The following is a 56,266-nucleotide window of genomic DNA, read 5'->3' on the forward strand; positions in this document are numbered from 1 at the left end:
GAGCCACCCCCCCGCGAACCCCGCGGCGCGGAGGCCGGTCAGGATGGGCGGGCAGCGGCGCATCAGCTTCCAGAGCAGGCCCGTGCGGTGGTTCTCGATCATCAGGATGACCGGCCCCTGGTCGATGCCGAAATGGTAGGGCGTGACCCACCAGCCGGTCGGGCTGTCGGGCACGGCGAAGGTGGCGTTGAACGAGGGCTTGAAGCCGTACGGTGTCGCCATCCCGAGGTCCATCTCGCCGAAATGGCGGATGGTGGGGATGACGATCTCCGGCGCGAACGGGAGCGAGGCGACCACGACCCAGGGCGACACGGTGCCGTCGTCGGGGCCGAACGGGGCGCCGCGGGCAACGTAGCCGAAGAACTCGCGGTCGACGCCCTTCACCACGCGGCGAGCCGGGCCGGGGCCGTCGCTGGCGGTGAAGCCCCAGCAGTCCTTGCCATAGCCCTCGAAGCCGTGCGGGTTGCGGATCGCATACTCCTGCTGGACGAAGGTCGCCCGGCGGCTGTTCTCGAAGTAGTCGCTGCCGTGCGCCCGCATGAAGGCGTCGCGGATCTCGTGGAAGTCGACCCAGAGGTGCGAGAACTGGTGGGTGAAGAGCGGGCCGGAGTAGAGCAATTCCCGGCCGTAGATCGTCTTCCATTGATAGGTGTCGCAGTAGGCCCGGTAGCTCTCCGGCGGCAGGGGATGGGTGGGGGAGCCCAGGCCCAGGATGTAGAGCAGCAGGCCCTCGTCGTAGCCCCGATAGCGGTGGGGGATGAACCCGGTCTCCGGATACCAGCCGTGGGTGAGCGTCGCGCCGCCGTCGCGGGCCCAGTCCCAGTCGGCCCGGTGGTAGAGCCGGCTGGCGAGGTCGCGGACCTCGGCCTCGGGGCCGTTGTCGCGGTCGAAGTAGGTGGCGACCGTGAGCGCCCCCGCGAACAGGAACGCCGAATCGATCGTCGAGAGCTCGCAGTCCCTGACCCGGCGGCCGGTCTCGATGTCCAGGAAGTGGTAGAAGAAGCCCTTGTAGCCGGAGGCGTCCGGCTCCGGGCCCTGGGGGCAGTCGAGGAGGAACTTGAGCCGCCTGCGGGCGAGCTTGACCGCGAACTCCCGGATGACGACGTTGCGCTCGACGACGACCGGGATCGTCGCCAGGGCCATGCCGACGGCGGCGATGCTGACCGGCGCGCCCGGCTCGGTCTTGTCGCGGACCATCCCGTTGTCCGGGTTGGTCTCGCGGATGTAGTACATCAAGGTGCTCAACTGGAGCCGGTCGAGCTCCCCGTCGGTCAGGTCCGCGGTCCGATCGTCCGCGGCGGCCGGCGGCCGTCCGGCCTCATTCATCAGGCCCATCGCCATGGCGCTCCTCAGGGCGTCTCGACGGTTCATCGCGACCTCTCACTTTCGCCGTTCGAAGACGCGCTTGCCGTCGAGATACGTGGCCAGGACGTGGGCCTGCCGGATCTCGTCCTCTGGGCAGGTCAGGAGGTCGCGGTCGAGGACGACGAGGTCCGCCTGCTTGGCCGTCTCGAGCGACCCGATCCGGTCCTCCAGGAACAGCAGGCGGGCGTTGTTGATCGTGTAGAACCGGATCGCCTGCTCCCGGGTCAGGGCCTCCTCGGGATGGAGCCGCCCCTCGTAGCCCCTGGCGTGCCGGGTGATGGCGATCCACATCCCCAGGAAGGGGTTGTAGGGGTTGATCGACCGGAGCGAGCCGATCTTCTGCATGTGGTCGGAGCCGCCCCCGGCGACGACCCCGGCCGCGAACAGGCTGCTCAGCGGCTGGAAGTACCGCAGCCGGTCGACGCCGAACTGGGCGGCGAGGGTCCGCGTGTCGAGGTAGAGCCAGTCCGGCTGGATGTCCACCACGGCCCCCAGCCCCGCCGCCCTCGCGATCGCCTCGCGGCTCATGAAGTTCGAGTGGGTGATGCACGGCCGGGTCGGGGCGACCGGCATCTCCCGGTTCACCTCCTCGTAGGCGTCGAGCAGGGCGTGCACGGCGCCGTCGCCGACGCTGTGGGCCGTGAACTGCAAGCCCGACGCGACGGCGGCCCGCACCATCGGCACCAGGCGGTCGCGGGGGATGAACAGCACGCCGCGATACTCGGGATCGTCGATCGCGTAGATCTTGCTCCTGCCCCAGGGCTCGCGCATGTAGGCGCTGCCGGTGAGCATGCCGCCGTCGAGGTAGGTCTTGATGCCGACGATCCGGAGCCGCGGCCCGCCCCGGCGGAGCGGGTCCTCCGCCACCCGGCGGATCTCCCCGAGGATCGCGTCCAGGGGGCCGAGGTTGTCGACGTGTCGCGAGATCCCGAGGCGGACCGTCAGGGCGCCGGCCTCGTGGAGCCGCCGGTAGCGGTCGACCGCCGCGGCGTCGGCGTCGCGGTCGATGACGGCCGTGATCCCGACCGAATTGTAGTCGGCGAACAGCTCGAGCAGCCGCCGGTCTCGATCCGGCTCGGAGGGCTCGCGGTCCGGCGGCGAGACCCTCACGTACCGCGTGAGGTTGCGGAGGATGCCGGTCGGCTCACCGGTCGCCGGGTCCCGCTCGACCTTGCCCGGCCCCTCGGGCCGGAAGTCCCGGTCGATGCCGCTGAGCCTGAGCGCCAGCGAGTTGACCGAGGCGTCGGGGCCGGTCGAGAAGAGCACGGGGTTCTCGGGCGCGGCCCGATCCAGCTCCTCGCGCGTCGGGTAGCGCTGCTCCCTGAGCCGGGTGATGAACACCTGGCGGACGACCACCCACTTGCCGGCGCCCAGCGCCCGGGCCCGCGACCGGACATAGTCCAGCACGTCCCGGATCGTCTCCATGTCGGGGATCGGATGATCGAACTCGGTCTGGCTGGCATCGGTCGGGTGCGTGTGCGAGTCGATCAGCCCCGGGAGGACGGTCTTGCCCTCGAGGTCGACCACCTCCGTGCGCGGGCCGCGGGTCTTCAGGACCTCCTCATCGGTCCCGACGAGGAGCAGGCGGTCCCCCTTGACCGCCACGGCCTGGCGGATCGAGAAGCGGCGGTCGACCGTGACGACCTTGCCGTGGTGCAGGATCAGGTCCGCGTCATCGGCCCGCGCGGCGTACCCGCCGAGGCCGAACGGCAGGAGCAGGGCGGCAAGCCACGGGAAGGCACGGGGCGTGATCATGGTCGAGACTCGCAGCGCGATCGTCCGGGAGGCGAACCGGCCCCGACTGGACCGCCTCTCTCCGCCTCCTGCACGGATCATAACCGAGGAGCCCGGGCCGCGACATGGGCCGCGGCCTGGCCCCCGCCGCACGGCTTGCGGCCGACGATCGTGGCGCAGTTGCCGTGGTGGGACTCGCGGAACGAGAGGTCCTCGAATCCCTCGTCGCGGAGCCGCGAGAGGATGGCCTCGGCGTGGAGCGTCTTCCCCTTCTTGATCGCGGCGGCCCGGTCGTCGGAGTCGGCGATGACGTCGCGGATCAGCGGGGCGACGGTCCGGATCCGCGTCCAGTCGTCGGCCAGCCGTTCGTAGGCACCCCGGGCGCGGAGGGCTTCCTCCGCGAAGGCCATGAGTTGGTCGACGTCGAAGCACTCGCGGGGCTCGGTGACGGCGAGGATGCCCCCCGGCTTCAGGGTGCGGATCGCCTCGGCGAGGGCCCGCGCCGGCTCGGCCATGTCGAAGAGCGCGAGCAGGATGTTCGCCCCGTCGACGCTCTCGTCCGGCAGGTCCGGCAGGCTTTCGGCCGAATCCTCCAGGACCACGATCCGTCCGGCATGGCCCGGCCGGATCTTCCCCCGCAGCCGGTCGAGCATGGCCCGGCCGACGTCGACCGCGACGACCTCCTTCCCCCGGTCCAGGAGCCGCATCGCCAGGTTGCCGGTCCCCGCGCCCATGTCCAGGACGGAGCGGATCTCGTCGGGGTCGAGTGCCGCGCGGTGGCGGTCCAGGACCTCCAGGTAGAAGGGCATCTCGGTGAGGATCCGGTCGTAGCTGGCCGCGTAGACGTCCCACATCAGGTCGTGGCCCAGCCGCAGGTCCACGGCCCGGCGGAAGGCCCCGTGGTCGGCCATCTCCTCGACCTCCAGGCTGAGCATGGACCCGACGCAGAGGCCGGTCTCGCGGTCGAGCATCGGCAGCTCGCCGGCACGCAGGCGGACGCGACCGAACCGCGCGGAACGGATCATGCATTCGGAGCTTGCCACGCCGATCTCGTCGGTGGCCAGGAGGAACGCCTCCTTGCTCTCCGGTCCCCGGTCGCCCGCCGCCGTCCCGTCCCGTCGGCGTGAGAGGCCGTCGGGCGGGAGGAGGATCACGCCCGCGTCGCCGTCGCCCTCGCCGAGGAGCCGCTCCTCCAGCCGGCGGAAGTGGCGTCCCTTGCAGCCGGCCGCCGCCGATCCGAGCAGCTCGAGGCAGGCGGCGTTGACGTCCACCACGATCCCGGCCGGGTCGATGGTCAGCGCGGGGGTCCGCGCGTAGTAGGATCGCTCGCTCAGGAAGGCCGGCCGCGGGGTTGAGATCGTATTCCGTGCGTCCAAAGGGTCATTCTCCCCGGAAGTCATCGACGAGGAAGCCGGCGCCTTGCCCTCGCTCAGGTCGTCAGCAGCACCACCCCCATCCCGAACGCCTCGGCGGGGGGGGCGAACGAGGACCTCGCGAACGCGACCCGGAAGCCCCGGCCGGCGAGCCATTCGAGGATGGCCTCCCGGCGGTAGCGGCGGAAGGTGAGGAGCCTTCGGCCGGACGGCCGATCGGTGACCTCGATCACCTCCGCGGCCGTGTCGGCATCCCGTCGATGGGCGAAGCCGACGCGGTCCTCGAAGGCCCCTTCGCCGGCCCCGTCGCCCAGGAGGAAGGCGCGGAAGGCCGGCGTGTAGGCCGTGGCTCGCAGCCGGGGCTCGACCTCGACGGACCAGCCCGGCCCGGCGAGGGGCAGGTCCGCCAGCAGGGCGTCGCCCGGCTGCATCAGCCCGCGGATCCTGTCGAGGAACCGGGCCTCGCCGCCGTCGAGATTCCCGAGCGTGCCGCCGAGCATCGCGAAGAGGATCGGCCGGCACGCCTGTCGAGCCAGGACTTCGCCGAGGAGCCCTCCGTCCTCCTCGAAGTCGCAGAGGACGCCGTGCACCGGGCCCGCGATCGGGCGGAGCCGCTCGATGGCCGCCTCCAGCAATGGCCGCGAGAGGTCCACCGCGATGTAGCCCGGCCGATCCTGGCTCGCCGCCAGCAGGTCCGCGTCCGCCGATCCGTCCCCCGGGCCGAGCGAGACGATCGTCCCCGGCCGCAGGCCGGCGATCGCCGCCAGCCGGTGGCCCCGCAGCCCCAGGGCGTCGGGGTCGCGGAGCGGATAGCCCGGCTCGTGGACGACCGAGAGCCAGTGCCGGGCCCCGGACTCGCCGACGTAGAGCGCGCGGCTCGACCAGCCGGCCGGGATCGCGACCTCGCCTCGGCCCACGGCGGCGATCCGCTCGTCCGGCAGGATCGCGGCCTCCTCCTCCTCGCGAGTCGTCGACATCGGGGCACCTTGGGAGCTGGGATTCATGGGGGGACGACGCCGGTCGGCCCGCTACTGCTGCCGGAACATCCGGAGGACCTCGCGGATGACCCTCTCCACCAGGATCGACATCGGCGGGGGGAGTTGCGGGTCGCCGAGCCGCTCGAGGGGGAAGTAGAGGCTGTCGGTCGTGATCTCGTCGTACCCGGGGGGCAGGCATTGCCGCCACGCGTCCGGGTTCTCGACGTCGCGCTGGACCAGGAAGAGGTGCGGGTACTTGTGTTTCAGATAGGACTTCAGGGCGTCACGGACGGCGGGGCGGTTCTCCCAGGCCCCGACCCCCTCGCGGCCGACCGGGATGACGGCCATCCGGGACCGGTAGAGGCCCTGGATCAGGTCGGCGTCGGAAACTCGGCCGGGGACGTCGCAGCCCTGCCGGAACCAGACGTTGCAGCCGTAGGTCTCGAGCAGGTTGCGAATGGCCCCCAGGTGCTGGGCGTCCCGAGGATCGCAGGGCAGGAAGAAGTCGTGCTCGCACTCCCTCGCCCGGCGGAAGATCTCCGGGAGCGAGAGCAGGCTCGACGTGGGCCGCCCGTCGATCCCCGGCGCCGCCCACGAGCTGATGTCCACGAAGACGCTCCGCATCAGCACCACGCCGTGGCTCGCCTGGATCTTGTGCTGGACGAGCAGCGGCAGGTAGATGCGGCCCTGGAACTCCGGCTTGGCGTGATTGGCCAGCCAGAGCGGGATCCGGACCGAGGCGGTCACGGCCTTGTTCTTGGCCGCCACGGTCCGCTGGGGCCAGAGGATCGCCCCCAGCAGCAGGACCTGCTCGTCGACGAACTCCGACCGCTGGGGCTCGGGCATGAACTGGTAGAGCCGGTCGTCGTATTCCTCCACCCGCTTGCCGATCAGGTCGTCGGCCCGGTTCAGGCCGTAGAGCCGAGCGGCCGCGTCGTTGGCGTGGGTGTAGACGGCCTGGGAGGGGTCGTCCAGCGGCATCTGGAAATCCACGTAGGGATACTGGCTGGACCAGAAGTCGCCCGTCCCGGGCCGATACTCCGCGATCCGGGCGCGGAGCTCCTCGAGCGAGGCCGCGATGTCGTTGGTGTCGATCCGGATGACGTCCAGCTCCTCGAGCATCTTAGGAAGGGCCACGCCGGCGGCGGGGGCGTCCGTCAGCAGGATGAGCGGCTTGGCGTTGGCGATCCGGAAGCCGACCTCCATCATGATCCGCGGGTCCCAGGGGGGGCCCCCCAGGTCGGCGATCACCAGGGGCACGGTCGAGAGCGGCGAGACCAGCGGCTCCAGCTCGTCGCGGCCGGTGGCCTCATTGTGAGGGACCGGCTCGTAGTCGGTGCCCTCGAAGGCCGGGCGGACCAGGTCGGCCAGGACCGATTCCGCCCGCGCCCTGGCCAGGCCCTTCGCCGGCGTGGCCGGCTGGAGGAACAGGGCCCGCTTCTTCGCCGGTGGGGACGGTGCGGTCTGGAGCGGCGCGATGGCCGCGGCGGAACTCGACATATTGGTCCTCCTCACCGCATCGCGGATCAGCGGTTCGATGGCGCTGGCGAGCACGCCCCGATTCGGTGGAGCGGCTCCCTCGCCGATCAGGCCGATCACCTCCAGGGCCTGGGAGAAACACGGGGCTCCGGCGGAGCCGTCGGCCGCGGCGGCGTCCGCGCCCGCGTCCGCCGCGTATCGGAAGTAGCGGTCCTCCTCGACCTGGGGAGACTGACCCAGCATGAGCCTGGGCGGCTCCGCCGGGCCGCGCCGCAGGTAGAGCACGGCCTCGCCCTTCGCGAGCGAGCCGGCGAGCTCCCGATCGCCCCGTTCCGAGAGCCTCAGATAGTTGCGCGGCCTGCCGCCGCCGACGTCCTCGGCCGCCCTCCGATCCAACTGCAGGAGGGCGAAGCCGGCGGCGTCCGCCGGGCTGCTCGTCAGCTCCGGCCACGCCGGCTTGAGGCGGCAGGCTGCCGGGGGAGACGATCCGCTCGCGTCGCCGTCGAATTCCAGGGCCACCTTCGCGGCCAGGTCGTCCTTGCCCCAGAAGGGGGCGGCCACGCCCCAGGCCGTCAGCACGAGGTCGGGCCCCACCAGGAAGCCCGTGCCGGCGCCCCGGGGCGAGGCGGGATCCGGTCGGATCAGGCAGACGGCCCGGCTCATCGCGACCAGCCGGCCCGCCCAGGCGGCCACCGCCGCGAGCGAGGCGTCGCCGAAGAGGAACTTCTCCAGGTCCTCGAGCTTCACCCCCAGGGACTCCAGCGGCTCCCGGGCCGGCCGTACGTAGTGGTCCGAGATGACCTGGAGGTCGGCCGCCCCCTTGCTCCGCTCGAGCGCGACGTCGATCAGGTTCACCAGCATGCGATTGGCCTCGGCCCGCTGGATCAGGCGGTTGAGCGCCAGCTCGAGCTGGGAGGACGTGCTCTTGAAGTTCACCCAGTCGTCGATGAGGCCGGCGTCGAAGGCCAGGTTGTCCACGTCCCCCTCGACGCGGAAGACGGACCGGATCGCCTCGTTGAGCCCGGCGAGCAGGGCGGCGTCGTTCTTCATCGGAACGTCTCCCCGAGGTCAGGCCCCCGCCGCCCGCACCGCCTCGCGGATGCTCGGCTCGATCGAGCTCGCCAGGACGGCCCGGTTCGTCGTGTCGGCCCCGTAATGGTGGAGGGCGATCACCTCCAGCTTCTGGGAGAAGCAGGGCGAGCCCGACGAGCCGGGCTCGGTGTTCACCCGGTGCCAGAGATAACGCGCGTCCTCGATCCGGTCGGCCTCGCCGAGCGCCAGCTTCAGCGGCTCGGCCATCGGATGCTGGACGATGAGCATCGGGGCGCCAGCCGGCAGCAAACCGGCAAGCTCCGGCTGACTCCTGGTCGAGAGGTCCAGGTATCCTCGTGGATGGCCGTCCACGATGTCATCGGCCGCCCTGCGATTCAGCCGTAGCAGCGCGAAGTCGCTCTCATTCATGGGGCTCTTCGGCAGGTCCCATTCCGGATTCAGGCGGCAGGGCGCCGAGGCGGTCCTCAGCTCACCCCCCGGCCCGAGCTCGCGGTCGAACTCCACGGACACTCGCGAGGAGGCCTCCTCCCTGTCCCAGAATGGCCCGGCCACGTGCCAGTTCGTCATCACCAGGTCTGGCGCCACCAGGAACCCCGTCCCGCACCCCGCGATCGAGCCGGGATTCGGGCGGATCAGGCAGACTGTTAGGCGAGCAAGGCCCAGCTTGCTGAGCCACACGGCGATGTCCACGAACCCGGCGTCGCGGAAGAGGACCTTCTCGAAGTCCCCGACCTTCGCCCCCAGGGACTCCAGCGGCTCGCGGATCGGCTTCACGTACTGGTCCGCCAGGGCCTGCAGCTCCGGGAAGTGGTCGCTTCGATCGAGCGCGGCGTCGATCACGTCCATCAGCTTCCGGTTCACCTCGGCCCGCTGGAGGAATCGATTGAGGGCCAGCTCGAGCTGCGGCGCGACCTTGAAGTTGACCCAGTCGTCGGCGAGACCGGCGTCCGCCGCGAGAAGGTCCAGGTCCCCCTCGTTGGGCAGGGCGCGGCGGATGGCCCGGGAGAACTTCGAGATGAGCTTCGGGTCGTTCTTCACAGCCGCCGCCCCCCTCGAGAGTCGGACCGAGTCCGCGTGACCTCACGAGAATCCCATGGCCGCCGCCCCTCAAGATTCTATCAACGGATCCGCGAAAAACCCGACGTGAAACCGCCATGATAACTTCGGGGTGGGCCGCCTCGGTCTGGATAAGCTAGGAGACAGGCTGTGGAATGGGGGAGCGGGCGATGGCCCGGCCGATCCCCCGGGGACACACGGCCCCTTTCCTCTCGAGGTCCTCATGTTGACGCGTCAGGAAAAACTCGCCCGGCTGAAGGCGATGGTCCGACGGATCGCCAATGAGACCGACGTCAAGTCGCTGGCCGACCAGGCCGAGGCCCGGTCCGGCTTCGAATCGGTGGGGGTCCAGGCGGCCCCGCCTCCGCCCGCCGCGCCGGTCGGCACGGCCGCCGACGCCAAGCGCGGGTTCGACAAGCTGATGAAGGACCGCGAGGCGTCGATCAGCGAGGCCGAGATCAACGGCCTGGAGGCGATCGTCCTCACCGAGGGGCGGCCGGCGGTCTTCATCCAGGACGGCAAGTACGACGACCTCCCCAACCCGTGGACGCGGCTCAACGCGGCCCCCTTGCGGGCGAAGCTCCAGCCGCTGTTCGCCTCCATCGGCCGCGTCGACCTGCCCAACTCCGCGCAGATCCCCTACGGCGGCACCGGCTTCGTCGTCGGCGACGGCCTGCTGATGACCAACCGCCACGTCGGGGCCCTGTTCACCACCGGCCTGGGCCTCCGCAATCTGATCTACACCGCCGGGGACGCCGCCATCGACTTCCTCCACGAGCGATTCACGGCCGAGGGGGACCGATCGGCCTTCCTCGAGGTCAAGCAGGTCGTGATGATCCATCCGTACTGGGACGTGGCGCTGCTCCGGGTCGAGGGCCTCCCCGTCGGCCGTCCGCCGCTCGTGCTCTCGACCGCCCGGCCGGAGGACCTGACGGGCCGGGACGTCATCGCCGTCGGCTACCCGGCCCGCGACTTCCGCAACGACCTGGACGTCCAGGACCGGATCTTCGGCGGCGTCTACAACGTCAAGCGGTTCCTCCCCGGCAAGCTCCTCACGCGGGACACGATCCGGAGCTTCGAGAACACGGTCTCGGCGATCACCCACGACAGCTCCACCCTGGGGGGCAACTCCGGCTCCGCCGTGATCGACGTGGATTCCGGGGAGGTCGTCGGGCTCCACTTCGCCGGCCTCTACCTCAAGGCCAACTACGCCGTGCCCACCTACGAGCTCGCCCGCGACCCCCGCGTGGTCGACGCCGGGCTCCACTTCCACGGCACCCTCCCCCCCACGACCGACTTCGACGCCGCCTGGGACCGCCTCGGCGACGAGCGGACCGACGTCCCGCCGCCGCCTCCGCCGCCGCCCCCACCTCCGCCCGACCCGGCGCAGCAGCATGCCGTCGGCGCGGGCACGAACGTGGCCGTGGGGGCCGGCGCGGTCACCTGGACGATCCCGCTGCAGGTGACGATCTCCGTCGGCCAGGCCGCCGCGGCCGGCCCGCAGGCGCCCGCCCCCGGGACGACGCCGGCCGAGGTCCAGGAGCGGATGCAGGTGCCGATCATCGCGCCGAAGCTGGAGGATCGGCCCGGCTACAGGCCGGACTACCTGGGCCTGCCGGGCGGCGAGGCCGTGCCGCTGCCGGAGCTCACGACGGCGGGCAAGAAGGTCGTGGCGAGGCTCGACGACGGGTCGCCCGAGCTCAAGTATGAGCACTTTTCGGTCGTCATGAACAAGGTGCGGCGGCTGCCGATGTTCACGGCGTCGAACGTCGACTGGCGGCCCGCCTCGCGGCAGGTGAACGGCCGGAAGCCCAGCCGCAAGGAGCTGACGGGCCTGGGGCCCAACGACCAGGAGCAGTGGGTCACCGACCCGCGGATCCCGGACGCACACCAGCTCCCGGACGTCTTCTTCACCAAGGACGGGGGCGCCTTCGACAAGGGGCACGTGGTCCGCCGCGACGACGTCACCTGGGGCGCCGATTTCGCGGAGATGCAGAAGGGGAACGGCGACACCTTCCACACCACCAACTGCACGCCGCAGGTGGCGGGCTTCAACCGGTCGGCCAACGGCGAGGACAACTGGGGCGACCTGGAGAACCTGATCCAGCAGGAGACCAATGCGGAGACCGTGTCGATCTTCTCCGGCCCGGTGCTGGCCGACGACGATCGGACCTTCCAGGGCAAGGACCGCCGCGGCCCGGCCGAGGTGAGGATCCCGCGTGCCTTCTGGAAGATCGTGGTGGCGAAGGGGGATGATGGCCCGCAGGCGTTCGGCTTCGTCCTCGAGCAGGACCTCTCCGCCGTGCCGCTGGAGGCCCCGTTCGAGGAGTTCGCCGTCCCGGCCCCGTGGAAGCGGTTCATGAAGAGCATCGCCGAGATCGAGGGCCTGCTCAACGGCTGGGTCAAGCTGACCTGGCTGAAGGAGCACGACGCCATCGGCACCGAGCACGGCCGCCGGATCTCCGCGGGCGTGCGGAAGCGGGGCGTCGGGGCCCGCTGAGCATGGAGGGGCGAGGAGGAAGGGGCGAGGGGCGAGGGGCGAGCGGGAAAGGACCGGGGACGGGAAGAGAAGTCGAGAACAGGGCCTGGGACGGAACTGGCGCGGGTGACGGCATAAGCCAATGTCAGCCGTTCCCCCCGTCCTCCTCGCCCCTCGCCCCTCGTCCCTCGTCCCTCGTCCCTCGCCCCTCGTCCCTCGCCCCTCGCCCCTCGCCCCTCGTCCCTCGCCCCCTTGCCGATGCCCCTTTCTTGACGGCCGTGCGTGCGGATCCTAGGAAATTCCCTAGAGGACGCAAGAATCCGTCGAGAGATGGACATGACCATGGGCGCCCACACCACCAGAGATCGACTCCAGATGGTCTACAAAATCATCACCTATGCGTTGCTGATCTTCGGCGGCGGCCTCTCCGGTGCCCTCGCCGGGTCGGCCGCGGGGCCGATCCACCTCGACATGTCGTCCCACGAGCTCGGCCTCTTCGGCGCCTGCCTGGGGGGCGCCTTGGCGCTGGTCGGCTGCCGCCTGGCCATCGAGCGAGCCGAGGCCGCCGAGCAGAACCGCCAGCTCTTCCGCGCCCTGGACCTGCGGCTCTCCCGCGTCGCCCACGACTCCAGCCATGGCCACGGTTGAGCGAGGCCGAACTGCAGGCGAAGGCGGCTCGCCGTTCGCGGTCTCCCGCGCCTCGATCGCGAGCGGCCACCTGCCGCACGCATCCGCTCAGCGGCTCGCCATGCCGACCCGCCGCAGGAACGCCCCCACCCGCCGGGAGTAGTCCTCGAAATTCAAGGCGATGAGTGTGTTGTGATCCCCCCTGGGGAAGATCACGAGCTCCCTGTCCGCGCCGCCGCTCCAGGCGTGGAGCTTCTCCGCGTGGTGGGGGCGGACGAGGTCGTCATGCCGCGCGTGGAGGACCAGCACGGGCCCGCGGTAGCCGCCGAGCTTGAGCCGGTTGTCGAAGTGGGCCAGGACTTCTCGCGAGAGGCCGGCGGCGGTCGTATCGAGGTCTTCCGGAGTGACCCGTACGAGGATTCGCTCGAGCAGGTCGGCGATGCCGCTCTCCAGGATCAGGCCCGCGACGTTGGGGAGTCGCCGGACGAGCTCGATGGCGTAAAGCGAGCCGATCGACCGGCCGTAGACCACGAGGCGTTCCGGCGGGACTCCGAGCGCCCGGACGATGGCTTCGCCGTCGCTCAGCATCGCGACCAGCGAGGGCACTCCGGACGACATCCCGTAGCCGCGATACTCCCCGAAGCACGCGTTGACGCCGAGGTTCGTGAGGATCTCCGCGAGCTCGCCGTCGGCATAATCCGAGGCGGACTCGCCATTGCCGTGGAAGTGTAGCAGCGTCCCCCCTTCGGGGAACGCCGCCAGCCGCCGGCAGGCGAGGCGGGCGCCGTGGGACTGGACGAGGAAGGCGTCGGGGACGTCGTGCCGGGCGGGGAAGAAGAGGCGGTCGTTCAGGACCCCTTGGTCCAGCATCGAGCCGTCGTTCGCCGTTGGAGCCGGCTCCCCTGCATGTCGTTCCCCAAGGTTCCAGGCCATACGTCCCACCTTCTCAGTCCGGAAGTTCGCCGCCCGCGGCCGTACAACACATTCTGGCGGACGTCGACGAGAGGCCGGGGCCTCGCCACCGCTCGACCTGTTGCTTCAGGGTACAACGGCCCTGGTGAACCCGGAAGGCCGTCGGGATTTCTGGTACGATCCGGGGAGCTTCCTCGGTGGTGCATGACCGCCGAGCCGTGAAGATAGGCGATCCTGGATGCGTGAGCATGCACTCCGACGCGCGCGATAAGGGGCGGCGGACCATGGCGGTGCTCGCCGGGCCCCGGCAATACCGACGGTTCGTCCGGCTTTCGGATCGGTTCTTCCGCCTCGTGCCCTGGCTTTGGGGGATCGGCTGTGTCGGCTGCCTGCTCGCGTCGCTGCTCCGGTTGGGTGACCGCGGGATGGCGATCGTCTGCGTCCTGACGATCTATCCGGCCCTCGTCGGCTACTTCGGTCTCAACGGACTGATTATCCTGTGGAGGAGGCTGCTGGTGCGAGGCCGCAAGGGCGGGGGGGGACCTCGTTCACCGTCTGGCTCTGGCTCACGGCGGCGGTGTTCCTCCTGAGCGGCGAGGCCTTTCTCCGCGGGAGTCTCCTGGGCCTGGCTCGGGCCTGGACGAATCACTGACCCTTCTCGTTACGCCGGGGAGACTTGCTGATGGGACCGGACATCAACGAATCCGACTGGAAGGCGATGCGCAAGCTGACGCCGGTCGCGCTCGACCGGTTCTGCCAGCGGATCCTCGCCGAGGTGGCCTCGATTTCGGCGGATGGCACCATGAGTCCGCACCAGCGATACCTCGCGATCCACGAGCAGATCCAGAAGCGGGATCGAGACATGGCGAACGCCTTCAACGACGCGCGGCGATCCACGGCGATCGTCCAACTGGCCTGCCTCCGACGCCACGAACTGATCACCGACGCGGAGTTCGCCGAGTTCAGCCCCGAGACGCGAGAGATCCTGGGCCGGTTGCTGGGCGACTGAGGGGACCGGCGGACCTTTCCCTCAAGAACATGTCTTGCTCGGGCGTTGACGAACGGCCGTGGCCTTGTCCCAGTTCGACCTTTAGAATGAGCATTCAGGAACGATGCCGGGAGGCCAGGCCATGATCGACGAGATGACCAGAAATCCGCTCCGCGTCTCGACGGACGAGGTTGCAGGGCCTTACCTCATGGTGACGGTGGAGCAGCTCGAATCCGTCCGGAAGAGACTGGACGACCACGAGGTTCGGTACTGGGTCGACGGCGATGCGATTTCCCTGGATGGAGAGCCGGCGACCACGGTCGTCAATTTCGGCGTCGCCGGAGACGCCGAGCGGATTCAGGCGATCCTCGATGAGGCCGGCTGATCGGACGGCGGTCATTCATGTCATTGCAAGTCGAGATCGAGGCGTTGTCCTCCCAGATCACCGAGCGTCTCGACGCCTCCCGCGAGTTCTACGTGCATACCCGGCAAGCCTGGCGGCTCGTCGAGAAAGTGGCCCGGAAGGGGCGGCCGGTCGGAATTGTTGACCTGACGACCAGGCAATCCCTGTCGGCGGACGATCTCGGGCGGAGGGCGCAGAGATACGCGACCGTCAGGCTCGCCGAGTCCGTGTTTCGGGACCTGTCTGGCCTGATGGAGGACTGGTTCATCGGGGTCGTTCGCGCCTGGCTCACCGCTCATCCCGAGGACCTGGACCTCAATTTCGATCCGGTCACGGGTCAGCATCGGGCAAGAAGGACGAGGAGATCCAGGTCCCCCTCTCCCAGATCCTTCACCTGCGGGACGCAAACGCCGTGCTGGGCCGACTTGTCGAGAAGGTTGCTCGCGGACTGACCTACGAACGCCCGGACCGGTGGTTCCGATATCTCAGGGCCCGCGTCGATCTCGGGTGTCCTGACTCCGCCCAAGGATGGCGACTCGCCGAGATCAAGGCCGCTCGCGACAGCCTCGAACACAACCGAGGGATTGCCGGTCGCGATTATCGGGACAAGGCCGGGTCTGCGGCGAGATACATGGAGGGTGAGCGAATCCAGATCACCGAGCCGTATCTCCTGGAGTGCTTCACCTTGCTGCGTGATGTGATCGCGACGATGTCCGCCGCGCCTGGGCTCGCGCATGGTCCGAGGCCTCGGTCCTCGCGAAAGTGGGGCAGGTGAGCATGCCACTCGACCCGGGCGGTGAAGGTCGGTGGGTCGTGACGGGCCTTGCGGGTCCCCGGCAATACCGACGGTTCGTCCGCCTGTCGGAACGGTTCTTTCGCCTCATCGAGAAGGATCTCGCCTGACCTTGCCTCGCGGGGGATCCGCTGAGGGTGATTGTTCGGAGGCGTCGATGAGCGAGGTCTTCGAGGGCGTGGTCGTTTCCGGCGAGTGCATCCGCACCACGATCGACGCGGAGGTGGAGGCCGGCGGCTTCGGAGCGCTCCTCGAGGGCCAGTTGAAGCGAGCGTTCTGCTACGATGAGCGCGGCCGGCTGGCCGAGTCGGAACCTTACGACGGCGCGCCTGCCTGACATCGGCTCGGCGGTTCGGTCCGCCGGGCCTGGTCGTTGGTCGAGGAATGGCGATCATGGAAATCCACGGCCTCCGCCTCTACCCGCAAACCATCCGGACGGTTCGAGGCGCCGGGGCGCCGATCTTCGTCCACGGCCGGCTCAGCGACGATTGCAACGACTTCCTGTCCATCTTCCGGCCCCTGGCCCCGCGCTGGAGGACGCACACCTTCGTGACCAGCTTCGACGTGGCCGGCGGCGAAGATGCCTTGCCCGGCCTTCGCGAGCAGTTCGGGCCGAGCCTGATCGACGTTCAGCTCGACAGTCAGTTGATGTTCCTCCGCGGGGACGACCTCGGGTGGGCCGACGGCCATTCCGATCTCTGTTATCGCCTGGGGATCTTCCGGGAGGTCCCGACGTTCGACCTGGCGAGGTGTCTGTTCTGGGACATCGATTTCCGCCTCACGCCGGACACCTGGCCCCTGGGCCTCACGTCGCTCGTGCATTGCTGGGATGACATGTACTGGCAACTCTTCAGCACGGACCGGGCGGACGTCGAGGCCCTGGTCGAGGCCCACGACGGCGATCCGAGGCTGGCGATGTACCTCGTGGACCTGGAGCGCGAGTATCCCGATCCGAGCAATCAGGAGCTCCGGCCGGCGGGCCGTGGGGGGGCGTGAACTCTGGAATGCCGCGGCAGGACCGTGGAGTCCGCCGTGGTACGACGGAGATTGTGATGCGACCGCGCTGGCGAATCCGAACCTTGATGATTATGGTGGCGGCCACGGCTTGCGGCTTCGGGCTGCTCGTCGAACTCCGGCGCATGTCCGAGTTCGAGCGGTTGGCGAGGTTTCACCACCGGTCGGCGGCCATCCTCGCCGAAGAAGGGGGATCGGGATGCATGGACGTGCCGGGGGTCGATGAAGCGATGGACGAGCCCACCCTCCGAAGGGCCTACCTCTTCCATCGCGACCGAGGCAGGCTCTCTGCGCGTGCGACCCGCAGGCCCTGGCTGCCCGCCGCTCCCGACTAAGACCCCGAGTGGGCCTATCCGAAGGCGTTGACGGATGCGCTTCGTGTGCAGGGCCTCGCTCGCTAACGGCGAATCATGGAGGCGATACCCTTGACGGCTCGAAAGTTCGCGAAATGGGCTTCCTCTCGCGGCATGCCCGAGGGCACGATCGAGGACCTCCTCCGGTACGCGGCCACGCCCGAGGAGATGCAGGAGGCGATCGACCAGGAGGAGCCTGCGCCGCCGGTCGACACGCTCGAAGGCATCATCGAGATGACGGACAAGGACCCGATGGGGATCTCCCCCCGAGCCAACGGCTTCGTCCTGATCGGCGCCTGTCCGAATGGCGATCCGATCGCCATCGACGTCGCCGACGAGCCGGGGTCGGTCTGGTACATCGGCCACGAGACGATGTCCTCCGAGCCGTTGCGAGAGGTCTCGATCAGGGTTGCCGGAGACCTGACGGAAATGCTCAGCGGCATGGCCGAAGGCACGTTCCCGTACGACTCGTACGAGGCGAAGGAACGGCTGCGTCCGCCGGGGAGCTGAGCGATCCTTGCACTCGCTGGCGCCGGCCCGTGGCGGGCAGGTCCGCCTCGAATGCGAGGTGGCGGAGGGGAGCTGAACCGTGGCGCGATTCGTCATCCGACTCGATCCCCGCCGGCTCGACAACCCTGATCTCGATATCCGCTACGCCCTCCCCGACCTTCTGGCCGATCGGTCCGGCGGGATCATCACCGATGACGGCTACGACTACGTCGGAGAGGAGCCGTCACTCCTCCTTTTCCTACAGTCGGAGGACGTCGAGCGAGCACTTGCCTGCATCGTCGACGTCATCGAGAAGACCCGCGTCCTGGAAAATGACCTGCACAGGGCAGTCAGAGTCGCCATCGAGACGGGACGCGGCCACGAGGTCATCTATCCTCCCGACGATCCGGGGCCGTTCCTCCCCGGCTCGCAACCCGACGCCTGATCTGTCGGGGAAGCAGACTCTCCCAGCCGAGGTATTCTAGAATATAAAGAGTCGAAACAGGTAAAATGGCGAAGCTTACGAAAGAGCAGTTCCTGGCGACCTTCGGTGAGTCGCGGCATCGCGTCGATGGCGAAGGCCCTCCGTTCGACTTCTGGCCCTACTTTGATGCGATCCCGATCGCCGATTTCGAAGGCCATGACTGCTCGGCCGGCATTGTTGACAACGTCTGGCGCATGTCGCCGGGGCCCTATGAGCACGTCCTGGTCAATTCCGAGGATCGCAACGTCTTCATGGTTCTTGTTCTGGACGGCGAATTGCGCGTCGTCCATGGCCACAGGTTGATGGATCTCAACCGGGAATACGGCCTGGACTCGTCGAATCAAGCTTGTGCGGGCCTGCCGTGCGCAATCGCCGGACGAGGGAGGACTTCATGGCCGATCCGCGTTGCAAGACCTGCGGCGGACCGATGGTCCGAAAGAGCAGGGCAAGGCTCCTGATCGTCGGGCTGTTGATGGCCGCCGCGCCGGCGGTCGCCACATACGTGCCGATCCTCTGGGCGCCGGCGATCATCTCGGCGTTGACGGGCCTGTACCTGATCGCGTGGGCGGCGTGCGGGAAGGGGTACTGGTGCCGCGAATGCAAGCGGTTCAGCCTGCTCCGTCCCGGAGGTCTTGCCTGATCGGGAGCAGCGATACCCTACTCGTCGACCGCTCACCCGGAAGGAGACGCCCGTGGAACAGCTCGAACGCTGGCTGGACGCGATCAACCGCACGGACCTCTCGGACCCGGGCCGCCGGGAGAGGGCCCTGGACGAGATGCGCGCGGCCGACGGGTCGGCCGTGTTCGACCGGCTCCGAGAGCGGCTGGCGGCCGACGATCCCGAGGCCCGCTGCGCGGTCATCACGGCCCTGGTCTTGCTCGATGCCCGGCGGGCGGTCGAGCCCGTGGCGGCCATGCTCTCCGACCCGGACGCGACGGTCCGCTGGCACGCCTGCGGGTGCCTGCACGATTTCGGCGACGATCGAGCCGTCCCGGCGCTCTGCACGGTCATGCGGGACGATCCCGATCCCCAGGTGCGCGGCACGGCCGCGTATGCCCTGGGCGGCATCGCCAGCCCGGCTGCAATCCCGGACCTGCTCGCGGTGCTCGGCTCGGACAACGAGTACGACGAACTGGGCCACTCGCCCAGCTCCTCGGCCGCGACGGCACTCGACGACATCCTGGGCACGGACGAGACGCGGATCCGGGCCGGGGATCACCTCCGTCGGCTGGCCGGGCGCGAGCCGGACCTCGCACGATTGCGGAGCGAGGCGAAGGCCCTGCACGAGCGATGGTCGGGCGGTCGCGCCTGATCGGGCTGGTCAGGCCGGCGCGAGCCGTGGCACCGGGTAGGCCAGGATCTCCGCATCGACGGAGACAATCGTCAACGCGTGCTCGATCGCCTGTGCGACGAGCAGGCGGTCGAACGGGTCGCGATGGAGGGGCGGCAGGTTGGCGAGGTGGGGCATCGCGGCCTCATCGATGGCCAGGGCTGCGATGCCGTGGGCTTCTCGTTGCAGGGGCAGATACCTCGCCGGTGGTGCTGGCAGGGGCAGTTTGTCGAGGCCGTGCTTGATGACCGCTTCCCAGATCGAGACGACGCTCAGGTAAACCTCGTTCGCCGGATCCCGGATGGCCCGGGCGAAGGACGCGGGCAGCCTGGAATCGGCCGAGATGTACCGGAGAAAGACATGAGTGTCGAGCAAGAGTCTCATCGCCCTTCGAAGTCCCGGATGAGATCCTCGGGCAGGGGGGCGTCGAGGTCGGGCGGGACGGTGAACGAGCCGGCGGCCAGTCCGAACGGACGCGGCCCATGGGGGGGGACGGCTAGCGGGCGGAGCTCGGCCACCGGCCGGCCCTCGCGAGAGACGACGAGGTGCTCGCCGGCCTCGACGCGGGCGAGCAGGCCCGTGGGGTCTCGCAGCAGGTCCTGAAGGCTGATGATCTCCATACCAACACTCTATCAAACCCTGACCATGCAAGGGAGATGGGTACGTCGTCGCACTGTCCCTGCGGCGGGGGGACCCGACATCGAGCCCCGGCATTCCTCGTACCGCCGCGGCGGATGTCGTGCTACCATGGGCGAGTCGAAGCGGCGGTCCGCTGAACCCGGAGTCAGGCCGCGCGAGGTCATCGGCTTGCGATCCCATCCGAAGGTCAACGGCCTGCCTCTCCCCGAGGTCCTTGTCCTCCTGATGCGTCAGGGACGATGGATCCATCCGGGCGATGCGCGACTGCGCGAGGTGATCCCCTTCCTGATCGAGCCGGTCGACTTCCTGGGCTCGGCGAAGGCGATGGCTGCCGAGTCGACGGGATTCCTTGCCGATAACCCGCGAGACTCCAGGATCTTCCACGAAGTCCGAGGCAGCCGCCTGGCCGAGCCGGTCGAGTTGCCCTGGCGAGACGTGGAGCGGTCCTTGCTCGTGGCGGTCAATCGGTATCCGGGAGACGACGTCGGGATCGGCCTGGATTACCGCACCGATGACACCGATCCTCGCGTCATCGCGAGCGACTGGGGGACCGGCGAGGTTTGTCTCTGGCGCGAGGTCGCTCCCACGTTCAGCGAGTTCGCGAGGCGCCTCGGCCTGGGGCATCGCACGATCTGACCGCACGCTGCAGCGGGCCCATCTCGCCGCGTCGCTTTGTGCTACGATCTTGGATCATCCTGGAGGGCCGGCTGCGGCGGTTTCGTGTCCTCCCCGGCATGGATCGTCAGGGTGACTCGCCGGGCACCGATGAGGAGCTGCGGAGGATCGATGAACCGCATTGCGTTCGATTCCTTTTCCGTCGTCGCTTTCCCCGGCTGGGAGGACTTCACCGAGACCATCGAGGCCGACGAGCCTCCCTTCACTCTGGCACGCGGCGATGGGGCCGGGGCACTGCAATTCTCCATCGCCCTCTTCACGAACGGTCCGGTCCCCAACCCGACCCCAGACCAGCTCTACGAGATGGTCTTGAGATTCGCCGAGGCGCGGGGCCTGGACGCGCCGGCCGAGGTCGTCCTCGAGTCGTCTCCCCTTCGGCTCGCGGCCGGCAGTTTCGAATGGGGGGAGGACTTCCTCCGGATCTGGCAGGTCTCTGATGGTCGCAACTTCGCATTCGTCACGTACACTTGTGAATCGGGCCAGCAAGGGCGAGAATTGGGCGACGCTGAGCGGATCGTCCGCAGCATCCGGTTCCGAGACTCGGGAGGCGACGTCTGACCTCTGGTCGTAGTGAGACTCGCCCGCCACGAGGCGTCTCCCGATACCAGGGTTCTGCATAGCAGTGCGGCTCATGGGCCTCGTTCCGGCAGATGCACGGAACCCAACGCCTCCATCGGCTTACGCTTGCTCGGCTCCTGCTAAAACGTGCTCGGCGCTTGAGGGGGGAGCTGAACCGTGGCGCGATTCGTCATCCGACTCGATCCCCGCCGGCTCGACAACCCTGATCTCGATATCCGCTACGTCCTCCCCGACCTTCTGGCCGAGCGGTCCGGCGGGATCATCACCGATGACGGCTACGACTACGCCGCAGAGGAGCCGTCACTCCTCCTCTTCCTACAGTCGGAGGACGTCGAGCGAGCACTTGCCTGCATCGTCGACGTCATCGAGAGGACCCGCGTCCTGGAAAATGACCTGCACAGGGCAGTCAGAGTCGCCATCGAGACGGGACGCGGCCACGAGGTCATCTATCCTCCCGACGATCCGGGGCCGTTCCTCCCCGGCTCGCAACCCGACGCCTGACCTCGCGCGGCGGCGGACTCTCCCCGTCGAGGTCTTCTTGCTGCCCTTCGGGCACACCCGGCCCACCGCAAGGGAGACGCCCGTGGAACAGCTCGAATGCTGGCTGGACGCGATCAACCGCACGGACCTCTCGGATCCGGGCCGACGGGAGAGGGCCCTGGAGGAGATGCGTGCGGCCGACGGAGCGGCCGTGTTCGACCAGCTCCGAGATCGTCTCGCGTCCGCCGATCCCGAGGCCCGCTGCGAGGTCATCACGGCCCTGGTCTTGCTCGATGCCCGGCGGGCGGTCGAGCCCGTGGCGGCCATGCTCTCCGACCCGGACGCGACGGTCCGCTGGCACGCCTGCGGGTGCTTGCACGATTTCGGCGACGATCGAGCCGTCCCGCCGCTCTGCACGGTCATGCGGGACGATCCCGATCCCCAGGTGCGCGGCACGGCCGCGTATGCCCTGGGCGGCATCGGCAGCCCGGCCGCGATCCCGGACCTGCTCGCGGTGCTCGGCTCGGACAGCGAATACGACGAACTGGGCCACTCGCCCAGCTCCTCGGCCGCGACGGCAATCGACGACATCCTGGGCACGGACGAGACGCGGATCCGGGTCGGGGATCACCTCTGCCGGCTGGCCGGGCACGAGCCGGACCTCGCCCGATTGCGGAGCGAGGCAGAGTCGCTGTACGAGCGATGGTCGGGCGGTCGCGCCTGACCGCACGTGGTTGACCACCTCGCGATCTCCGTCGGCTCCGAGTCGGTCGTCGCGGAACCGACGGCTCGCCTTCGCGCCGCAGCCGTGCCGATCCTGGATGGACCGCGCCGCACCGGGGAAGGATACTACGGGAGCCACGTGCCGGATCCCGAGGGCAGCCGCATCGAGCTCGCGGAGTCGGTCCGCGGAGTCGAGGCGGCGGCCGGGGGTCGAGGTCTTGCCCGGAGAGTCGATCATGAGTGCGATGTTCTGGCAGCATGAGACGCCCTATCGGCCGGACGCCGAGGCGGCGCTGCGGGAACTTCAGGCCAATATCTCCCGCGACGTCGGCTTCGACCTCTCGAGGCTCGTCCGGAATCGGATCGCGGACATGGCCGAGGCCGTCCGATCCTGCGAGCAGGCCGATCCGAACAACCTGCTGGAGCGCCACCGCGACGGCCTCCGCCGACTTCGCGAGATCGAGGCCCGCGGCGTCCCGCCGGAGCCGGCGGCCGGGCTAGCCCTGCTGAAGGAGATCGAGGCCGTGGATTCGGACGATGTCCCCGGAATCCTCGCCCTCACGGGCCTCTCGACCGCATGGGAGGAGTGGAAGGCCCGGGTGCTCCCGCCGGCGGAGATCGAGGCGCTCTTCGGCACGGCCACCCCTTCGGAAAGGGAGGTCGGCGAGGGCGTCGATCGGCTCGCCGCCTCGCTGCACCCCGCGATGGCCGCCTGTTTCCCCGTCTACCGGGATGGTCGGCCGGAGTCGTGGTGCTTCATCGGATCTACGGGGGATTGAAGGCGTCGTCGTCGCGATGCGATCGTCGCGAGGAGTCCCCTGACCTCGGCGGCGCGAAGCCGGCGGGATGTCGGGCGGTGAGAGGTCGGAGAGATCGCGATGGGTTGGACCGAGGACATCCGTGCCCAATATCCCGACTGGGGGACGGACACCGCCTTGGCGCGGTGGCCTCGGGTCCGGGAGCGGCTCCATGTGGGTCAGCACGTCCGCGGTCACGTCATCGCTCGTGCCCCGTTCGGTGTCTGGCTCGACATCAACGCCGGGCACCCGGCATTGCTGCTGATACCGGAGATGGAGGGGGCCCGGGAACGCCGAATCACGTTCGACGACTATCCCGCCATCGACGAGCTCCTGGAGGCCCGAATCATTGCGCTCGGGGAACGCGGCGAGATCGGGCTCACGCAGCAAGAGGGCGATATTGCCGATATTCGCCGGGGCCTCCATAATCGTGGATGAGCGTTTTCGCGGATCGATCGACTCCGCGAGAATCCGGGAGGCGCATATGAAACTGACCGCGGTCTTCGTCCAGGTTCCCGAAGGGGGCTATGTAGCCTTCGTCGAGGAACTGCCTGGCGCCAATACTCAGGGGGCGACCCTCGAGGAGGCCCGGGAGAATCTCCGTGAGGCCGTCGCCCTGGTCGTCGAGAGCAATCGAGAACTCGCCGAGGAATCATTGCATGGCCAGGTCGTGACCCGCGAACCCCTCGACCTTTCGGCATGAAACGCCGCGACCTCGTCATTCACCTCGAGTCGCATGGGTGCCGGCTCCTCCGCGAGGGAGGCAAGCACAGCATTTATGTGAATCCTGCCACGAATGCAACATCGGCCGTGCCTCGGCATACCGAAATCTACGAGTTCCTGGCGCGAAAGATCTGCCGCGATCTTCAGGTCCCGCCTCCGTGACGTGGTAAACGTGACGAACCGGCGGCCCTGCCTCGCGGGATATCCGGACACGTCTTCGAGTACTCGCGATGCTCCTTCCGAAGATGCACGTCGAAACCGCCGCGAACGGCCACCTCACGCTGAGCTGGCCGGATGCCGGGCCGCTGTTCTACCGCGCCTTGCTCGTGCGGCTCCGTCTCTTACACGGCCTCCGGCGTTCGGGCCGCTCCGTTGAGTCGCCCGATGCAGTCCTCTTGCCGGACCTCGTCGGCAATGGCATCCGGCTGCTGACGGGATGGGACCACTGGAGCGGCTACTCCCTGCTCGCCGTGGACCAGGCAGTAGACGATATGTTGAGGCGACTGTCCGGCCGAATGACCGTCTGAGGTGGGGATGGGTTCATCCGGCGGAGCCGCGCGCCGGTTGAGCCGCCGCAATGAAGCGTCCGCGGCGCCGGGCCTGAGAGGGGGCCGGGGCCGCGGACGATCTCGATCGGGGGGATTCGAAGGACCTTCGATCTCGGTCAGACGCGGCGGAACGCGGCGCTGACGCGGGAGGCCTGGGCGAGGGCGGCCTTCACGGGGGCCGAGTTCTTGACCGCATGGAAGGTGCGGGTGGCCCTGGCGACGACGGCCGAGCCGGCGGCGCCGACGCGGGCGGCCAGCGTCGTGGCCTTCGGGGCGGTGCGAGCCGCGGCGGCCGGCTTCGCGTAGACATCCCTCAGGTTGATGACCTTGGTGCCGAGCGTGGGCACCCAGTGCCTGGCGACCGTGGCCTTCGGGTAGGTCCCCTTGCCCCAGGGGATCTGGCCATCGGCGATGCTCGGGGCGAGGTTGGGATGGGCGCGGGTGAAGGCCTCGGGGTCCTTCTGGTAGGCCGCCTGCTGGCGGGCGAAGGTCCGGCCCACCTGGAAGGCCAGGGTGCGGAGCCGGCAGGTCGGCTGCTGGAGCTCGCCGAAGAGGTAGCCCGTCCCGGTGGAGCAGCCGGGCACCGTGATGTCCCGGATCGCATCGCGGGTCGCCGTTCCGCCGAGGGTCCCCACCGTGTTCCGATAGCGGCGGAAGAGATCGGGCTGCGTGCGGGTGATCGTGTAGCTGCCGGGCCGCAGGCCGTTGAACGCATAGGTGCCGTCGTCGCCCGTGGTCGTCTTCACGCTCACCGCGTCGCCCCGGTCGTCCGTGCCCGTCAGCGTGACGACGACATGGGCGATGCCGAAGTCGGTCACGCCCATGGAGCCGTCGTGGTTCAGGTCGTAGTAGACCACGCCGGAAAGGGCGCCCGGCAGGAGCACGGCGAAGTTGTAGCCGGTGGCCGACGCCGTCAGGTCGATGGTCGAGATCGTGGTCGTGCCCGCGGTGCCTCCCGCCGTCCCGGGCGTGCTCTTGCCGTCGAGGTAACCCGAGGGGACGGCCATCGTGACCGTGTACACCCCCGGCCTGTGGGTGAGGTCGAACACGTAGCGGCCGGCCGCGTCGGTGGTCGTCGTCATGCTGACCGGCAGGCCGGCCGTCGAGGTGCCCGAGAGCGTGACCAGCACGTTCGCGAGCCCCGTCTCGCCGGCCGCCGGCTCGTAGATGCCGTTGTTGTTGCACTCGTGGAAGACCATGCCCGCGAGCGTGATCACCGCCGGCTCGGGCGGGGTGCCCGGGAAGTTCGCGTAGTGGCTGATGTCGGATTCGGAAAGGTCGGTGCCGGTGACGGTCACCGTGCCGGTGTTCTGGTAGACGTTGCGGGTGTTGCCGGTGCCGTTGGGATCGCCGCCGGGGACGACCACGACCGTGGGAGGGAGCGTCCCGCTCAGGTCGAGCGCCGGGCCGGTGGCGGTATAGACCCAGGTCTCGCCCGGGTCGAGCAGGTTGTTGTTATTGGCGTCGCCGCTGGTGTAGGCCGGATTGACGCCGGCGACGTTGTCGGAGACGACGACGTTGGCCCTCGCGAAGGCGACGTTGCCCGTGTTGGCGACGTCATAAGTCCACGTCAGCGTGGCGCCCGGGTTGACGATGACCAGGTCGTTGCCGTTGGGGTTGGTGTCGTGGACGCCGTTGGTGAACTTCTGGATGGTGATGGCGGGCGCGGCGGGGTTGGCGTAGTGGCTGATGTCCGAGGCGGTCAGGGAGTATGCGGCGATGGTGACGGTGCCCGTGTTCTCGTAGACGTTGCGGGTGTTCCCGGTGCTATTGGGGTCGCCACCCGGGACGACGACCACGGAGTCGGGGGGCGTTCGGCTGAGGTCGAGCGCCGAGCCCGTCGCCGTGTAGGTCCAGGTCTCGTTGGGGTCGAGGATGCCGTTGTTGTTGGAGTCCCCGCCGGTGTAGGTCGGGCTGATGCCGGTCACGCTGTCGGAGACGACCACGCCGGCCCTCCGGAAGGCGACGTTGCCCGTGTTGGAGACCTGATAGGTCCAGGTCACCGCCGCGCCGGGGCTGAGGATGACGAGGTTGGAGCCGTTCGGGTTGGTGTCGTGGACGCCGTTGGTGAATTTCTCGATCGTCACGCTGGGCGTCGGCGGAGGGCTCGGGTTGGCGTAGTGGCTGATGTCGGTCGCGGCGAGTTCCGTGCCGGTGATCGTCACCTTGCCCGTGTTCTGGTAGACGGGCCGCGTGCTGCCCGGGTTGTTCGGGTCGTCGCCCGGGACGACGACGACCGTGGGGGGGAGCGTGGTCGTGCCGCTCAGGTCCAGGGCGGTGCCCGTGGCGGTGTAGGTCCAGGTCTCGCCGGGATCGAGGCTGTTGTTGTTGTTGGTATCGCCGCTGGTGTAGGCCGGGTTGACGCCGGCGACGTCGTCGGTCACGACGACGCTGGCCGCGGCGAAGGCGACGTTGCCCGTGTTGGTGACGTTGTACGTCCAGGTGACCGGGGCGTCGGGGCCGACGATCACGACGTTCGAGCCGTTGGGATCGGCGTCGTGGACGCCGTTGGTGAGCTTCTCGATGGAGATGCCGGGGGCCGGGGGCTCGGCGGCGTTGACGAAATTCAGCGCCAGCGGGGCGATCAGGCCCTGGGAGCCTTGCGGCCGGGCGGTCGTCGGCAGGCCGTTGAGGAAGACGGCCTGCTCGCCCTGGCCCTGGGCGATGCTGCTCAGGGCGATGTTGATGAACCCCTGGGCGGCGGTGACCTCGGGAGAGCTGGAGGTGAGGTCGTGGACGTAGAACGAGCCGTCGAGGACGTTGAACGTGCCGGACGTCTCGTATTCGAGCTCCCAGATGGCGAGCTGGAAGCCGGCGGCCTCCTGCGCGGGGACGAACTGGGCCGGCTCGGTGCTCCAGGCCGAGGCGATGTGGTTGTAGAGGTAGGCGATCGCGCCGGCGTTCTGGGGGTTCTTGACGGTGGAGAGGGAGGCCAGGCCGGTGTCCAGCGGCTCCATGGAGTAGGGGAGATTCGCGTCGCCGGTCTGGATGTCGCGGAAGTAGTCCACGCAGAACGAGACGAACGGGGACGACGTGGCGTTGATGTCGCCCTGGGCGACGGTGATGTTCAACTGGCCGACGAGCGATTGGTGGGTCGTGCCGTTGTTGGTGGTGGTGAGGGTCTTCTTGTTGTGCTTCTCGTAGGTGATCGACAGGTCGGAGGGGTCGCCGAGCTGGACGTCGATCGAGCTCGAGGTCGACGCGATCACCGGCGTGAGGGGCGAGTTCACCTGGGTGGAGCCGTTCACATATCCGGCCGGCGGCGTCTCCGTGATCCGGTACGAGCCGGCGTCCAGCCCCCGGAAGATGTAGTCCCCGGAGGCACCGGTGATCATGGTCTGGTCGGGGACCGAGGGATTGTCCAGCCGGTGGAGGCGTACGACCGCGCCGGCGATGCCCTGGCCGGTGGTCCCGAGCGTCACGATCCCCTGGAGGAAGCCGGTGGCCATGAGCAGCCGCTCCTCGCAGGCGTCGACCCGCGGCGCGTGCCGCCGTCGTCGCGGGCGGACCGCGCGAGCCGTCCTCGACGGGGAGGGGGAGAGGGCGAACATGGGGCTTCTCCTTGAGCGGTTGCAGGCGCTCGATTGTCGCTGAGGCCTCGGGATGGTGATCGTCAATCGCGGTTGGTGGTTCTTAGCGGAGTCGGGCTCCGGCTGTCTCGCCTCGGTGGGTTGTATCGTTGGTGTCGTGCGGTGGGTGGCCCGGGCGGCCTGGCCTTCCCGCCCGCCCGGCGAGTCCGGCCTCAGGCCCAGAGCCACCAGGCCCCCCCCGCCAGCACGCGGAGGGCGATCAGGGCGTTGGTCGTCGCGTGGGCGAGCACGGCATCCCCGAGGCGTCCGCGGCGGAGGGCGGCGGCGGCGTAGAGCAGGCCCGCGGCCGTCCCGGCCAGCCACCTCTGGTGGAGCAGGCCGAAGGCGATCGAGGGGCCGAGGAAGGAGAGCCACGTGAAGGCGCCCAGCGAGACCGACTCGAAGTCGGCCGCGATCAGGCGCCTCTGCAGGTAGCCCCGGAAGGCCAGCTCTTCCGCCAGGGGGATCACGATCACGGAGCCGAGGACGCGAACCGCCAACCAGGCCATGGCGGCGTGCCGCCCCATCTCCGCGAGCGCCCGCGGCAGCGGGAGGGAGAGGGAACGTGCCGCCGCATCCGCGGAGCCGTCGGCCGCCGCGACCGGCTCGAGCGCGATCCAGGCGAGGTAGGCCGCCCCGCCGATGGCGATCGGCACCAGGGTCGCGATCGGGGCCTCCCACGCCGCCCGCCATCGCGCCGGGTACGACTTCCGGAATGCCCAGAAGACCATGCAGGCCGCCGCGATTCGCACGGGGTAGAGCAGGTCGAGCGTGCCGTCGGACAGGGCGGCGGTGACCATCGAGGCGGCGAGGATCGCCATCAGCGGGCCGAGGTAGGCCGCCGTCGGGTTGACGCCCGCCTCGCGATCCTCACCCCCTCCCTCCGCCCCGGACGTGGAGAAAAGCCCCAGCCGCCGGCTACCGGCGATGAGCCCCAGCCCCACCGCGTTGAACGCCAGCCAGCCCGCCTGCGAATGGAAGCCCCCCAGCGCCACCTCGGGCCGCCCCCGCGCCCCGATCAGGATGAGCGTCACGATCCGCAGGACGTTCAGCAGGGCGATGATCGCCACGCCCGCCGGCAGGAGCAGGAAGGCGCGGGGGAACCTCAGCTCGCGACGGCAGACGACCAGGTAACCCCCCAGCAGCGCGACGATCAGGCCGATCCCCTCGTAGCCCGAGCAGACCCCGGCGATCATCACGGAGAAGCCCCCGGCTCCCAGCCGCTTCGCCTCCGGATCGCAGATCACGTCCGGCTCGATCTGCCGCAACAGGCAGGCCGCGGCGGCGAACGTCCCGGAGTGGAGCGAGCTCCAGAGCCGGCCGGTGGCGCCCCCCGCCCCGACGGCACAAACGCCCACCGCCAGGCCCACCGCCAGGAGCTTCCACCAGGACCGTGCCAGGCCGATCCAGGCCCTAACCGGCAGGGCCGCCAGCATCCAGCTCGCCAGCGTCAGGGCGCCGATCGCCAGCCAGAGCAGGGCCAGGCCGGCGGAATTTCCGCCGCCGTGCATCGCCGCGATCAGCCGGCCGGTGCACGCGTGGAAGAGGGCGTAGCAGGCGACGTGGCCGCCGGCCAGCCAGCCGGTCGGCTTCATCTGCTCCAGCAGCCCGGGGATTTCCGCGCGACGTCGCGCCGAGGCCAGCGTCGCCGCGGCCAGGAGCGTGACCACGCAGGCGGCCACCCGGATCAGCGTCGAGGAGTGGGCCACCAGCCCGGCGAGGAGGCCCGCCCGGCCCGACATGCCGGCCGGGGCCGCGATGTCGTACGAGAACGAGAGGCCCAGGACCTCCCCGAGGAGCAGGGTCGACCACGCGATCGCCGGCAGCACGCACCACCGGTCTCGCGTGAGATTCGACGTCGGAATCCGGTCATGAGTCTGGACGCACGGCACGTTTGGACGATCTCACAAGGATGTAAGGCCGTGGTGCGAGTCCGGCGAGCCGGGGCGGCGACATCCGTCGCGGCGCCCCGCTCTGACCGGCCCCGGCGCGCAGCACGATCCTTCGCTCCACGCGGGCCACACGCGGGGAGAATCGACTGCGAGCCGCCGTGGACCGAGCTTGCTCAGCGAGGTCGCCGTCGACCGCCGAGGATCAGCAGTCCACCACACAGCAAGGAGAGGGCGCTCGACATGGCACCGGCATCAATCTCCGGCACCCGCTCGTCGCCCCTCGCGATCCCGCAGAGCCCCGTCAGCACGATCGCCAGCCCGAGCGGACCGGCCAGGGCGCGGGAATAGCGCACGATACGATCGATCGCATTCCAGGTCATCTTGAACACCCTCCTGGATGGTCTGGATTCTTCGTCCGGGAAGAAACAATGGCTCCAGGTGTGCGCATCACACCGGGTGCGTTGCGACGCACCGTGGTCGATGCCACGAACCACCCTGCCTGATCCTAGCCTCGCTGTCACTACGGATCAGTCGAGCGGTTGTGATCCTCGAGCTGGTGGGTGGACCACCCGCTGCATCTTATCGAGAAGTCACGACCTGCAAAATGGGTCTTCCATCGACCCGAAGAAACGACCAGTTCACCACGGAAAGCAGGGTTGAGTGCCTGCTGGTTCCACGTCAGCAGTGTATCCGAGTTCCTTCGGAGTTTCTAGATCCGACCCCCCCGAAGGATCGAGTTCATGCCCGCCGCGCCGCGGCGTCGCCGGGAGATTGGCTCCGCCACGGCCGCCCGGCGGTCCTTCGATCAGCGGAGGAGTTGATAGTAGTAGCGGGCGAGGTAGCGGTTGTCTCCGCCCCCCATGTAGTACCAGGACCAGCGATCCCCCGGGCTGCCGTAGGCGCGGCCGTAGAACGGGAATGGCTCGGTCCCCGAGGCGGAGTAGGGGACGTACTCCCGGGCCTGCCCCGGCGGCGCCACCCAGTAGCTATAGGGATACACACCCCCCTGTCCGTATCCCTGCACCACGCCCGGCGCGGCGGATGGGACGCTGGTCACCACATCACCCACGATCGTGGAGCCCCCCACGATGGGTGATCCCACCACCGTCGAGCTCCCGATCGTCCCCGCCACCGTCCCCTCGCAAGGGCAGCTCTGCGCCTTCGCGGTGGCCACCACGCCCAGGCCCGCGACGATCGCTGCAAATCCGAATGTCGTCCGTCTCATCAAGGTGTCCTCTCTCCGATGTCCTGCGTCTCGCGACGCCGCCCGCCGACCGCGCTCCCCGATCGCGACCGGCGTCGCCGTTCTCTTCGCCATTCAGCCGATTATCTTACCAGGATCCTTTCTATTGTCTATTTTCTCTATTTTCGGCAAGCCTGGGCGGATCGAGTGTGCCTGGACCCGTCGGCGAAGTGGGTCTTAAGATGGTGGGTGGGGAGGGTCGATTGCCTCCCTGCCGGGGACCTTCGAGGGTTCGGTCTGGTGTTGGGGGGGAGTATGGTGCGAAGTGCCCTGGGTCTCCGAGGTCTCGTTACGGGATGGGTCATGATGGCTGTCAGCTCGATGTCGACGTTCGCCGCGGGGGCGGAGCCGGTCCGGCATGTCCTCCGGTTCCCGGCCCCGCAGACGCACTACGTGGAGGTGGAGGCGACGATCCCGACGGGGGGGGCCTCCGAGGTCGAGCTGATGATGCCGGTCTGGACGCCGGGGTCATACCTCGTCCGCGAGTTCGCCCGCGGCATCGAGGAGATGCGGGCGACGGGCACCGGCGGCAAGCCGCTGGAGATCGTCAAGACGCGGAAGAACCGGTGGAAGGTCGCCAGCGGCGGGGCGGCCGAGGTGAAGGTCGCTTACCGGGTCTATTGCCGGACCATGTCGGTGCAGTCGAACTGGGTCGACGCGTCGTTCGCGATGCTCAACGGCGCGGGGATCTTCCTCACGCGGGTGGACGACGGGTCGCGGCCGCACGAGGTGGCGCTCGAGCTGGCCTCGGCGTGGAAGACGAGCGTCTCCGGGCTGCCGGCCGCACCCGGGGGGCGGCCGAACCATTACCGGGCGGCGGATTACGACACGCTGGTGGATTCGCCGATCTACGCGGGGAGCCCGGCGCTCTACGAGTTCCAGGTCGACGGCGTCCCGCACGTCCTGGTCAACGAGGGCGAAGGGGGCCTGTGGGACGGCCCGCGATCGGCGAAGGATGTGGAGGCGATCGTCCGGGCGCAGAAGGCGTTCTGGGGCTTCCTGCCCTATGAGCGCTACGTCTTCTTCAACCTGCTGGTCGAGTCCGGCGGGGGGCTCGAGCACAAGAACTCGACGGTGCTGATGGCCAGCCGATGGGCCTGCCGGACGCGGCCGGGATACCTCGGCTGGCTCTACCTCGTCAGCCACGAGTACTTCCACACCTGGAACGTGAAACGGCTCCGGCCGGTGGAGCTCGGGCCGTTCGACTACGAGAGCGAGGTGTACACGCCGAGCCTCTGGGTGGCCGAGGGGATCACCAGCTACTACGACCGGCTCTTCGTCCGCCGCGCCGGGCTCTGCACCACCGACGAATTCCTGGCCGGCGATCCGCCCGCGGCCGACGGCGACAAGCCGATGAACGACATCGAGCGGCTCCAGACCACGCCCGGCCGGCTCGTCCAGGCGCTGGAAGCCTCGTCCCTGGACACCTGGATCAAGTTCTACCGCCGCGACGAGAACACCGTGAACAGCGGCGTGAGCTACTACCTGAAGGGGAGCGTCGTCGCCTTCCTGCTGGACGCCAAGATCCGTCGCGCGACCGGCGGCAAGAAGAGCCTGGACGACCTGATGCGGCTGGCCTATTCGCGCTACTCCGGCGAGAAGGGCTTCACCGCCGCCCAGTTCCGCGAGCTGGCCCGCGAGGTCGCCGGCGCCGACCTCTCCGACTTCTTCCACAAGGCGCTCGAGACGACCGAGGAGCTCGACTACGCCGAGACGCTGGACTGGTTCGGCCTCCACTTCGCGCCCGACGAGAAGGAGAAGAAGGCGAAGAAGGCCAGGGAGAACAAGGGCGAGTCCGCCTCCTCGAGCCCGGCCAAGCCGCCCAGGGCCTGGCTCGGCCTGGCGACGAAGAACGAGGACGGCCGGCTGATGGTGACGGTGGTGAAGCGCGGGACGCCCGGCTACGACGCCGGCTTCAACGCGGGCGACGAGATCATCGCCGTCGGCGACGACCGGATCCCGGCCGACCAGTGGTCGAAGCGGATGGACGCCTTCCGCCCCGGCGAGTCCGTCTCGATCCTGATCGCCCGCCGCGACCGCCTCCAGCGGATCGCCGCCACCTTCGGCCAGGAGCCCCCCCGCCAGTGGACGCTGGAGGTGGCGCCCGGTGCCAGCCCGGCGCAGAAGGAGCACTTCAAGGCGTGGGTGGCGGGAAAGAATAGCGGGGAGGGGGAGGTGACTCGGGGTGTTCGGGCTGATCCCGTACGCCCCGCGCAGCCCGGCCTCAACAGGAGGGTGTGACTCTTCACACCGAACACAGGGTCGCCTTGCTCTCCGTACGATTTCGAGCGAGGGGCGGCGCCTTGACCCGGGCCTGCAAGATGGCGTTGCCGGCTTCGATGCGGCCTGAGGCCCCCGAATCGGAGGGACAAGGGCACGCCGCGATTTGCGTCACGACCCGGGCACTTGCTGGATGCGAAAATGAGCGCCGTGTGGGACGCCGATGGGGCGCATGCCCGGATCGCTGAGAACATCTCGCCCAACGTAGCCGAATGTTGGTATGAAGGCGTTTTTGATAAATGGAGACGTTGACGTATCAGCCGGGCTGCTGTCCCCTCGCCCCGAGAGCGACAGGTTCGGTATGGAGATCCGCGAGCTGCTTCATGGTAAGCGTCACCACAAGCATCGGATCCTGTTCACGATTCGCGACTCCGATGTTGTCGTGCTCCTTGTCCATCGCTCGGCACGCGCCGAGCTCGAGCCATGGGCCGTGGGACAGGAGCACCCGAACGGATCTCCGATGATGCTGCGGACTCGCAAGGGGCCCGCAAGCCGCGGATCTATTCCCCTCCGGCGGTCTCCCCCGACGGCGCGATGAAGACATCCCGATGCGGGAACTTCTCGAACAACTCCGCCGGCTTGCCGAAGTTGGTGGCCAGGACGTCGGCGGGGTTGCCGGCGATCCACTGGGAGAGGTCGATCGTCTCGTAGACGCCGGTGTTGAAGCCGATCAGGACCCGGCACGGCTTGCTCCCGACGTTCTCGATCGAGTGCCCGTAGCCCTGCGGGATGTAGCCGACGTCGCCCTTGGCCAGGGTCTCGATCCGATACCGGCCGTGCGAGCCGAAGAGGGTGACGCTGATGTCCCCGTCGACGACGTACTGCCACTCATCCGCGGTGGGGTGCCAGTGCAGCTCGCGGAGGCCGCCGGGCTCCAGGTCCAGGACCACGCCGGTCACGGTCTTCGAGATCGGGAACGCGGTCGAGTCGACGCGCCACTCGCGGCCCCCCTTGAAGGTGCGATGGGGCGGGCGCTTGAGGAGCTCGTACCGGTGCGAGAGCGCGGGGGGCTTCCAGCCCTGGAGGGGCTTCGCCATCGCCGCCGGCGGCCGCGCGCCGCGGGCGAAGTAGACCTCATCCTTCGGGAAGCCGTCGAAGGCCGATTCGGGCAGGCCGAAGTTCTTGGCGAGCAGGGCCTTCGGCGTGTGGCCGATCCAGTCCGAGATGCTGAACGTGCCGAACTCCGAGAAGTAGCCGTTGTCGAAGATGAGGATGAAGTGGCAAGGGTCGTCGCCCAGGCACTCGAGCATGTGTCCATGCCCGCGGGGGAAGTACCAGACGTCGCCGGGGTCGAAGTCGTCGGTCTCCGCGCCGCCGGCCGGGTCGATGACCGTGGTCCGCACTCGGCCCTCGAGGACGAAGGCCCATTCGGCGGCCGTGGCGTGCCAGTGGAGCTCGCGCATGGCGCCCGGCTCGAGCCGCATGGAAACCCCGGCGATCCCCTTGGAAATGGGCAGCTGCTTGACGGTGGCCTCCTTGCCGGAGCTGCCGCCGATGACCTTGCCCTCGGACTTCTCGAGCGCGAACTTGAACGTCGGCAGCTCGTCGCCGGCGAGCAGCGGGTCGGGCACGTTGTTCATGAAGCTGGGGTCGCCGGCCTGGGCCGGCCGATTCGCCGCCGCGAATGCGGCCGCGCCCATGCCCGCGGCGAGGAAGTCGCGTCTCTGCATGATGCTTGCTCCCGGAACGTGGCTCGGATGGCCGCCCTCCGCCCGCGAGCGGAGGACGATGGGATCGTAGGGACCGCGTCAATCACGATCCCTGCGCGGGGGCGGCCGCGGGCGTCTCCACGAACCCGGCCGGGGGCAGGGGCGTGGGCTCGACGAAGGACGCCGGGATCGGCCCGGTCAGGCTGCCGAGGAAGGCCGCGATCGACCGGGCGTCGGCCTCGGAGAGCTCGGCGTCGAGCTGGACCTTCGCCATGATCCGGACGGCGTCCGACAGGGTCCTCACCGAGCCGTCGTGGAAGTACGGCGGCGTGGCGGCGACGTCGCGGAGGCCGGCGACCTTGAACACGTCGACGTCGGCCTCCTTCTTGGTCACGCCGAACCGGCCCTTATCATCCTTCTTGCTCCCGGTCGCCCTGCGGTAGTCGGAGAAGACGCCGAACTTGCGGAAGCTCCTGCCGCCGACGCCCGGCCCCTTGTGGCAGTCGGCGCAGCCGGTCTCGAGGAAGAGCCGCAGGCCCGCTCGTTCGGCCTGGGTGAGCGCCTCCGGCTTCCCCGAAAGGTAGTCGTCGAACCGGGACGGGGCGACCAGCGTCCGCTCGAAGGCCCCGACGGCCGTGCCGTAGTTCCTGGCGTTGATCGGCTCGCCGTCCGCGGGGAAGGCGGCGCGGAAGAGGGCCTCGTAGCCGGGGATGGCCTTGAGCCGATCCATGGGCTCCTTCTCCCCCTTGTTGCCGAACGCCGGGCCGCCTATGGCCGCGCCGGCCTGATCCTCGACCGTCGCGAATCGGCCGTCCCAATGTATGGAATTATGAAGGGCCGAGTAGAAAACCGTCGCCGCGTTTCGGGGGGTCACGAACCCCTTCGCGCCGATCGAAGTGGGCAAGGCGTCGCAACCCTGGAACCCGGGCATGTGGCACCGCGAACAGCTCGTCGTCCCGTCGCTCGAGGCCCTCGTGTCGAAGAAGAGCATCCGCCCCAGCCGGACCCGCTCCGGCGTGACCGGATGCCCCTCCGTCGCCGCGTCCCTCGGCAGCGTCGGGAAGGCCTCTCGCGCCTTCGCCAGCAGCGCGGCGTCGTCCCCGTCATCGGCGAGGGCGGCTGCCGACAGGAGCGACAGGCCGGCGGCGAGGGCCAGCGATGCGAAGATGCAGAACTTCCCGGAATCCACCACAGGAACGGATCGATCGCGCATGGGGCTGACCTCTGAGGAGGAAGCTGATTCGGGCCGCTCACTCGGCCCCATTATCGACTGTCAGTCCAGGGATGGCCGCGAGGTCGCCGTCCTTCGTGATCACGACGCCATTCCCGAGAGTGAACGCGACGGCGGCGATCATCATGTCGATGGTCTGCATCGGACGGCCGATCCCGAGCAGTTCGGCGTAGATTCGCCCGTACTCGAATGCGGCATCCTCGTCGAAAGGCCAGACCCGAAGCGCCGGTATGGCCCGCCGGAGACGCCCCATGTTCCGTTCCCGACTCGCGTTCCTCTCGATCCCGGCGACAAGTTCCGCGAGGACAGGGATCGCGATTCCGATCCGACCGCCCCGCGCGGTCTCGTCGCGAGCCCGCTCGAAGACGCGAAGACGGCGATTGATGAAGTCGGACGCGATCCCCGTGTCGAGGAGGAACCGGGTCATTCCCACGCTCCCCGGAGTTCCTCGGCGTGCGACGCGAATCGAGCCTTCTCTCGCTCGCGCCGCGACCGTCTTTCGGCCTCCCAGGCGGCGAGCTCCGCGTCGGTCATCTCCAGGGGCTCGATCGCGTCCATTGCCGCGAGCGCCGCCGCGATCTCGTCGGGCATCAGCTCGCGGTCCTCGTCGAGGAGTCGGCGTGGCAGGTCGACGATGGGACCCGTGATCATCACGACGGAACCCTCGGGCAGGTCGATCGGCGCGTCGACGTGGATCCGGCCGGAGCGGATCACTCCCCTGATGACAACATGACTCATGATCACTCCTCCTATGAACGAAGACCACGCGTCACGTCGCGAATTCCGGAGTCACGCCACAGCCCATGCTTTGCCGCCGCAATTGTACGGCGATTTCGGGGACGATCCAGACCTTGCAGTGAGCATCCTCGAAGCCAGCACCTCCGCAACCCGCCCTCACTCCGAATCCTTGACGTACGGCCCCAGGAACTTCGAGCCGTCGAAATGGATCATGTGATCGGGCGAATCGGCGATCCAGACCTCTGTCTCCCATGCGATGTCCGCCGCGTACTTGCGGAAGTCGCCGACGGACAGGAAAGCGGTCACGTACACTCGGCCGGCCGGACATCGCGAGAGCAAGGATTCCAGCTCGATGTACCGCTTGGGAGTCACGGGCCCGTGGGAGGTCACGGCCTCGATCAGGAAGAGCCATCGTCGCGAGGGATCATGGAGAATGACGTCCGGCAATTTGTCATGATCGGTGATCGGAACGCCGAGCGCGGCCAGCAACTCGGCCTCGAAGATGACGTGCTTCCTGGCGGTGTCACCGAGGTAGAGGATCTCGGCGCCCGCAGCGAACCGAGGGCCGAAGACCTCGATCACGGCGACTTGCAGGAGGTTGTGTTTGCCCGGTGACAGCAGGACCGTCGACGCGTCGGGAAGCCGCAACGGGATTTGATTCGTTTCGCGACTCTTGTGGTATGCGAGCTTCAAGGCCCCGTGCTGGCGCGTGAAGTGCTGGACTGCGGCCTTGAAAGCCGACCTGTTGTAGGTCCGCAGCACCTTCGATGCGCCCTCGGTCAGGATGTAGACCGTTCTCCCGCTATTGGTCGGCCGCGAGGGGTCATCGGGATTTCGATCGACCAGTCGAGCTTGCTCGAACTGGTGGATCGTCTGCCTCCGGATCGTTTCCCGCGAGTTGGCGGCGTAGTCCTTCCCGTAATGCTCTCGCATGAAGGCCATGATGTCCCAGATGCGGAGCGACGGCCGTTGGACCTTCGACCAAGGATCGTCCGGCCCCAGCCCCGCAAGGGCAAGGAGGGTCAAGGCCGATCGCTCGTTCTGCTGCTTTCGCGGCAGGCCCAGGGCGACGAGGATCTCGACGGCTTCGTCGACCTTGCTCACGATGCGAATTCCATCAGGGATTCGGCGAGCGGACTGCGGATCTCGAGGACATCGAGCACGACCTGCTCGATCCGCACGGGCAAACGGTCGTCGTGGGCCATCACACGCTCGCCGATCGCGGCGATGCGGGCGAGGGTGGGGAAGCGGAGGGTGCGGATCTCGGTGGCATTCACCTGAGTATTTCCGCTCAGGATGCGGAAGTATCGGTCCAGGAGCGCCGAATTGAATAGAGCCGTCAGGCCATGGACCTCTGCGGACGTCAGCTCGCGATCCGCGTGATAGACATAATTGAGATGATTCTCGAGGGCCAGGTAGCGGTACGCGTTGCCATCCTGGAGATATCCGCTCGCCGTGAGCCTCCTCCTCTCTTCCTTGGCGCTGAAGCGGCGCAGGAGGACGTAGTTGCGCGCGGCGACGAGATGCTTGAGCGAATCCGGGCTGATCCGAAAGGCCGTGGGCTTGCCGCGCTTCTCCACCGGCCAGATTGTCTCGAACGGCCGGACGTTGTGGGGTGCCAGGAGTGGCGCGTACGGCTCCCCGTCCGGCTCCGACAGGAGGAACTCCTCCGCACGGAAGAGGACGACGGGCCCCGTCGAGATCCGCAGGCCGAGATCGGCGAATCGGTCCTGCCAGGACTCGACCGCGTCCAACAACGCCGCATCGGTGGCCGAGGACGGGAGCCGCACGACCATGTCGCCGGAAGCATCGTCCAGGACCTTCGCGGCCGGCAGGGTGAGTGCCTCCGGCCGATCCGGGATGTCGCGCCCCGGGCTCGTGGTGATGGCGACCGAGGGCGATGCCGCCGTGCCGTCATCCGATCGCCGCGCGTGAGTGATCAGGCTCTCCTGGAGGACGTCGTCGAACGTGCTGCGGCGGCATTCGAAGAGGTGGAAATGCAGCGGCGCCATCCTGGCGAAGAACCAGCGACGGAAGTTGCGGAAATAGAGGCCGTTGCAGAAGCTCCGGGGAGTGATGGCGACGACCTCGCCGCCGGGCCGCAATAGTTCCGCGGCCCGAGCCATGAAGAGCATGTAGATGTTCGTATTGCCCCGGAAGGCTTCGCCCAGCGCCGCCGCGTGAGAGGAGTCGGCCGCCACCTTGAAGTAAGGAGGATTCATGATGACGGCGTCGAAATCGCCTGGATCCCGGCCGACATCGAAGAGCAATCGCTGCTCACGCTGACCATGCGTCCCGAGCAGGAAGTCCTCCTCGTGGATCGAGAAGCTCAGCTCGTGCCCCGCCGCGAGGAGTTCCGCCCGGCACCGTTTCATGTTCGTTTCGAGGAGCGGTAGGATCGCGGCGTCGTTCTCGTAGAGGACGATTTCGACGCGTCTCGACGAGCGGAGCGGCAGGATCCGGTCGCAGACTGCGGCGGACAACGAGCCCACTCCGGCACCCGGGTCGAGCAACCGGAAGCGATCGGGGATCCGTGCGAACATCCCGGCCATGAACCGGCAGACCGAGGCCGGCGTGAAGACTTGCCCCCGGCCCTTGCGGGCCTCGGCGGACGTGGCGGCCTCGTGGCGCCGCTGGAGCGCCATCGACTCGTCCAGCAGGCTTGCGGCGGCTGCATTCGTGGTTCGCATGATCGGCGATCGTCTCCTCAGCCTCCAAGCTTACCACGGGCCGCGAGACTAGGATGAGGCTGAATGGGAATCGCCCCCCCGCGACAGATGTACCTACCTCCCCTCATCCTTCCTCAGCAGCGGCAGCGGGACGTAGAACGTCAGGTAGCGGTGGCCGTCGGTGAAGAGCTCGCCCTGGGGGCTCTCGACGAGGACGGTGGCCCGGCGGGTGATCCGGTTGATCCGGCCGCGGTAGGTGGTGCCCTCGAGGTCGAAGCGGACATCGTCGCCGACCCGGACGTCGAAGGCCACGGCGGCCTGCTCGCGGGGCGTGACCAGGTCGTGCGTCACCCCCTCGTGGCCGAAGATCCGCCGGGAGAGGCGGTGGAAGTTCTCGGCGGAGCAACTGGACTGCCCCCAGCCCAGGAACTCGGCCAGGTGCAGCAGCTCGTGCTCGAAGATCCGCTGCAGGGCCTCCAGGCGGTCGGCACAGACGAGGCCGCCGACGATCACCTCGCGCTCCACGTCCTTGAACGTGCCGAACAGGAGCGTGGTCGAGACCGAGATCTCGTACTCGACCTGGTGGACCGTCCGGCCGTCCTTCTTCCTCACCCTGCGGAACTGCCGCATCGTCTGGCCGCCCGCGCGAGTCAGCCGGCGGGAGAGCCGGAAGCCCATGGGATGGGCGCCGTCCTCCATGAGCATCTCGCCGAGCAGGCCGCGGAAGAACTCGCGGTCGTACAGCGAGAAGAGCGCCTCGAGGTCATCGGTGCCGATCATCGTGAAGTTGGGGGCGCGGAGCTGGGGCGATTGCTCGAGCATCGCGTCGTGGATCCGCCGGGCGCGGACCGCGACCTCCGCCGCGGGGAAGAGGAGCGCCGCGAGCTTCGCCTGACGTTCTCGCCCCGGCCCCGGGGCGTCGTCCGTGAGGGGATTCGGTCTCATCGCTCTTGCGGGCCTCGGTCCGCGTCGCCTGCTCATTCCGGCGGTTGCGTCGCCCTGGGGATCATCTGGATGCAGACGGGCATCGGCACCTTGATCGGGGCCCCCACCCGCGATAGCCCGCCGGTGGATCCGTCGATCCGGAAGACGACGATCGTGTCGGAGTCCTGGTTCTCCGCAAGCAGGCAAGAGCCCGTCGGGTCGATGGCGAAGTTCCGCGGCGTCTTGCCCCCGGTCGAGGCGTGCCCGGCGGCCGTCAGCTTGCCCGTCGACTCGTCCACGGCGAAGATCGCGATGCTGTCATGGCCGCGGTTCGACCCGTAGACGAACTTGCCGGAAGGATGCACGTGCACGTCCGCCGTGTAGCTCGTGCCGCGGAAGTCCGCCGGCAGCGTGGAGACCGACTGGATCTGCGTCAGCGAACCCTTGTCGGCGTCGTAGGCGAACGCGGTCAGCGTGTTGCCCATCTCGCTGATGACGTACGCGAACCGGCCGCTCGGATGGAAGGCCAGGTGCCGCGGCCCGGAGCCCGGCGGGACCGCGCCGAAGGCCGGATCGTTCGGCGTGAGGAGCCCCTTCTCGGCGTCGAGCCGATAGACCATCACCTTGTCGAGCCCGAGGTCCGCCGCCAGGGCGAACCGGTTCATGGGGTCCACGTTGATCGAGTGCGCGTGCGGGCCCTCCTGACGGCCCTTGTCGACGCTCGACCCCTCGTGCTGGATCGAGCACGAGGCCGGCTTGAGGTGGCCGTTCTCCGCGATCGGCAGGCAGGCCACCACGCCGTTGTTGTAGTTCGCCACCAGGACGTTCTTGCCCGTCCGGTCCACCGTGAGGTGGCACGGCCCGGAGCCGACGGAGGACTGCTCGTTCAGCTTCGTGAGCTTGCCGGTGACGGGGTGGATCGCCATCGCCGTGACGCCGCCGCCGGGCTTGCCCTGGAACCGCCCGACCTCGCTGACCGCGTAGAGCTCCTTACCGCCGGGGCGGATGGCCAGGAACGACGGGCTGGCGAGCTTCGCGACCGGGCCGTACTCCGTGACCTTGCCCGAGGCCGGGTCGAGCTCCAGGAGGTAGATCCCCTCGCTCGGCGTCTTCCCCCCGGTGTACGTCCCGACGTAGACCCAGTAGGTCCCCTTCGCGTCGTCCCGGGCGGTCGCCCCGGATCCTTCCGCCGCGCCGGCGGAGGGCCCTGCGGCGTTGGTCGCGATGGCGATCGCGAACGCCCAGGTGAAGGAGCCGATCGACCACACGGGACGACGATTCGCCGACGAGACGGGCATCGCAACTCTCCCTGCTCGGACGTGCCTCCAGGCCACAGACCGACGTTATCACAGGGGAAAGGGGCGGGCAAGGACCGCCCCGGCGCCTGCCTCGTTGCAATGCGCCCCTCGACCTGATCCGATGGGGCCGTACGAGGCACGCCGGGGCGTGAGGCCCGGCGGCGGACGATTGTGCGGAACGCGAGAGGACACGACCCATGGCGAGAGACGACGCATCTTCCCGTCGCTTCCTTCCTCCCCGGCTACTGGCCCTGACCGCGGCGATCCTGGCCTGCACGCCGGCGGCGCGGGCCGACGATGCGGCGATCACCGTCGAATCGCTCCTGCGGCGGATGGCCGACACCTCCTGGCTGGCGACCCCTCCCGCCGAGGGGGAACGCACGGTGCAATTCTCCAGCTACGATCGCGCCACGAAGCTGGTCGACGGCAAGATCGTCGACCCATTTGCGAATGGTGATGTCGGCAATTATCTCCGCATCGAGGGTGACGGCGGCCGTCGGGAATTCGTGCTCGCCGAGGCGAACGGCCCCGGCTACGTCTCGCGGATCTGGAGCGCCAATCCCGACGGCGAGCTGCGGATCTACGTCGACGGCGCCACGGTGCCCACGCTGGCGGCGCCGTTCCCCGCGATCACCAACGGCGAGGTCGCGCCGTTCGGCGGCCCCTTCGGCCATGACGCCTCGCGCGGGCGGAACCTCTATTTCCCATTCCCGTTCGCGAGGTCGATCAAGATCACGACGACCACGGGCAAGCAGTATTTCCAGGTCAGCGTGACGACGTTCGCCCCGGGGACGAAGGTGGAGAGCTACTCGCCGGGGGTCCTGAAGCGAGCGGAGCCGGTCGTCGAGGAGGTCCGGCGGGCGCTCCTCGATCCGGACCATCGCAGGGCTCGAGGCACCTGGCATCACGGGACGACCGTGACCGTGCCCGCGGGAGGGGAGGCCGTCGTGATGTCGCGCGACGAGGCCTCCGCGATCGGCCGGATCCTGGCGGCGGTGCAGGGGAGCGAGGGCGCGGAGCGGGACGAGGCCCTGGCGCGGACGCTGCTGACGATCGCCTTCGACGGCGCGGAGACGCCCCAGGTCGCCGCGCCGCTCGGCGACTTCTTCGGCACCGGCCCGGGCCTCAACGCCTTCGAGTCGGTCATCCACACCGTCAGGGCCGACGGCACGATGATCGCCCGCTGGTACATGCCCTACCGCAAGTCCGTCCGCATGAAGCTCCGGAACTTCGGCACGACGCCGCTGACGGTCCGGTTCGCGATCGTCGGCAGCGAGCACGAGCCCCCCGCCGATCCGCTCACCTTCCACGCCCGCTGGCGGCAGCAGGACGACGTCCCGACGAAGAAGGGTGAAGGCACGCTCGACTGGCCGTCGCTCCGCGCTCAAGGGACACCCGGCCGATTCGTCGGCCTGCAATTGAACATTCATAACCCCGTCTCGGCCTGGTGGGGCGAGGGGGACGAGAAGATCTACGTCGACGGCGAGAGCTTCCCCAGCACCATCGGCACCGGGACCGAGGACTACTTCGGCTACGCCTGGGGCAGCCCCGTGCCCTACTCCAACGCCTTCCACGCGCAGACGCGATGCGACGGGCCCGGCAGCAAGGGGAACAACAGCGAGATCCGCTACCAGGTCCTGGACGCGGTGCCGTTCCATTCGTCGCTGGCCTTCGACATCGAGCTCTGGCACTGGGAGGCCGTGAAGGTCCAGTTCGCGACGCTCGCCTACTTCTACGCCGGGGCCGGCGCGAAGGTGGAGCCGGGCGTGCCCGACCTGTCGGGCCGGAAGGTCCACCCGAAGCCGCCCATCCACCGCGAGCCGGGCGTCGTCGAGGGCGAGCGGATGAAGGTCCTGGGCAAGACCGCGGGCGACGTCACCGAGCAGGCGATGGGGGGCTTCGGCGAGTCCTGGTCGGGCGACTCCCAGCTCATCTGGCCGGTCCGCGAGTCCGGCGCCACGCTCGAGCTGGAGCTGCCCGTGGCCAAGGCCGGGTCCTACGACCTGGCCGCCGCCTTCACGAAGGCCGGCGACTACGGCGCCTTCGGCCTGACCCTCGACGGCAAGCCGCTCCAGGCCATCGACCTCTACGAGCCGGCGCCGCGGGTCGTCCACACCGGCCCGGTGCCCCTGGGCAAGGTCACCCTCGACGCGGGCAACCACGTCCTGGGCGTCCGCGTCACGGGCAAGAACCCGAGCAGCACCGGCTACCTCTTCGGCCTGGACTGGGTCAAGCTGACTCCGGTCCCAGCCAGGTGAATGTGTGTTCGTAACTTGTAGGGTGTGTCAAGCGGGGCGCGGACGCACCGGACCACCGCGTCATGTGGAGCATGCGACGATGCCGGCGGACATGACCACCGCCTTGCGAGTCGTCACGAGCCTTCTGTGCTGACGAGCCGATCCGGTGCGTCCGCGCCGCGCTTGACGCACCCTACAAAAGAGCGAAAACACGAGCAATCGATCAGGGTGTTGCCTTCCCCGCCGCCCGCCGGCTGTACGCCTTCGCGTGGACCTCCCGGGCGGCGGCGACGAGCTCGGGGTAGGGGGTGTCGGTGACGCTCAGGAAGCCGATGTTGTAGTTCTCACCGTCGTAGGAGCGGCCGGTGATCGGCTCGTCGACGTACTGGAACCAGTGGCAGCCGACGAGCGCGGGGTGGTCCAGGACGCTGCCGACGTACTCGCGGTAGATCGCCGCCCGCTCGTCCTGGCTCGATGCCGAGACAAGCCCGGTGTGGAACATCCCCCGGTCGAGCGCGCCGACGTGGAATTCGCCGATGATCGCGGGCTTCTTCAGGCCGTTCAGGAATCCCCACTTGGCGGGATCGACCTTGCGCTCGTAGATGTTGAAGCTGACGACGTCGCAGATCTCGGCCGCGGCGGCGATCGCCTCCTCGGTCCGCCAGGCGAACCGGCAGCCGAGGTACAGGTGGTCCGGGTCCTGGGCCTTCAGCTCGTCGCGGATCGTCCGGAAGTAGGTCCGGGCGAACTCGGTGACGAACGCCCTCAGGTCGTCCCGCATGGCGTCGGTCCACTTCGATTGCGACCCGGCGGGATGCCACGGGGCCTCGAGCGCCTTCCAGTCCGCGATCTCGGCCTTCCAGGCGGCGTTCAGCCTCGCGATCTCGGTGTACTTGGCCCGGAGCAGGCCGACGATCGCGCGCTTGGCCGGCGAGCCGTCCGCCGAGGCCCCGAGCGCCCCGATGGCCAGGCCGACGCGACCGGCCTGGTCGCCGAATCCGCCCCAGCTCAGCTCGTTGTCGACGAAGTAGCCGATGCACCACTCGTCCCCCTTCACCTTGGGGACGACCCGGGCCAGGCTGGCCTTCACGTCGAGGGCGAACTGCGGGTCGAACGGGTCGTGCATCTTGCCCCAGTAGTCCGAGCCGCTGCTGACCCGCGCGTGGTTGCCGTCGATGTTGGCGGTCGCCGTGTAGGGGACCTTGCCGTTCTTGTAGAACCGTGGATCCGACCAGTTGCCGATCGTGTTGAAGCCCCACGACGGCAGCCGCTCGAGCGTCCGTTCGCGCCAGGGCCTGAAGGCGTCGCGGCCGTACACGCGCTCGAGGTTGGCGGCGTAGAAGCTGAAGGTTCGGCCCTGCTTGACGGGGCCGGAATGGATGCCGAAGGCCATGCCGAAGTGGCGGGCCAGCGGGTCGGCCCGGCCGGGGAGGCTGGCGAACATGGACTCGCGCTTCTCGACGATCGTCTGCTCGCCCATCGTCACCACGTCCACGCCCAGGGACACGAACGGCGCGCCCTCGGGATCGACGAGCCACCACCGTCCGTCGCGGTAGGTCGTCCGGAAGAATCCGCCGGCACGTTCCCGCGGCCCGTCCTTCCAGCCGCCGAAGCGGTCGCGGTCCGAGGGCGCGGGATGGGCCCGGAGGTCGGCGGCCTCGGCCTCGTGGCGCGCCTTCAGGTCGGCGACGGAGTGGACCTTGCCCGGCCAGTCGGCGCGGGCGTACTGGCCGAAGCCGTCCACGATGCCCTCGAGCGAGGAGCTCGCCGCCGGCACGATCGACGCGGAGCGGATCTCGAGCGAGCGGGCCCGGGCCGGGCCGTGGAGGAAGACCTGGAACATCGTGATATGCGAGGGATTGAATGTCTCGTCGCCGAAGACCGTCAGCTCCCGGGCGCTCGACGCGCCGGGCAGCGCCCGCATCCCGTGGGCCATGGGGTCGACCTTGCTGAGGGGGAGCGTCAGGGTGGTCGTCTGCCGCGGGGGGAGCGTCGCATGGCCGGTCCGACAGTGGCGGATGCCGTCGGCCGACGGGTCGTCGTCGACCCGGACGTGGACCTCGAGCTCCTCCGCATCCAGATTACGAAGCTCCAGGGCGAAGGATCGCCCGGACCAGTCCCAGGGCTTGCCGCCCGGCGCGGGGAAGCGGATGTTGGGCCACTCCGCCGGCTCGAAGGTGACGCGGACCATCTCCGGCTTGGCCCCGTGTCCCGCCTGGGCGTTGCTCCGCTCGTGGGCCCACAGGTTCAGGGGCACGCCCCTGGCGGCGGGGCCGTCGGCCCGCGACGTCGCGAGCGAGAAGGCCGCAAGGGCGATGGACAGGACGGAGAGCATGGGCCGCGTCGTCATCGTTCGATCCTCATCGCGGACGGGTCGGGGCATGGAGTCTCCTCCCGAGTATAGTTCGGACGTTCGCCCGTCGTGAGATCCCACCGCGGCGGGCGCGGGGACCTCTCGTCGCCCTGGCTCATTGCAATGGGCCCCGGCCTTTGCTTCCATTGGGGGATTGCGACGCTGGCAAGTCCGCATCCGAGGGCGAAGAGAGAGGCGATCCATGGCGCGACACGAGGCATCCCCCCGCATCCGGCCCGCGCGGCTGGCACTATCGACGATCGCGGCGTTCCTGGCCGTCGTCGCGCCGTCGAGGGCCGACGACGAGGCCGTCACGGTCGAGTCCCTGCTCAAGCGGATGGCCGACACCCGCTGGCTCGCCTCGCCGGTCGCCGAGGGGGAACGCACGGTGCAATTCTCCAGCTACGACCGCGCCACGAAGCTGGTCGACGGCAAGATCGTCAACCCGTTCGCCAACGGCGATGCCGGCCATTACCTTCGGGTGGAAGGGGAAGGGGACCGGAAGGAGTACGTCCTGGCGGAGTCGCAGGGGCCCGGCTACGTCTCGCGGATCTGGAGCGCCAACCCGGACGGCAACCTGAGGATCTACATCGACGGCAACGCCACGCCCGTGCTCGCGGGGCCCTTCCAGGCGATCACCGAGGGCAAGGTCGCGCCATTCACCGCGCCGTTCGGGCATAACGCCTCGATGGGCCGGAACCTGTACTTCCCGTTCCCGTTCGCGAGGTCGATCAAGATCAGCACCACGAAGGGGGACCAGTATTTCCAGGTCGCCGTGACGACGTTCGCCCCCGGCACGAGGGTGGAGAGCTACTCGCCGGAGGTCCTGCGGCGAGCCTCGCCGGTGATGGAAGAGGTGCGAGAGGCGCTCCTGAACCCGGCGATGGGCCGGCCGGCCGACGGCGGCGGCTGGCAGTATCGAGGCGTCGTGGAATTGCCGCCCGGGGGCGAGGATGAACTGCTGGCCATGCCGCTGGCCGGCTCGATCCGCTCGATGACCGCGAAGGTCAACGGCGAGGACGTGGACGAGGCCCTGGCGAAGACCCTCCTGACGATCACGTTCGACGGCGCCGAAGCGCCGCAGGTGGCTGTCCCCCTGGGCGAGTTCTTCGGTTCCGGACCGGGCCTCAACCCGTTTCAGTCGGCCGTGCACACCGTCGCCAAGGACGGGACGTTGACCGCCCGCTGGTACATGCCCTTCCACAAGTCGATGCAGGCGCGCCTGAAGAGCTACGCGACGAGGCCGGCGCGGGTCGCCATCACGGCCTTCGGCGACAACGACGAGCCCCCGGCCGGCACGCTGACCTTCCACGCCCGCTGGCGGCAGCAGGACGACATCGCGACGAAGGGGGGCGACGGGACCATGGACTGGCCCTCGCTCCGGGTCTCCGGCGCGCCCGGGCGGTTCGTCGGGCTCCTGCTCGACATCTACAACCCGGTGAAGGCGTGGTGGGGCGAAGGGGACGAGAAGATCTACGTCGACGGCGAGAGCTTCCCCAGCACCATCGGCACCGGGACCGAGGACTACTTCGGCTACGCCTGGTGCAACCCCGAGCTCTACATGAATCCGTTCCACGCGCAGACGCGGTGCGACGGGCCCGGGAACAAGGGGAACAGCAGCGAGATCCGCTACCAGGTCCTGGATGCGGTGCCGTTCCATTCGTCGGTCGCCTTCGACATCGAGCTCTGGCACTGGGCCGCGGTGAAGGTCCAGTACGCGACGCTCGCCTTCGCCTACGCGGGCGACGGCGCCAAGGTCGAGCCGGGCGTGCCGGACCTCTCCGCGCGCAAGCTCCACGCGAAGCCGCCGATTTTCCGCGAGGCGGGCGTCCTGGAAGGGGAGACGCTGAAGGTCCTCTCGAAGACGGCCGGGGACATCTCCAACCAGCCCATGACGGGCTTCAGCGACGGCTGGTCGGGCGACGATCAGCTCTGGTGGCGGCCCGCCGAGGCCGGGGCCAGGCTCGAGCTGGAGATCCCCGTCGAGAAGGCCGGGACCTACGCCCTCTCCGCGGCGTTCACGAAGGCCTGCGACTACGGCATCTTCGAGCTGACGCTGGACGGCAAGCCGCTCAGGGAGATCGACCTTTACGCGGCGAAGCCGAACGTCCTCCACACCGGGGCCGTGCCGCTCGGCACAGCCGCGCTCGAGCCCGGCAACCACGTCCTGGCGGCGAAGGCCGCGGGCAAGAACGCGGCGAGCGTCGGCTACATGCTCGGCCTGGACTGGGTCAAGCTGACGCCGGCGGGGAATTGAATGTTCGTCGCAGGACTGGCGTCCGGCCCGGGAGGATATCCGTCGCGACCCGGCCTCAGGGCACCAGCTTCCGCCGTCGCCGTGTCGGCCCGATCGCCGGTGCCGGCGCGGGCCGGCCGGCCCTGAGGGCGTCCAGGGTCTCGATCACGGTGAAGGCGGCCTGGGGCTTCGCCAGCGCCAGGGCGTTGGCGTGCATCAGGTGGAGCTTGCCGGGATCGCGGATCAGGCGATCGATCTTGTACGCGAGCGCCGGCAGGTTGTTGGAGCGGATCGCGATGCCTTCCTCGAGGAGGTGGTCGGAGTTCCGCTCCTCCTGGCCGGGGATCGGGTTGATGACGACCATGGGGAGCCCCTTCGCCAGCGACTCGGACGTCGTCAGGCCGCCGGGCTTGCCGACGAAGAGGTCGGCGGCCGTCATGAGCTCGTCCATCTCGGTCGTGAAGCCGACCAGGTGGAAGGCCACGTTCGAGCGGCCGAGGCCGCGGACGGTGCCGGCCAGCCGCTTTCGCAGGTCCTCGTTGCGGCCGCAGACGACGACGGCCTGGGCCGCGGTCGAGAGCCGGCCGAGCGCCTCGATGATGTGCCCCACCGGGCCGACGCCGAAGCCTCCGGCCGAGACCAGGATCGTGAACGCGTCCTCGGCCAGCCCGTGCTTCCGCCGCATCGCCTTCGGGTCCTTCGGCTCGGAGAAGACCGGGTCGATGGGGATGCCCGAGATCGTGACGACGTCGCCGGGGAGCCCGAGCGCGAGGAGGTGCTCCCGGGTCTCTTCCATGGGCACGAAGTAGTGATCCGTGCCCCGGTTGAGCCACATGCCATGGACGTCGAAGTCGGTGACGATCACGGCGTTGAGGATGTTCATGTGCTCTTTCCGCTTGAGCCAGCCGATGATCTCCGAGGGGAGGAAATGGGTGCAGATGGCGACGTCCGGCTGGTAGTCGTTCAGCAGCTTGACGAACGGCCCGGTGTTGAGCCGGTCGAAGGCCAGCCGGATCTTGTCGTCCTGGCCCGGATTGTCCATCCGGTCGTAGAGCCAGCCGAGGACCTCCGGCGCCTTGTTGACGAGCTCGAGGTAGGCGCGCGAGTAGAGGTTCCGGAAGACGCTGTTGGTGTACTTCAGGACGTCCACGTTCTGGACCTGGGAGGCGAGGCCCCGGATCCGCAGGGCCTTCTCGATGGCGTCGGCCGCGCGGAGGTGCCCCGCCCCGGCGCTCGCGGACAGGACCAGGACCTTGCCGAGCATGGTTGCCTCCGATCGGATCGTCGCGGCGTGCGGGTTTCGAGATTCCCGGGATCGCCCGTAAGTCTAGTGGAAGTCTCGACTCATGTCTGCCGGCCCCCCCCGGGTGCGGGGCTTTTCGAGATTCCCCTGCAAGGAATTCTCGGACGCGGCAACGATATTGAGGAGCCATGGAAACTCTCAAGCCAGCCCCCACGACCGAAGCCGGAGGAGACGGCGAGCCGGACTGGCCGGCGGCCCTCTCCGCGCACGACCGCTGGCTGCGGCGGGTCGTGGCGTCGCGGGTGCGAGAGGACCAGGCCGTCGACGAGGTCATGCAGGAGGTCGCGCTCGCGGCGATCGCGCAGCGAGCCCCCTTGCTCGACCCTTCGCGGCTGGCCGGATGGCTCTACCGCCTGGCGATCCGCCAGGCGCTGCTGTATCGCCGCCGGGCCGGCCGGCGACGGGCCCTGATGGACCGCTACGCGGTTCGCGAGCCTCGTGGCGAGGAGGATTCGAGCCCCTCTCCCCTGGCCTGGATGTTGCACGACGAGCGGCGGGACCTCGTGCGGATCGCCATGGAGAAGCTCCCCCCGCGCGACGCCGATCTGCTGACGCTCAAGTACGCCGAGGGCTGGAGCGCCCGCGACCTGGCCGACCGCCTGAGCGTGGGGCTCGCCGCGGTCGAGGCGAGGTTGCACCGGGCGCGGAATCGACTGCGGATCGAGCTCGCGGCGCTCGCGGTTGAAGGTGAAAAGAGTCGAGGTCATGAAGTCTGAGGTTCGGCCCATGGAATCGCTCGATGCCCTGATCGACCGCATGGTGGACGGCCCGCTCCCTCCGGCCGAGCTCCGCGAGGCCGTGGCCCGACTGGACGGCGCCTCGGTGATCGAGGGCTGGAGGCGCTGCGGCCTCGCCTTCCTGGAGGCGCAGTGCTGGCGAGAGGCGATGGGCGATGATTCTGGTTCCTTGACCATGCGAGTGACCCCCGGCGTGGAGCGAGCCCTTTGTCCCCCGGGCGGGGCGAATCTTCCGGTCCCCTCCCCCCTCCGCGGGGGAGGGGATCAGAGTCCGCTCGCCGAACTTGTGGGCAAACCCGGGGCGGTGAGGGAAAGAAGAGTTCGCGCGATCACCGCTTCATGGAAGAGTGCCGTGGCGGCCGTCATCCTGCTCGCCCTCGGCGGCGGCCTCGGCTGGCTGGGGGCGACCGCGACCGCGACGCCGGCCCCGGAGCAACAATCGCCCGTGGTCGCGACGACTGCCGGGCCAGGGCCCGCGCCTCCGCTCACGCCCGGCCAGGTGCCCGGCCTGCCCGCCGACCGGATCCCGACCGTCCGCGAGGTCGCGAGGCTCCGGTTCGGCGACGGCCCGAATCACGCGGAGATCCCCATCCTCGACGGCCCGGGGCTCGATGCGCGTCGGCTCATGGAGCAGCCTCCGGCCGTCTCCGACTACCAGCAGGCCGCCCTCCGAGCGGAGGGTTACGAGCTGAGGCAGGACCGCCGGCTCCTGCCGGTCCGCCTGGGCGACGGCCGCACCGCGGCCGTCCCCATCGATCGCGTCCGGGTCCGTTACGTCGGGAATGAACCGCTGTAGATCCCGAGCGTGCCTCGTCGGTCGTGTCGTGTCGTGTAGGAGCCGGCTCCGTCCGGCGACCGGGTGAGCCCTGGCCGATCGGATTGCCCTCCGCGGCCGCGCTCGCTTTACGCCTCCCCTCGAAAGGAAAGGATCGAAGAATGCGATTGTGGAATGTCTGTGGAGTCGTGGGATGCCTGGGAATGGTTCTTGGGCTGGGTGCGCCGCCGGCCCGGGCGCAGCAATCGGCCAGGCCGCCCATTGAGCCGGTGGAGTTGAAGGGGCGCCTCCAGGGAACGATCAACGGTGACAGCAGCAACAACCAGGTCACGGCCTGGTTCGTGCCAAACGCGGCCGCAGCCCTCGCCGGCCCGTCGATCCAGCTCCTGCCCGCGGACGACGCCACGCGGGCCCAGCTCAAGCTGCCGGACGGCCGGGGCCTCATCGTCACCGCGGTCCCTCCCGCCAGCGCGACCGGGGTCCAGAAGGATGACATCCTGCTCCTCATCGACGACACCCCGCTCGCGAAGCCCCAGGACCTGGAGGCCCGCCTGAAGGCTGCGGGAGAGAAGACGCTCAGGCTGGACATCCTGCACGAAGGCAAGCCGAAGTCGCTGACGATCCGACCGTTGGTCGTCGCCACGTTCGAGGAGGTCCGACCGGCGCCTTCGGCCTACTGGATCGGCGTGCGGGTGACGCCGGCGAGCCCCGCACTCCGGAGCCAGCTCGGCCTGGAGGCGGATGGCCTCATCGTCGCCGAGGTCCTCAAGGAAGGCCCGGCGGTGAAAGCGGGCCTCCAGGCCCATGACCTCCTGCTCAAATTGGAAGGGCAGCCGCTCAAAGATCAGGCCCAGCTCACGGGCCTGGTGCAGAAGAGCGGCGGCAAGCCCCTGAAGCTGGATATCCTCCGTGCGGGCAAGCCCGTGCAGCTCGAGCTGACTCCGGAGCCCCGCAAGGACGAGAACGCGCAAACGACCAACTCGGAGCTGATCTACCAGGCGCTCGTCACCCACCCCGGCACGGTCTTCTCGGGACAGGGCCAGGATTTCTTCCTCAGCCTCGCCCCGGGCCAGGAGACGAACCGGTTCCAGACCGTCTTACAGGCGCCTCCCGCGGATCAACGGATCGACGCGCTCGCCGCCCAGGTGAAGGAATTGCAGAAGGCCGTGGAAGAATTGACCAAGGCGATCAAGGATCGCAAGTGAGCCACATGCCTTCGTGCGCAAGGAGACGGGCGGCCCCCGGAGAGAAATGCTCCGGGGGTCCGCCCGTCTCGCGTTTCGAATCAGACGCCGAGATGTCCGGGCCCACTCAATGATGGGCCAGGGCGAGCTCGCCTTCCTCCTCATGCTCGTGGTCGAACGCGAACTCGAGCGGGTTGCCCATGGCCAGGGCGAACTCGTGGTCGACATCGTGCTCGCCTTCCAAGGCCGGCTGGGCAACCGGCTCGACGTTGCCGCCGGCGGAGCGGACGAGCTCGGCGAAGGCGCCGTCCTTCTGGAGGAGGTCGCCATAGGAGCCGGACTCGACGACACGACCCTCCTCGAAGACGAGGATGCGGTCGGTGTCCAGCAGGGTCGTCAGCCGGTGGGCGACCAGGATCACGGTGTGCCGGCCGCGGGCGGCGTCGATGGCCTCCTGGATCTTCTTCTCGCTGATGTTGTCGAGCGCGCTCGTGCCCTCGTCGAGGATCAGGATCGGCGGGTTGCGGAGGAAGACCCTCGCCAGCGCGAGTCGCTGCCGCTGGCCGCCGGAGAGGTTCTGGCCGCGTTCGGCGACCCGGGCCCGGTAGCCGCCGGGCATGCTCAGGATCTCATCGTGAATGCACGCCAGCCGGGCGGCCTCGCGGATGCTCTCCGGCGTGGCCCCCTTGCTGCCGTAGGCGATGTTGGCCTCGATGGTCCCGGAGAAGACGAACGGATTCTGGCCGACGTAGCCGATCATCCGGCCGATCGACTCGCGGGAGACGCTCTCCAGCGGGACGCCGCCGAGCATGGCCGAGCCTCCGGTCGGATGGACCAGCCGCATCAGGGCGCGGAGCCACGTGGTCTTGCCGCAGCCGGAACGGCCGGCGACGCCGATCGTCTCGCCGTGGCGGATGGTCATGTCCAGGTCGTGGAGCGCCGGGCGGGAATGCTCGGAGCGGCCCGGGTAGGCCACGGTCAGGCCGTCGGCCGTGAACACCGGCTGGCCGATCTCGAGCGCGGGCTCGAGCGGGTGGGCCGGGTTGAAGGACCGGTCGACCGGGGTGCGGAGGAGGTCGATCAGGTCGCCGATCCGGAGGCTGCTCTCGTGGGCCTCGTCGATGAACCGGTGGACCTCGTTGAGCGGGCACATGACGTTCAGGTAGAGCATGGAGAACGTCACGATGTCGCCGAACGCGATCCGGCCGTTCACGAACAGGTAGACCGCGAACGCCAGCACCAGGATATGGAAGAGGCCCTCGTTGAGCGCCTTGCCGGAGCCGAACAGGGACATCTCGAAGTGGTGGCGGATCTCCCGGGACCGCATCCGCTCCGCCGTCTTCGCCACCCGGCGGGTCTCGCGGCGGTGGGTGTTGGCGGCGCGGACGTAGTCGATGCCGCCGAGGAGCTCCACCACGGTCCCGTCCATCCGCTCGCGGGTCCGGAGCAGGTCCAGGCGGATCCCCTTCTGGGTGATGAGCTGGCAGATCGTGAGGATGAGCGAGATCGGGATCACGCCGGCCATCACCAGCGCGACCCTCGGCTGCTTGGAGAGCACGGCGGAGATCGCCAGGGCCCCCGTCATGAGCGCCGGGACGAAGTCCAGGAAGCTGATCCGGAGGAACCGGACGAAGCCGTCGGCGCTGCGGTTGATCCGCCCGTAGAGGCCGCCGACCTGATCCTGGGCCAGGGTGGAGAGGTCCACCTTCATCAGGTGGCCGATGAGCCGGACGGTCATGTCGCGGTTGATCCGCGTGCAGGTGTTCTCCACCAGGTAGCGGCGGAGGACGTTCATCGATTCCCGCGTCAGGTAGGCCAGGCCGATGAGCCCCAGATAGAAGGCGGCGACGCGGAGGATCGCCTCTCGCGTCAGGCCGGCGGTGTTCCGGGGATCCACGGAGTCCACCAGCAGGCCCGTGCCGACCGCGATCGCCGTGCCCCCCGCGCTGGCGAGGAACATCACCAGGAGCGCGCCGCCGAGCGCCCAGCGGTGCCGGGACGGCACCAGCCTCCAGACCTGCCGGCCCCGCCGGCCGATCTGGCCCAGCTCACGGCCGACCTCGCGCAATCGTCCCGTCCAGCTCGGAACCATTCTCTTCCCCCCCCGCGGAGGCCATTCGGCCCCCTCCGCTTCGATACCCTCGCCCCGATTCTGACCCGCCCCGACTCACTTCACCTCGAATCCTTGCCGCGACGTCCGACCGAGATCCGTTCCGTCTCGACTCGCCCGGCCCGCCCGGCCGGGCTCATCCTGCGCGACTAACACCCCGCGTCATCACGGGACCTTCTCGAAGGATCGGAGAGGAGGATAGGAAGCGAAGAGGGCGGACGACACGGCCCGCCCTCATTGCGTCTCCAGAATAGTACGTAGATTCCGCCGCGGATTTTGGGGCGATTTTCTTTTTTTTCCCGTCCCCACGCGGACGCCCTTTTTTTCGTATCAAGTGAGGAATAGAGAGGACGCCGGTGAGCATCTCGTACGGAAGACCTCTCGCGGTCCTACCGCAGGGGCAAGCCCTTCAGTGGATGGCCTCATGATTCGGGTCGTCCGTCGGGAAATACCTCGGGCCTCCGTTCCGGCGCAGTTCTTGCAGCATATCTCGGTCGTTGGACCGACCCCACAGGACAGGATATAAAGGATTCACATCCATGATTCCGAGTGACAGTGTGATGCCCGCCCCCTCGCGAAGTCCGGTCTCCGCCCGCCCCGCGCGGCCGCGTCCCCGGACCGAGGCGATGGACCGGCCGCCCCTGATCGCCCGCGACGAGGCCCTGGTCGTCGATGAACGCTCCTCGCTTCGACCCGCCCAGGTGGTGGAGACCAAGCTCACCCGGGTCCTCAGGGACGCCTCGCTGCCGATCAGCCATCTCCAGATGCGCGGCCTGCTTCGCAGCCGGTAGCGTGCTTCCTCCTCGGCTCGACTGAAGCCCGACCGGACGACCCTCCCCTCCTCTCGATCCCGTCCCGGTCGCCTCCCGTCGCGATCCATCCTCCCCCGGGAGGAGCGACGCCACCTCCAATGAAAGTTTCGCGAAGGTTTGACCTTCGTTGCACGCCCCCGGTGCGCCGGGAGCCGGCGAGGCCCGCCCCTCGGCGGGCAATCCTCCGCCGCCCGCTCGGACCGCCCCGGGTGATTGGCGATCATCCCAGCGTCACGCGGACCTCGTGCCGCTTGCCATCGTCGGCCAGGAAGACATGGCCGTCCTGGCAAGAATTACCGTCGAGCGTGAGGGACACGACTCCCCGTTCCACACCACGCGGGTTCTCCACGATGATGTGATAGGTGGATGACCCGGATCGGTATTCAACCTCGTAACGATCCCAGGACGCGGGGATGCATGGGGAGATTGCCAGGCGGTCGGCGGATCGCTCCAGGCCGAGGATGGATTCCAGGCCCGTCGTGTAGAGCCAGCCGGCGGCCCCCGTGTACCAGGTCCAGCCGCCGCGGCCCGCGTGGGGAGGCCGGCTGTAGACGTCGCCGGCCATGACGTAGGGCTCGACCGTGTAGGTTCGGGCGCCTCCCGGCGTGCTCGCGTGCTCGATCGGATTGATGAGCCGGAAGAGCTGATGGGCGCGCGTCCCTTCGCCAAGCTCGGCGAAGGCCTTCACCACCCAGGCGGCGGCGTGGGTGTACTGGGCCCCGTTCTCGCGGATGCCCGGCAGGTAGCCCTTGATGTAACCGGGCTGGAGCGGGCCGTCCTCGAACGGGGGCGTGAGCAGGAGGATCAGCCCGGGATTCTCGCGGACGAGCCGGTCCAGGACGGATTGCATCGCCGTGCGGACGCGCCCCGGATCCGCCCCCGCGAGCGCGCTCCACGACTGGGCGATGGAGTCGATCTGGCATTCCTCCGAGAGGGCCGAGCCCAGGGGCGC

General features: G+C 68.9%; 55 protein-coding genes (1 of these 55 cut by a window edge). 29 read left to right on the plus strand and 26 right to left on the minus strand.

From position 1 onward, the window contains the following. The 6 genes from G6O54_RS22570 to G6O54_RS22595 form a co-directional block, all read right to left on the minus strand. On the minus strand, positions 1-1,326 hold a 1,326-nt coding region (locus G6O54_RS22570; RefSeq protein ID WP_165228415.1), incomplete at its 3' end, for a glucoamylase family protein. A gap of 54 nt (positions 1,327-1,380) precedes the next feature. Next, a complete protein-coding gene (locus G6O54_RS22575; RefSeq protein ID WP_165228302.1) occupies positions 1,381-3,120 on the minus strand; it encodes an amidohydrolase in 1,740 nt (579 codons plus the stop codon). Positions 3,121-3,197: 77 nt separating this feature from the next. After that, on the minus strand, positions 3,198-4,475 hold the full coding sequence (locus tag G6O54_RS22580; RefSeq protein WP_165228304.1) for a class I SAM-dependent methyltransferase: 1,278 nt from the start codon (positions 4,473-4,475) through the stop codon (positions 3,198-3,200). Positions 4,476-4,528: 53 nt separating this feature from the next. Further along, entirely contained in the window at positions 4,529-5,449 is a 921-nt protein-coding gene (locus tag G6O54_RS22585) for an L-histidine N(alpha)-methyltransferase (RefSeq protein WP_165228306.1), read from the minus strand. Positions 5,450-5,500: 51 nt separating this feature from the next. Beyond that, positions 5,501-7,978, minus strand: coding sequence for a trypsin-like serine peptidase (locus tag G6O54_RS22590; protein WP_165228308.1), 2,478 nt, complete (start codon positions 7,976-7,978; stop codon positions 5,501-5,503). A gap of 18 nt (positions 7,979-7,996) precedes the next feature. Next, on the minus strand, positions 7,997-9,019 hold the full coding sequence (locus tag G6O54_RS22595; protein ID WP_165228310.1) for a trypsin-like serine peptidase: 1,023 nt from the start codon (positions 9,017-9,019) through the stop codon (positions 7,997-7,999). Between the two features lie 241 nt (positions 9,020-9,260). Between G6O54_RS22595 and G6O54_RS22600 the strand changes: the two genes are divergently transcribed. Further along, positions 9,261-11,537 carry a DNA/RNA non-specific endonuclease gene (locus tag G6O54_RS22600; RefSeq protein WP_165228312.1) on the plus strand — a complete coding sequence of 759 codons (2,277 nt, stop codon included), beginning with the start codon at positions 9,261-9,263 and terminating at the stop codon, positions 11,535-11,537. A gap of 315 nt (positions 11,538-11,852) precedes the next feature. Then, complete coding sequence (locus G6O54_RS22605; protein WP_165228314.1) at positions 11,853-12,164, plus strand: hypothetical protein; 312 nt, start codon at positions 11,853-11,855, stop codon at positions 12,162-12,164. A gap of 87 nt (positions 12,165-12,251) precedes the next feature. Here G6O54_RS22605 and G6O54_RS22610 read toward each other — a convergent pair whose 3' ends face one another. Beyond that, entirely contained in the window at positions 12,252-13,013 is a 762-nt protein-coding gene (locus G6O54_RS22610; protein ID WP_165228316.1) for an alpha/beta hydrolase, read from the minus strand. Positions 13,014-13,303: 290 nt separating this feature from the next. Between G6O54_RS22610 and G6O54_RS22615 the strand changes: the two genes are divergently transcribed. From G6O54_RS22615 to G6O54_RS22625, 3 genes are all read left to right on the plus strand, one after another. Continuing rightward, positions 13,304-13,645: a hypothetical protein gene (locus G6O54_RS22615; protein ID WP_165228318.1), complete on the plus strand. Its 342-nt coding sequence runs from the start codon at positions 13,304-13,306 to the stop codon at positions 13,643-13,645. 92 nt (positions 13,646-13,737) lie between these two features. Next, positions 13,738-14,064 carry a peptide ABC transporter substrate-binding protein gene (locus G6O54_RS22620; protein WP_165228320.1) on the plus strand — a complete coding sequence of 109 codons (327 nt, stop codon included), beginning with the start codon at positions 13,738-13,740 and terminating at the stop codon, positions 14,062-14,064. A gap of 121 nt (positions 14,065-14,185) precedes the next feature. Beyond that, complete coding sequence (locus G6O54_RS22625; protein ID WP_165228322.1) at positions 14,186-14,428, plus strand: hypothetical protein; 243 nt, start codon at positions 14,186-14,188, stop codon at positions 14,426-14,428. A gap of 355 nt (positions 14,429-14,783) precedes the next feature. Here G6O54_RS22625 and G6O54_RS22630 read toward each other — a convergent pair whose 3' ends face one another. Beyond that, positions 14,784-15,182, minus strand: a complete 399-nt coding sequence (locus G6O54_RS22630) for a hypothetical protein (RefSeq protein ID WP_165228324.1) — start codon at positions 15,180-15,182, stop codon at positions 14,784-14,786. A 214-nt stretch (positions 15,183-15,396) separates the two neighbouring features. On the opposite strand from G6O54_RS22630, the gene G6O54_RS22635 reads away from it, so the two are divergent. The 7 genes from G6O54_RS22635 (at position 15,397) to G6O54_RS22665 (ending at position 18,892) form a co-directional block, all read left to right on the plus strand. After that, positions 15,397-15,576 (plus strand): hypothetical protein, encoded by a 180-nt coding sequence (locus G6O54_RS22635; protein WP_165228326.1) that lies wholly within the window; start codon positions 15,397-15,399, stop codon positions 15,574-15,576. Between the two features lie 56 nt (positions 15,577-15,632). Next, positions 15,633-16,235 carry a hypothetical protein gene (locus G6O54_RS22640; RefSeq protein ID WP_165228328.1) on the plus strand — a complete coding sequence of 201 codons (603 nt, stop codon included), beginning with the start codon at positions 15,633-15,635 and terminating at the stop codon, positions 16,233-16,235. Positions 16,236-16,678: 443 nt separating this feature from the next. Beyond that, on the plus strand, positions 16,679-17,116 hold the full coding sequence (locus G6O54_RS22645) for a hypothetical protein (protein WP_165228330.1): 438 nt from the start codon (positions 16,679-16,681) through the stop codon (positions 17,114-17,116). A gap of 79 nt (positions 17,117-17,195) precedes the next feature. Beyond that, positions 17,196-17,540, plus strand: a complete 345-nt coding sequence (locus G6O54_RS22650; protein WP_165228332.1) for a hypothetical protein — start codon at positions 17,196-17,198, stop codon at positions 17,538-17,540. A 65-nt stretch (positions 17,541-17,605) separates the two neighbouring features. Then, a complete protein-coding gene (locus tag G6O54_RS22655; protein WP_165228334.1) occupies positions 17,606-18,037 on the plus strand; it encodes a hypothetical protein in 432 nt (143 codons plus the stop codon). A gap of 14 nt (positions 18,038-18,051) precedes the next feature. Further along, the gene (locus tag G6O54_RS22660) at positions 18,052-18,219 is read left to right on the plus strand and encodes a hypothetical protein (RefSeq protein WP_165228336.1); all 168 of its coding nucleotides are present in this window, start codon (positions 18,052-18,054) and stop codon (positions 18,217-18,219) included. Positions 18,220-18,271: 52 nt separating this feature from the next. Next, positions 18,272-18,892 carry a HEAT repeat domain-containing protein gene (locus G6O54_RS22665; protein ID WP_165228338.1) on the plus strand — a complete coding sequence of 207 codons (621 nt, stop codon included), beginning with the start codon at positions 18,272-18,274 and terminating at the stop codon, positions 18,890-18,892. A 9-nt stretch (positions 18,893-18,901) separates the two neighbouring features. Here the strand turns inward: G6O54_RS22665 and G6O54_RS22670 are convergent, their stop codons facing one another. Then, positions 18,902-19,294, minus strand: coding sequence for a type II toxin-antitoxin system VapC family toxin (locus tag G6O54_RS22670; RefSeq protein ID WP_165228340.1), 393 nt, complete (start codon positions 19,292-19,294; stop codon positions 18,902-18,904). Further along, positions 19,291-19,530 carry a type II toxin-antitoxin system Phd/YefM family antitoxin gene (locus G6O54_RS22675; protein WP_165228342.1) on the minus strand — a complete coding sequence of 80 codons (240 nt, stop codon included), beginning with the start codon at positions 19,528-19,530 and terminating at the stop codon, positions 19,291-19,293. Before G6O54_RS22675 ends, G6O54_RS22670 begins: the two co-directional genes overlap by 4 nt. Positions 19,531-19,717: 187 nt before the next feature. Here G6O54_RS22675 and G6O54_RS22680 point away from each other — a divergent pair, with 187 nt between their 5' ends. From G6O54_RS22680 to G6O54_RS22720, 10 genes are all read left to right on the plus strand, one after another. Beyond that, a complete protein-coding gene (locus G6O54_RS22680; RefSeq protein ID WP_165228300.1) occupies positions 19,718-20,185 on the plus strand; it encodes a hypothetical protein in 468 nt (155 codons plus the stop codon). 150 nt (positions 20,186-20,335) lie between these two features. Then, on the plus strand, positions 20,336-20,782 hold the full coding sequence (locus G6O54_RS22685; RefSeq protein ID WP_165228344.1) for a hypothetical protein: 447 nt from the start codon (positions 20,336-20,338) through the stop codon (positions 20,780-20,782). A 177-nt stretch (positions 20,783-20,959) separates the two neighbouring features. Further along, complete coding sequence (locus tag G6O54_RS22690) at positions 20,960-21,304, plus strand: hypothetical protein (RefSeq protein WP_165228346.1); 345 nt, start codon at positions 20,960-20,962, stop codon at positions 21,302-21,304. An 82-nt stretch (positions 21,305-21,386) separates the two neighbouring features. Next, positions 21,387-22,007 (plus strand): HEAT repeat domain-containing protein, encoded by a 621-nt coding sequence (locus tag G6O54_RS22695; protein ID WP_165228348.1) that lies wholly within the window; start codon positions 21,387-21,389, stop codon positions 22,005-22,007. A gap of 6 nt (positions 22,008-22,013) precedes the next feature. Then, positions 22,014-22,268 (plus strand): VOC family protein, encoded by a 255-nt coding sequence (locus tag G6O54_RS38910; RefSeq protein WP_369432152.1) that lies wholly within the window; start codon positions 22,014-22,016, stop codon positions 22,266-22,268. Next, entirely contained in the window at positions 22,243-22,785 is a 543-nt protein-coding gene (locus G6O54_RS22700) for a hypothetical protein (protein ID WP_165228350.1), read from the plus strand. Before G6O54_RS38910 ends, G6O54_RS22700 begins: the two co-directional genes overlap by 26 nt. 99 nt (positions 22,786-22,884) lie before the next feature. Continuing rightward, a complete protein-coding gene (locus G6O54_RS22705; protein ID WP_165228352.1) occupies positions 22,885-23,241 on the plus strand; it encodes a S1 domain-containing protein in 357 nt (118 codons plus the stop codon). 46 nt (positions 23,242-23,287) lie between these two features. Then, the gene (locus tag G6O54_RS22710) at positions 23,288-23,506 is read left to right on the plus strand and encodes a type II toxin-antitoxin system HicB family antitoxin (RefSeq protein WP_165228354.1); all 219 of its coding nucleotides are present in this window, start codon (positions 23,288-23,290) and stop codon (positions 23,504-23,506) included. After that, positions 23,503-23,688: a type II toxin-antitoxin system HicA family toxin gene (locus G6O54_RS38915; RefSeq protein WP_165228356.1), complete on the plus strand. Its 186-nt coding sequence runs from the start codon at positions 23,503-23,505 to the stop codon at positions 23,686-23,688. Before G6O54_RS22710 ends, G6O54_RS38915 begins: the two co-directional genes overlap by 4 nt. Before the next feature lie 68 nt (positions 23,689-23,756). Beyond that, positions 23,757-24,053 (plus strand): hypothetical protein, encoded by a 297-nt coding sequence (locus G6O54_RS22720; RefSeq protein WP_165228358.1) that lies wholly within the window; start codon positions 23,757-23,759, stop codon positions 24,051-24,053. Between the two features lie 137 nt (positions 24,054-24,190). Here G6O54_RS22720 and G6O54_RS22725 read toward each other — a convergent pair whose 3' ends face one another. From G6O54_RS22725 to G6O54_RS22740, 4 genes are all read right to left on the minus strand, one after another. Further along, positions 24,191-27,625 carry an SdrD B-like domain-containing protein gene (locus G6O54_RS22725; protein WP_165228360.1) on the minus strand — a complete coding sequence of 1,145 codons (3,435 nt, stop codon included), beginning with the start codon at positions 27,623-27,625 and terminating at the stop codon, positions 24,191-24,193. 191 nt (positions 27,626-27,816) lie between these two features. Next, complete coding sequence (xrtE, locus tag G6O54_RS22730; RefSeq protein ID WP_165228362.1) at positions 27,817-29,472, minus strand: exosortase E/protease, VPEID-CTERM system; 1,656 nt, start codon at positions 29,470-29,472, stop codon at positions 27,817-27,819. A gap of 236 nt (positions 29,473-29,708) precedes the next feature. After that, positions 29,709-30,029 carry a hypothetical protein gene (locus G6O54_RS22735; RefSeq protein WP_165228364.1) on the minus strand — a complete coding sequence of 107 codons (321 nt, stop codon included), beginning with the start codon at positions 30,027-30,029 and terminating at the stop codon, positions 29,709-29,711. A gap of 311 nt (positions 30,030-30,340) precedes the next feature. Beyond that, positions 30,341-30,760: a hypothetical protein gene (locus G6O54_RS22740; protein WP_165228366.1), complete on the minus strand. Its 420-nt coding sequence runs from the start codon at positions 30,758-30,760 to the stop codon at positions 30,341-30,343. Between the two features lie 324 nt (positions 30,761-31,084). On the opposite strand from G6O54_RS22740, the gene G6O54_RS22745 reads away from it, so the two are divergent. Then, entirely contained in the window at positions 31,085-33,019 is a 1,935-nt protein-coding gene (locus G6O54_RS22745) for a M61 family metallopeptidase (protein ID WP_165228368.1), read from the plus strand. A 539-nt stretch (positions 33,020-33,558) separates the two neighbouring features. On the opposite strand, the gene G6O54_RS22750 is transcribed toward G6O54_RS22745, so the two are convergent. The 8 genes from G6O54_RS22750 to G6O54_RS22785 all read right to left on the minus strand — a co-directional run bounded on the left by G6O54_RS22750 (position 33,559) and on the right by G6O54_RS22785 (position 41,567). Continuing rightward, complete coding sequence (locus G6O54_RS22750) at positions 33,559-34,728, minus strand: cupin domain-containing protein (protein ID WP_165228370.1); 1,170 nt, start codon at positions 34,726-34,728, stop codon at positions 33,559-33,561. Positions 34,729-34,810: 82 nt separating this feature from the next. After that, the gene (locus G6O54_RS22755; RefSeq protein ID WP_165228372.1) at positions 34,811-35,920 is read right to left on the minus strand and encodes a cytochrome-c peroxidase; all 1,110 of its coding nucleotides are present in this window, start codon (positions 35,918-35,920) and stop codon (positions 34,811-34,813) included. Between the two features lie 37 nt (positions 35,921-35,957). Beyond that, the gene (locus G6O54_RS22760) at positions 35,958-36,365 is read right to left on the minus strand and encodes a type II toxin-antitoxin system VapC family toxin (RefSeq protein WP_165228374.1); all 408 of its coding nucleotides are present in this window, start codon (positions 36,363-36,365) and stop codon (positions 35,958-35,960) included. After that, a complete protein-coding gene (locus G6O54_RS22765) occupies positions 36,362-36,676 on the minus strand; it encodes a hypothetical protein (protein ID WP_165228376.1) in 315 nt (104 codons plus the stop codon). Before G6O54_RS22765 ends, G6O54_RS22760 begins: the two co-directional genes overlap by 4 nt. A gap of 156 nt (positions 36,677-36,832) precedes the next feature. Continuing rightward, positions 36,833-37,780, minus strand: coding sequence for a BsuBI/PstI family type II restriction endonuclease (locus tag G6O54_RS22770; protein ID WP_165228378.1), 948 nt, complete (start codon positions 37,778-37,780; stop codon positions 36,833-36,835). Continuing rightward, positions 37,777-39,366 (minus strand): Eco57I restriction-modification methylase domain-containing protein, encoded by a 1,590-nt coding sequence (locus tag G6O54_RS22775; RefSeq protein WP_165228380.1) that lies wholly within the window; start codon positions 39,364-39,366, stop codon positions 37,777-37,779. Before G6O54_RS22775 ends, G6O54_RS22770 begins: the two co-directional genes overlap by 4 nt. Positions 39,367-39,459: 93 nt before the next feature. Beyond that, the gene (locus G6O54_RS22780) at positions 39,460-40,290 is read right to left on the minus strand and encodes a SprT family zinc-dependent metalloprotease (RefSeq protein WP_165228381.1); all 831 of its coding nucleotides are present in this window, start codon (positions 40,288-40,290) and stop codon (positions 39,460-39,462) included. A gap of 32 nt (positions 40,291-40,322) precedes the next feature. Beyond that, the gene (locus G6O54_RS22785; RefSeq protein ID WP_165228383.1) at positions 40,323-41,567 is read right to left on the minus strand and encodes a lactonase family protein; all 1,245 of its coding nucleotides are present in this window, start codon (positions 41,565-41,567) and stop codon (positions 40,323-40,325) included. A gap of 197 nt (positions 41,568-41,764) precedes the next feature. Between G6O54_RS22785 and G6O54_RS22790 the strand changes: the two genes are divergently transcribed. Continuing rightward, positions 41,765-43,825 carry a DUF2961 domain-containing protein gene (locus tag G6O54_RS22790; protein WP_165228385.1) on the plus strand — a complete coding sequence of 687 codons (2,061 nt, stop codon included), beginning with the start codon at positions 41,765-41,767 and terminating at the stop codon, positions 43,823-43,825. A gap of 202 nt (positions 43,826-44,027) precedes the next feature. Here the strand turns inward: G6O54_RS22790 and G6O54_RS22795 are convergent, their stop codons facing one another. Further along, complete coding sequence (locus G6O54_RS22795) at positions 44,028-46,187, minus strand: beta-agarase (RefSeq protein WP_165228387.1); 2,160 nt, start codon at positions 46,185-46,187, stop codon at positions 44,028-44,030. Between the two features lie 172 nt (positions 46,188-46,359). On the opposite strand from G6O54_RS22795, the gene G6O54_RS22800 reads away from it, so the two are divergent. Continuing rightward, positions 46,360-48,414: a glycoside hydrolase family 172 protein gene (locus G6O54_RS22800; protein WP_165228389.1), complete on the plus strand. Its 2,055-nt coding sequence runs from the start codon at positions 46,360-46,362 to the stop codon at positions 48,412-48,414. 55 nt (positions 48,415-48,469) lie between these two features. Here the strand turns inward: G6O54_RS22800 and G6O54_RS22805 are convergent, their stop codons facing one another. Further along, on the minus strand, positions 48,470-49,657 hold the full coding sequence (locus G6O54_RS22805; protein WP_165228391.1) for an MGDG synthase family glycosyltransferase: 1,188 nt from the start codon (positions 49,655-49,657) through the stop codon (positions 48,470-48,472). A gap of 167 nt (positions 49,658-49,824) precedes the next feature. Here G6O54_RS22805 and G6O54_RS22810 point away from each other — a divergent pair, with 167 nt between their 5' ends. The 3 genes from G6O54_RS22810 (at position 49,825) to G6O54_RS22820 (ending at position 52,413) form a co-directional block, all read left to right on the plus strand. After that, complete coding sequence (locus G6O54_RS22810; RefSeq protein WP_165228393.1) at positions 49,825-50,412, plus strand: RNA polymerase sigma factor; 588 nt, start codon at positions 49,825-49,827, stop codon at positions 50,410-50,412. Beyond that, positions 50,402-51,229 carry a hypothetical protein gene (locus tag G6O54_RS22815; RefSeq protein ID WP_165228395.1) on the plus strand — a complete coding sequence of 276 codons (828 nt, stop codon included), beginning with the start codon at positions 50,402-50,404 and terminating at the stop codon, positions 51,227-51,229. The genes G6O54_RS22810 and G6O54_RS22815 overlap by 11 nt, the downstream gene beginning before the upstream one ends. A gap of 182 nt (positions 51,230-51,411) precedes the next feature. Continuing rightward, positions 51,412-52,413 carry a PDZ domain-containing protein gene (locus tag G6O54_RS22820; protein WP_165228397.1) on the plus strand — a complete coding sequence of 334 codons (1,002 nt, stop codon included), beginning with the start codon at positions 51,412-51,414 and terminating at the stop codon, positions 52,411-52,413. 106 nt (positions 52,414-52,519) lie between these two features. On the opposite strand, the gene G6O54_RS22825 is transcribed toward G6O54_RS22820, so the two are convergent. After that, a complete protein-coding gene (locus G6O54_RS22825; RefSeq protein ID WP_165228399.1) occupies positions 52,520-54,484 on the minus strand; it encodes an ABC transporter ATP-binding protein in 1,965 nt (654 codons plus the stop codon). Positions 54,485-55,041: 557 nt separating this feature from the next. On the opposite strand from G6O54_RS22825, the gene G6O54_RS22830 reads away from it, so the two are divergent. Beyond that, positions 55,042-55,293 (plus strand): hypothetical protein, encoded by a 252-nt coding sequence (locus G6O54_RS22830; protein WP_165228401.1) that lies wholly within the window; start codon positions 55,042-55,044, stop codon positions 55,291-55,293. A 241-nt stretch (positions 55,294-55,534) separates the two neighbouring features. On the opposite strand, the gene G6O54_RS22835 is transcribed toward G6O54_RS22830, so the two are convergent. After that, a protein-coding gene (locus G6O54_RS22835; RefSeq protein ID WP_165228403.1) for a glycoside hydrolase family 94 protein crosses the window boundary here: on the minus strand, positions 55,535-56,266 show its end. It continues 7,944 nt past the right edge of the window; 732 of the gene's 8,676 nt are visible here — the last part of the coding sequence; its start codon lies off the right edge, out of view — the gene reads right to left on this strand; it ends in the stop codon at positions 55,535-55,537.

This window comes from Aquisphaera insulae (genome assembly GCF_011064615.1).
GTDB classification, from domain to species: Bacteria; Planctomycetota; Planctomycetia; order Isosphaerales; family Isosphaeraceae; genus Aquisphaera; species Aquisphaera insulae.

Bases quoted from the DNA above. Each gene is read 5' to 3' on its own strand.
- G6O54_RS22575 (WP_165228302.1), bottom strand. From the start codon at position 3,120: ATGATCACGCCCCGTGCCTTCCCGTGGCTTGCCGCCCTGCTCCTGCCG.
- G6O54_RS22585 (WP_165228306.1), bottom strand. From the start codon at position 5,449: ATGTCGACGACTCGCGAGGAGGAGGAGGCCGCGATCCTGCCGGACGAG.
- G6O54_RS22590 (WP_165228308.1), bottom strand. From the start codon at position 7,978: ATGAAGAACGACGCCGCCCTGCTCGCCGGGCTCAACGAGGCGATCCGG.
- G6O54_RS22600 (WP_165228312.1), top strand. From the start codon at position 9,261: ATGTTGACGCGTCAGGAAAAACTCGCCCGGCTGAAGGCGATGGTCCGA.
- G6O54_RS22605 (WP_165228314.1), top strand. From the start codon at position 11,853: ATGACCATGGGCGCCCACACCACCAGAGATCGACTCCAGATGGTCTAC.
- G6O54_RS22610 (WP_165228316.1), bottom strand. From the start codon at position 13,013: ATGCTGGACCAAGGGGTCCTGAACGACCGCCTCTTCTTCCCCGCCCGG.
- G6O54_RS22615 (WP_165228318.1), top strand. From the start codon at position 13,304: ATGCACTCCGACGCGCGCGATAAGGGGCGGCGGACCATGGCGGTGCTC.
- G6O54_RS22620 (WP_165228320.1), top strand. From the start codon at position 13,738: ATGGGACCGGACATCAACGAATCCGACTGGAAGGCGATGCGCAAGCTG.
- G6O54_RS22625 (WP_165228322.1), top strand. From the start codon at position 14,186: ATGATCGACGAGATGACCAGAAATCCGCTCCGCGTCTCGACGGACGAG.
- G6O54_RS22630 (WP_165228324.1), bottom strand. From the start codon at position 15,182: ATGCGCGAGCCCAGGCGCGGCGGACATCGTCGCGATCACATCACGCAG.
- G6O54_RS22635 (WP_165228326.1), top strand. From the start codon at position 15,397: ATGAGCGAGGTCTTCGAGGGCGTGGTCGTTTCCGGCGAGTGCATCCGC.
- G6O54_RS22640 (WP_165228328.1), top strand. From the start codon at position 15,633: ATGGAAATCCACGGCCTCCGCCTCTACCCGCAAACCATCCGGACGGTT.
- G6O54_RS22655 (WP_165228334.1), top strand. From the start codon at position 17,606: ATGGCGAAGCTTACGAAAGAGCAGTTCCTGGCGACCTTCGGTGAGTCG.
- G6O54_RS22660 (WP_165228336.1), top strand. From the start codon at position 18,052: ATGGCCGCCGCGCCGGCGGTCGCCACATACGTGCCGATCCTCTGGGCG.
- G6O54_RS22670 (WP_165228340.1), bottom strand. From the start codon at position 19,294: ATGAGACTCTTGCTCGACACTCATGTCTTTCTCCGGTACATCTCGGCC.
- G6O54_RS22675 (WP_165228342.1), bottom strand. From the start codon at position 19,530: ATGGAGATCATCAGCCTTCAGGACCTGCTGCGAGACCCCACGGGCCTG.
- G6O54_RS22685 (WP_165228344.1), top strand. From the start codon at position 20,336: ATGAACCGCATTGCGTTCGATTCCTTTTCCGTCGTCGCTTTCCCCGGC.
- G6O54_RS22700 (WP_165228350.1), top strand. From the start codon at position 22,243: ATGAGTGCGATGTTCTGGCAGCATGAGACGCCCTATCGGCCGGACGCC.
- G6O54_RS22705 (WP_165228352.1), top strand. From the start codon at position 22,885: ATGGGTTGGACCGAGGACATCCGTGCCCAATATCCCGACTGGGGGACG.
- G6O54_RS22710 (WP_165228354.1), top strand. From the start codon at position 23,288: ATGAAACTGACCGCGGTCTTCGTCCAGGTTCCCGAAGGGGGCTATGTA.
- G6O54_RS38915 (WP_165228356.1), top strand. From the start codon at position 23,503: ATGAAACGCCGCGACCTCGTCATTCACCTCGAGTCGCATGGGTGCCGG.
- G6O54_RS22720 (WP_165228358.1), top strand. From the start codon at position 23,757: ATGCTCCTTCCGAAGATGCACGTCGAAACCGCCGCGAACGGCCACCTC.
- G6O54_RS22725 (WP_165228360.1), bottom strand. From the start codon at position 27,625: ATGTTCGCCCTCTCCCCCTCCCCGTCGAGGACGGCTCGCGCGGTCCGC.
- G6O54_RS22740 (WP_165228366.1), bottom strand. From the start codon at position 30,760: ATGAGACGGACGACATTCGGATTTGCAGCGATCGTCGCGGGCCTGGGC.
- G6O54_RS22745 (WP_165228368.1), top strand. From the start codon at position 31,085: ATGGCTGTCAGCTCGATGTCGACGTTCGCCGCGGGGGCGGAGCCGGTC.
- G6O54_RS22750 (WP_165228370.1), bottom strand. From the start codon at position 34,728: ATGCAGAGACGCGACTTCCTCGCCGCGGGCATGGGCGCGGCCGCATTC.
- G6O54_RS22755 (WP_165228372.1), bottom strand. From the start codon at position 35,920: ATGCGCGATCGATCCGTTCCTGTGGTGGATTCCGGGAAGTTCTGCATC.
- G6O54_RS22760 (WP_165228374.1), bottom strand. From the start codon at position 36,365: ATGACCCGGTTCCTCCTCGACACGGGGATCGCGTCCGACTTCATCAAT.
- G6O54_RS22765 (WP_165228376.1), bottom strand. From the start codon at position 36,676: ATGAGTCATGTTGTCATCAGGGGAGTGATCCGCTCCGGCCGGATCCAC.
- G6O54_RS22775 (WP_165228380.1), bottom strand. From the start codon at position 39,366: ATGCGAACCACGAATGCAGCCGCCGCAAGCCTGCTGGACGAGTCGATG.
- G6O54_RS22780 (WP_165228381.1), bottom strand. From the start codon at position 40,290: ATGAGACCGAATCCCCTCACGGACGACGCCCCGGGGCCGGGGCGAGAA.
- G6O54_RS22785 (WP_165228383.1), bottom strand. From the start codon at position 41,567: ATGCCCGTCTCGTCGGCGAATCGTCGTCCCGTGTGGTCGATCGGCTCC.
- G6O54_RS22790 (WP_165228385.1), top strand. From the start codon at position 41,765: ATGGCGAGAGACGACGCATCTTCCCGTCGCTTCCTTCCTCCCCGGCTA.
- G6O54_RS22795 (WP_165228387.1), bottom strand. From the start codon at position 46,187: ATGCCCCGACCCGTCCGCGATGAGGATCGAACGATGACGACGCGGCCC.
- G6O54_RS22800 (WP_165228389.1), top strand. From the start codon at position 46,360: ATGGCGCGACACGAGGCATCCCCCCGCATCCGGCCCGCGCGGCTGGCA.
- G6O54_RS22805 (WP_165228391.1), bottom strand. From the start codon at position 49,657: ATGCTCGGCAAGGTCCTGGTCCTGTCCGCGAGCGCCGGGGCGGGGCAC.
- G6O54_RS22810 (WP_165228393.1), top strand. From the start codon at position 49,825: ATGGAAACTCTCAAGCCAGCCCCCACGACCGAAGCCGGAGGAGACGGC.
- G6O54_RS22815 (WP_165228395.1), top strand. From the start codon at position 50,402: ATGAAGTCTGAGGTTCGGCCCATGGAATCGCTCGATGCCCTGATCGAC.
- G6O54_RS22820 (WP_165228397.1), top strand. From the start codon at position 51,412: ATGGTTCTTGGGCTGGGTGCGCCGCCGGCCCGGGCGCAGCAATCGGCC.
- G6O54_RS22825 (WP_165228399.1), bottom strand. From the start codon at position 54,484: ATGGTTCCGAGCTGGACGGGACGATTGCGCGAGGTCGGCCGTGAGCTG.
- G6O54_RS22830 (WP_165228401.1), top strand. From the start codon at position 55,042: ATGATTCCGAGTGACAGTGTGATGCCCGCCCCCTCGCGAAGTCCGGTC.